This window comes from Pseudomonas sp. GV105, from assembly GCF_003058185.1.
GTDB classification, from domain to species: Bacteria; Pseudomonadota; Gammaproteobacteria; order Pseudomonadales; family Pseudomonadaceae; genus Aquipseudomonas; species Aquipseudomonas veronii.
In genome coordinates this window covers 396577-451846 of record NZ_QBUF01000003.1, presented here as the reverse complement: position 1 = coordinate 451846, position 55270 = coordinate 396577, and the positions used below count along the sequence as shown (strand labels likewise).

Genomic DNA, 55270 nt, shown 5'->3' with positions numbered 1-55270 from the left:
GATCGCCGTGCCGGTCGAGACCTGCCGCACCTCGCTCACCGTGCCGCGCACCTGCACCGGCCCCGGCGCGTTGCACAGGCTGGAATCGAAGTCGAAGTAGAACGTCGCATCCGACTTCACCCGGGTCTGGCAACTGAGCATCTTGCGCTGTTGCAGGTCGCGGCTGGAGAGGGCGTCCTCGTCCACATAGTCCTGGCTGTATTCGCCGCTCTCGCAGCGGCCCTGGCAGGTGCCGCACACGCCTTCGCGGCAATCCAGCGGAATCTTGATGCCATTGCGCAGGGCCGCATCCAGCAGGATTTCATGCGCGCCCACCGGGAAAAACAGCGTCTTGCCGTCGGCAAAACTGAAGGCCACTTTGTGATTCATCCCCAGTACTCCGTGGGTTCATGTGTGAACCCTTGTAGGAGCGAGCTTGCTCGCGAAAAACTCAAGGACGCCGCGTGCATTCAGGATGCCCGCGTCATCGTTGACGTCCTTCGCGAGCAAGCTCGCTCCTACAAGGGGGCGTTCTCCAGCGTTACAGGTGATAGAAATCCAGCACCGAGTTGATGGTGTCGTTGAGCAACAACGCGTGCTTGCGGGTGATCAGCCAGCTGTCGCCATGGGGCTTGAGGCGATAGGTCGCGTGGCCGTAGAACTGCTCCGACGTGGCCAGGCGATAGAACAGCGTGTGCCAGTTCAAGCGCACCTCCAGCGTGCCGTCCGCCTGCTCGGCGATACGCACGTTGTGGATCAGGTGCAAGGTGCGCGGCATCGGCGTGGCCGACGCCGCCTTGCCGGTGCGCAGGCGGAACACGCGGTCTTCCAGGCCCGAGCGGTTGGCGTAATAGATCAGCGACATTTCGCGCTTGGGGTCGCAGGTGTAGACGTGTTCGGAGTCCCATTGCGGCAGGTGGAATTCGCTCTGCGGGTCGAACAACTGCACGTAGGCGTCCCAGTCCTGGGCGTCGCACAGCTCGGATTTGCGATAGAAAAATTGCTCGATCCGGTACTGCAATGGCGCATTCATCATTCCACCTCCCGCAGCTTCAGCGCGCGTTGGTCGAGGCCGTTGAGCAGGAACTGCTGCCAGTTGCGGTGCTGGTTGACGTACAAGCCTTCGTGGGTAAATTCGGTGCCGGTCATGGCGGGCTGGATGCCGAGGGCTTCGCTGTTCGGCGTTGGCCCGGTGGCCCAGCGGTGGCTGCCGCGTGAGATATCGCTCCAGCGCTCCAGGCGGCCCTGGAAACCGCGCTGGGCCTCGCGAAACTCCACCAGATCGTCCGGCGTGCCCATGCCCGAGACGTTGAAGAAGTCCTCGAACTGGCGGATGCGGTTTTCCCGGTCGGCGTCGGACTCGTGCTTCACCCCCAGGCACTGGCTGATGATCTCGGTCTTGTTCCACGCCAACGGGCGGATGATGCGCAACTGCGAGCTGATCTGGTCGAGGAAGAACAGGCTCGGATAGATGTTCAGGTTGCGCAGGCGATGCATCATCCACTCGGCTTTTGGCTGGCCGTGTTCTGCCACCAGGCGCGGCATGATGGTGGCGTAGCCGGAGCGTACCGTGGGGTTGGGCATGTCGCTGAACAACAGGCTGTGGCCATTGTTGAAGGCGAACCAGCCGTCGTCGGTATTCGCGTCGCCGGCGCCGAGTTTGCTGTAGTCCAGCGTCGTGCCGGCCGCGGTGCCGTTCGCGGTATTGACCTGCTGGCGGTGCTGCACCGTGGCCACGTAGTTGTAGTGGACGGTGCTGACGTGATAACCGTCCAGGCCGTTTTCGTTCTGCAGCTTCCAGTTGCCGTCGTAGGTGTAGGCGGACTTGCCCGGCAGCACCTCCAGCTCACCGGTGGCGGACTGGGCGACCATCATGTCGAAAAACACTTTGGCGTCGCCGAGGAAGTCTTCCAGGCTGTCGGTGCCGTTCACGTCCAGGCTGATGAACACAAAGCCTTTGTAGCTGTCGATGCGCGCCTTTTTCAGGCCGCGCGTGGCCTTGTCGAAACCTTCCGGGTATTCCCCCGGCGCCTTGACCTTCACCAGCCGGCCGTCGCTCTTGTAGCACCAGGCGTGGAACGGGCAGGTGAAGGTCGACTGGTTGCCCTTACCGACGCGGGTGAGGGTGGTGCCGCGATGTTGGCAGGCGTTGACCAGCGCGTTGAGCTGGCCGTCGCCGTCGCGGGTGATGATCATCGGCTGGCGCCCGGCGCGCATCGTCACGAAATCGTGGTTATTCGCCAGTTCGCTTTCGTGGCAGGCGTAGATCCAGTTCTTCTCGAAGATCAGTTCCATCTCCAGGTCGAACAATTGCGGCTCGGTGAACATGTCGCGGGCGATGCGGAACACTTCATCGGCGGGGCGGAAATCCAGGCAGCTGTCGATGAAGCTTTTCCATTGCTCGACGCTTCTTGCACCACTCATGGGACGCACCTTTTGATAATGGCTGAACGGGTCAGCCATTAAGCGACTGCGCCGAGGCGGCGGGCTATCCGCTTAATGGGCGAAGGCGGGCCGGATAGTTGGGCATGAAATACCCACGCCGGTGCAGGGCGGTGACGCGATGCGCTACTGTCATGCAGGGCGGTGCGCGCAGAAGTCGGTGGTTTATCCACATAGTCGAGCGTTGTTATCCACCCAGCAGTGAGACTGCCGCCGTGGCGCAGAACTTGCTGTCGATCTGTCACGACGCGCCGCCAGAGCGCGCAACCGCCTAACCGCCGTGGGTGCAGCCTGATGAGTAGCCATACACGCGATATCCGTATCGAACGCTTCGACTTGGAGGGCGCCCGCAGCTGGATGTCCGGCATCTGCGGGCCGCACCGCCTGGCGACGGCCACGCCCGAGCGCCTGCGTTTCCATCACAGCGCCAACGTGTTCAAGTCCCGCGCCACCACCTTGGGCGTGATCGAATACGGCACCGACGTGACCATCGACATCGAGGACGCCGAACACTTCAGCAGCTACAGCCTGAGCCTGCCTCTGGTAGGCGAGCAGGAGTTGAGCAAGAACGGCGAGCGCTTGAGTTCCAACCGCGATCAAGGCGTGATCATCTCGCCCAACGAGCACCAGGTGCTGGCGATTTCCGGCGATTGCCGCAAGTTGCAGGTGGTGATTACGCGGGCGGCGATGAGCGAGTCGCTGGAAGGGTTGCTGCAACGGCCGATCGAGGCGCCGCTGCGTTTCGAGCCGGTGATGGATGCGGTGGACGGCGCCCCGGCCTCGTGGTGGCGCATGGCGCGTTATTTCATCGCAGAGCTTGCGCGCAGCAGCGAGTTGTACGAGCAGGCGGCGTTTACCCGCGACCTGGAAAGCTCGTTGATCAAGGGCCTGATCCTCGCCCAGCCGAATAATTATTCAGAGGAATTGCGCGACGTGCTTGGCGTGAAGCTGCCGCACTACTTGATCCGCGCCCGCCAGCACATTCACGACAACGCCCGCGAAGCGGTGCATCTGGAAGACCTGGAAGCCGCCGCCGGGGTCTCGCGGTTCAAGCTGTTCGATGCGTTTCGCAAATACTTCGCGCTGTCGCCGATGGCTTACCTGAAAAAGTATCGGCTGGGGGCGGTGCGCCAGGAGATCCTCGAACACGGCTCCACCCGCACCATCTCCGAGATTGCCCTGGGCTGGGGCTTCACCCACCTGGGGCGGTTCTCGGCGGAGTATCGCAAGCTGTTCGATGAGTCGCCGAGCCAAACTTTGCAGCGCAAGCGCCTGCGCACTGTCTAAAAAACACCGCAGATCAAATGTAGGAGGGGGCTTGCCCCCGATGGCGGTGTGTCAGTCAGTAGATGTGTGGGCTGTCACACCGCTATCGGGGGCAAGCCCCCTCCCACATTAGATTTGCAGTGCCTGGGAGATTTCAGATCAGTTCTTCAACCAACTGCAAACAATGATTCAGCCCCGGCGACTGATCATTCACCCGCCGGCTGAGAATAATCGGCGAGGTCGCGGTGGCTTCCACCACCGGCGTGTAGCCGATGTCCGCGCGATGCAGCACCTGCACCGACGCCGGCACCAGCGTCACGCCCATGCCCGCGCCGACCAGGCCGATGGCGGTCTGCAACTCGTTGGTCCACTGCGCCACCTTGAGGCTCAAACCATGGGCGTCGAACAGCGCGATCACATGGTCGGCATAACTGGGCCGCGGGTTGCCGGGGTACAGCACAAACGGCTCGGCGGCCAATTGGGCGAGGGTGGCGGGCGCGCCCAGCAAGGCGTGGCCGGCGGGCAACACCGCAACCAGGCGGTCCTCGACCAGCACCCGCTGGACGATGGCCGGGTCATCGATGCGAATCCGCCCGAAGCCCACGTCGATCCGCCCGGCCTTGAGCGCTTCAACCTGCTGCAGGGTAGTCATTTCCGACAGCCCCAGTTCCAGTTCCAGCGCGTCGTGGTTGCGCAGCCGCCGAATCAACTCGGGCAGCACGCCATACAAGGTCGACGGCGCAAAGCCGATGCCCAGCCAGGTCTTCTCGCCCTGGCCGATACGCCGGGTGGTGTCGCAGACCTTGCCCAACTGCTCCAGCAGCACAGTGGCGTGTTCATAGAAAAACCGCCCGGCCTCGGTCAGCCGCAGCGGTCGGCCGCGCTCGAGCAGTATCACGCCCAATTCATCCTCCAATTGCTGGATCTGTCGGCTCAACGGCGGCTGGGCGATGTGCAGGCGTTCGGCGGCGCGGGTGAAGTTGAGGGTTTCGCCCAGCACCTGGAAATAGCGCAGATGTCGCAGTTCCATGACAGCTCCTTTGATACCTTGAAGGTATTGTGCGAGACCAATTCTATATTGGAAGCCAAGAAAAATGCGGCACAGAATCGGCTCAAATCTATAAAGAACCCAACGGGTATAGCCATGCCGATTTGTGCCATCGAGTCGATCGAAACCATCATCGTCGACCTCCCCACTATCCGCCCGCACAAGCTGGCGATGCACACGATGCAGAACCAGACCCTGGTGATCGTCCGCCTGCGTTGCGCCGACGGCATCGAAGGCCTCGGCGAAGCCACCACCATCGGCGGCCTGAGCTACGGCAACGAAAGCCCCGACAGCATCAAGATCAACATCGACCGCCACTTCGCCCCGCTGCTGATCGGCCAGGACGCGAACAACATCAATGCCGCCATGTTGCGCCTGGCGCGCAGCATTCGCGGCAACACCTTCGCCAAGTCCGCCATCGAAAGCGCCTTGCTCGATGCGCTGGGCAAACGCCTGCACCTGCCGCTCAGCGAACTGCTCGGCGGCCGCGTGCGCGATGCGTTGCCGGTGGCCTGGACCCTGGCCAGCGGCAACACCGAGCAGGACATTGCCGAAGCCGAGAAGATGCTCGACCTGCGCCGTCACCGTGTCTTCAAATTGAAGATCGGCGCCGGTGAGGTCAGTGCCGACCTGGCCCATGTGATCGCGATCAAAAAAGCCCTGGGCGAGCGCGCCAGCGTGCGCGTCGATGTCAACCAGGCCTGGGATGAAGCCGTTGCCCTGCGCGCCTGCAAGGTGCTCGGCGACAACGCTATCGACCTGATCGAACAGCCGATCTCGCGCAACAACCGCGCTGGCATGGCCCGGCTTCAGCTGTCGAGCCCGGTGCCGATCATGGCCGACGAATCCATCGAATGTGTCGAGGACGCTTTCAACCTGGCCCGCGAAGGCGCGGCTTCGGTGTTCGCCCTCAAGATCGCCAAGAACGGTGGCCCGCGCGCGGTGTTGCGCACGGCCGCGATTGCCGAAGCGGCCGGGATCGGCCTATACGGCGGCACCATGCTCGAAGGCGGCCTCGGCACCCTGGCCTCGGCCCATGCGTTTCTCACCCTGGACACACTGGCGTGGGGCACCGAGCTGTTCGGCCCGCTGCTGCTCACCGAAGACATCCTCACCGAGCCGCTGGTGTACCGCGATTTCCAGCTGCATGTCAGCACCGCACCGGGCCTGGGCCTGGCCATCGATGAAGAGCGCCTGGCGTTCTTCCGTCGTGACAACCACTAAGAGGCGCCTGCCATGTTGTTCCACGTAAAAATGAGCGTACACCTGCCCGTCGACATGAACCCCGAACGTGCCGCCAGCCTCAAGGCCGACGAAAAAGCCCTGGCGCAGCGCCTGCAGCAAGAGGGCAAATGGCGCCATCTGTGGCGCATCGCCGGGCTCTACGCCAACTACAGCGTGTTCGATGTCGACAGCGTGCAGGAACTGCACGACCTGCTGATGCAACTGCCGCTTTATCCCTACATGGCCATCGAAGTGAATGCGCTGTGCCGGCACCCGTCGTCGATCCACGCGGACGACCGCTGAGCCTGTTTTATCCCCAATAATTACAAGATGAGGATTGCACCATGTCCATCCGACTGTCCCAGACTGCCCATGCCCAACAGTTTCTCGAAGAAGCCAGCGGCCACCGCAGCGAAAGCGGTAACCCGCGCACCAAGACGCTGATCTACCGGATCCTGCGGGACACGGTGAACATCATCGAAGACCTGGAAGTCACCCCCGAAGAGTTCTGGGCGGCGGTCAACTACCTCAACGAATTGGGTCAACACCAGGAAGCCGGTTTGCTCGCCGCCGGGCTTGGCCTGGAGCATTACCTGGACCTGTTGATGGACGCCGCTGACGAAGAAACCGGCAAAACCGGCGGCACCCCGCGCACCATCGAAGGCCCGCTGTATGTGGCGGGGGCGCCGCTGTCGAAATACGAAGCGCGCCTGGACGACGGCCAGGACCCGGGCGTGCCGCTGTTCATGCGCGGCCAGGTACGGGACACGCAGGGCAAACCGTTGGCCGGGGCGATTGTCGATGTGTGGCAGGCCAATACCGGCGGCACTTACTCCTGGTTCGACACCGCGCAGTCGGAATTCAACCTGCGCCGCCGCGTCGAGACCGACGCCCAGGGCAACTTCCGTTTTCGCAGCATCGTGCCATCAGGTTATGGCTGCCCGCCGACCGGGCCGACCCAGCAGTTGCTCGATCAACTGGGACGCCACGGGCAGCGGCCGGCGCATATTCACTTCTTCATCTCGGCGCCGGGGCATCGGCACCTGACCACGCAGATCAACCTGTCGGACGACCCGTACCTGCACGATGATTTTGCCTACGCGACACGGGATGAATTGATTGCCGAAATTCGCTTCAGCGACGATCAGCACCTGGCGCGGGAACTGGGTGTGGAAGGGCGCTTTGCGCAGATCGATTTTGACTTTGAGGTGCAGCTTGCCGATGCGCCGCTGGAGCAAAAGCGCATGCAGCGGGTTCGTGCATTGGAAGATTGATCAGCACGGTCAAAAAATGTGGGAGGGAGCTTGCTCCCGATAGCGGCGGATCAGTAAACATTTAAGTGACTGACACACGGCTATCGGGGGCAAGCCACCCTCCCACGTTGTTTTGCGGTGTGGCTGACTATTTGCGCAACACCAGATCCAACACTTCATCGCGATCCTTGATCTTCTGCAACACGATCTCCGAGCGGATATCCATCACCCCCGCCGTGCGGTTCAGGTGGTTCACGATAAAGTCCGAAAAGTGCTTGAGGTTGCGCGCCTGCACCCGCAGCACGTAGTTGCTGGCGCCGGTGATCACGTAGGCGCTGGCCACTTCCGGCCAGCCTTGCACCTTCTGGATAAACGTCTCGTGCCAGTCCTCCACGTCCTGGCGCACCGACAGGTGGACGATGGCCTCGAGTTCGATCCCCAACCGCTCGGCATTCAACACCGCCCGATAGCCGCTGATGATGCCTTCGCTTTCCAGCAGGCGCAGACGGCGCAGGCAGGCGGAGGGCGACAGTGCGACTTTTTCTGCGAGTTCCTGGTTGCTGATACGGCCGTCCTGTTGCAGGAAATGCAGGAGGCGCAGGTCGGTGGCGTCGAGAATCATGCTTAGAATAAATCCGCGTGTTTTCGGTTGAACTTCGAATTTCCTACAGCTTAATTAGCCTGTTGCCCACAACTTTGCACGAAAATTCTCTAAAACTTCGCTCATTATTTACGGCATCTTCACTTATAAAAACCAGGACAGCCCATGATCACTCGAAGCCATTGCCAAGCCCTTGACGACCAGGACCGGTTGGCGCCGCTGCGTCACCAGTTCGCCTTGCCGCAGGGGGTGATCTACCTCGACGGCAACTCCCTCGGCGCACGTCCGGTGGCCGCGCTTGCGCGGGCGCAGCAGGTGATCGCCGAGGAGTGGGGCAATGGCTTGATTCGCAGCTGGAACAGCGCGGGTTGGGCGGACTTGTCCCAGCGCCTGGGCAATCGCCTGGCGCCGTTGATCGGCGCGGGGGAGGGCGAAGTGGTGATCACCGATACCACTTCCATCAACCTGTTCAAGGTGCTCAGCGCCGCCTTGAGCGTGCAGCGCCAACGCGCGCCGCAGCGCAAGGTGATCGTCAGCGAAGCGAGCAACTTCCCCACCGACCTGTACATCGCCGAAGGCCTCGCCGAACTGCTGCAACAGGGCTATTCGCTGCGCCTGGTCAACAGCCCGGACGAACTGCCCCAGGCCATCGACCCGGACGTGGCGGTGGTGATGCTCACCCACGTCAACTACAAGACCGGCTACATGTACGACATGCACGCGCTCACCACGTTGAGCCACGAGTGCGGCGCGCTGAGCCTCTGGGACCTGGCGCATTCGGCAGGTGCGGTGCCCATCGACCTGCACCAGGCCGGCGCCGATTATGCGATCGGTTGCACCTACAAATACCTCAATGGCGGCCCTGGTTCCCAGGCGTTCGTGTGGGTCAACCCGGCGCTGGTGGACGTGGTGCGCCAGCCGTTGTCGGGCTGGTTCGGGCATACCCGGCAGTTCGCCATGGAGACGCGTTATGCACCGAGTGCCGGCATCGCCCGTTACCTGTGCGGCACCCAGTCGATCACCTCGCTGGCCATGGTGGAGTGCGGCCTGGAGATTTTCGAACAGACCGACATGGCCAGCCTGCGCGGTAAATCCCTGGCCTTGACCGACCTGTTTATCGCATTGGTCGAAGCCCGCTGCGCCGCCCATGGCCTGGTGTTGATCACCCCGCGCGAGCACGCCAGACGCGGCAGCCATGTGAGTTTCGAACACCCTGAAGGTTATGCGGTGATCCAGGCACTGATTGCCCGTGGAGTGATTGGCGACTACCGCGAGCCGCGCATCATGCGTTTTGGTTTTACGCCGCTGTACACCTGCTTTACCGAAGTGTGGGACGCCGTGGAAATCCTCGGTGAGATCCTCGACAACCGCACCTGGGACCAGGCGCAATTCAAAGTCCGTAACAGCGTCACTTGAATAAACACAGACAACAATGGGGGGAGGGAGCTTGCTCCCGATAGCGCTGTATCAGCGTGTGAATCCGGCGACCGACACACCGCCATCGGGGGCAAGCCCCCTCCCACATGGGGGCTGCGGTGTTCATCCATTGAGTGCCTGACGCAGGCTCAATGTGGGAGGGGGCTTGCCCCCGATGGCGGCGGATCGGTCACCTAGGTATCAACTGAAAGACTGCTATATGGGGCTGCGGTGTTCATCCATTGAGTGCCTGACGCAGGCTCAATGTGGGAGGGGGCTTGCCCCCGATGGCGGCGGATCAGTCACCTAGGTATCAACTGAAAGACTGCTATATGGGGTCTGCGGTGTTCATCCACTGAGTGCCTGACGCAGGCTCAATGTGGGAGGGGGCTCGCCCCCGATGGCGGCGGGTCAGTCACCGAGGTATCGACTGAAAGACTGCTATATGGGGTCTGCGGTGTTCATCCATTGAGTGCCTGACGCAGGCTCAATGTGGGAGGGGGCTTGCCCCCGATGGCGGCGGGTCAGTCACCTAAGGTATCGACTGAAAGACTGCTATCACCAGCAAGCCACCTCCCACAGAGGATCTGTGGCAACAGACAAATCGTGCAATCACAACAATAAGGGGCACACCACGTGACCACGCCAAACGACGGCTTTGCAGAAATCACCCACCGCGAACTGGGCCTGAGGCGCCAGCTCTCTTCCGGCCAGATGAGCATGATCGCCATCGGTGGCGCCATCGGCACCGGGCTGTTCATGGGCAGCGCCTATGCCATCGGTTATGCCGGGCCCAGCGTGCTGCTGAGTTACGCTATCGGAGCGTTGATCACCTTGCTGCTGATGGGCTGCCTGGCGGAGATGACGGTGGCCCATTCCACCTCCGGCTCCTTCGGGGCCTACGCCGAGTTCTACATCAGCCCGCTGGCCGGGTTCCTGGTGCGCTACGCCTATTGGGCGGCGATTGTGCTGGCGGTGGGCGCCGAGGTCACGGCGGTGGCGATGTACATGAAGTACTGGTTCGCCAACGTGCCGGAGTGGGTGTGGATCGTGTCGTTCTCCAGCGTGCTGATCCTGCTCAATGCCATCAGCGTGAAAACCTTCGGCAACTTCGAATACTGGTTTTCGACGATCAAGATCAGCGCCATCGTCGGTTTCATCCTCCTCGCGGTGTACGTGGTGTTCGGCTCCGGCAACCCGCAGTACGGGGTGCAGAACTACACGGCCCACGACGGCTTTTTCCCGCATGGCTTGAGCGGTATGTGGATCGCAGTGATCGTCTCGATCTTCAGCTACTTGAGCGTAGAGATGATCGCCGTCGCCGCCGGTGAAGCGGCCGACCCGGAGCAGGCGGTGAAGAAAGCCTTTCGCGCGACCATCGTGCGCCTGGTGGTGTTTTACCTGCTGACCCTGGCGCTGATGCTGGCCATCGTGCCGTGGAACCAGGCCGGGCAGACGCAGAGCCCGTTCGTCACAGTGATGCAGACCCTCGGCATTCCCGGCGCCACCGGGGTGATGAATTTCGTGATCCTGATCGCGGCGCTGTCAGCGATGAACAGCCAGCTCTACATCACCACGCGCATGATGTTCAGCCTGTCCCGCGCCGGCTTTGCGCCCACGTCCATGGGCGCGTTGAGCAAGAGCGGCATCCCGCTGAACGCCTTGTTGCTGTCCAGCTCGGGCATCGGCCTAGCGACCTTGCTTAACGTGGTCTACCCGGAAAGCTCGTTCACGCTGATGATGGCGATCTCGATGTTCGGCGCGATCTTCACCTGGTTCATGATCTTCCTGACGCACCTGTTCTTCCGCCGTTATCGCAAGCGTCATGGCGGGGCGAAGTTGTCGTTCCAACTGCGCCTGTTTCCTTACAGCACGCTGCTGGGCCTGGTGCTGATGGGCGCGGTGATGATCACCACGTATTTCACCGACGCGTTCAAGATGACCTTGGTGTTCGGCGTGCCGTTCCTGCTGATTCTGTCGGCGGTGTATTACGGATTTTTCCGCAAGGGCAGGGCCAAGGCGTCGAGCAAGGCCCTGGCATAACCCGGCAGGTGTTCGAACGAGCGCGCGCATAACAGCAGCGTTCGACAGGCCCAAGCTTCTCGCAACGGCTGGGCCTTGACGCGCTGCGCCCACGGCCAGCGCGCCAGCGCCGCCTGGGGCACGATCCCCAGGCCCGCACCGCGTGCGACCATGCGCAGCACGCCGTCAAAACCCTCGGCGCGGATCCGCGTTTGCAAGCGAAACCCCGCGTGCAACGCCTGTTCCTCCAGGTACACCGCCAGCGCGCTGTGGGCGGCCAGGCCCACATAGTCGTAATGCAGGCTGTCGATAAAACTCACCGTACTTGCCGCCAACGGATGCTCCAGCGGCATGACCAGCACCAGCGGATCGTCGCGAAACGCCAGGGTCTGCAAGCCGTGGGTGTCCACCGCGTCGGAGATGATCCCGAGGTCTGCGGTGCCCTGGCGCAAGGCCTGGGTGATGCGCAGGCTGGGCAGTTCCTGCAGGTCGATGTCCAGGTTGGGGTGGTCGCGCAGGAAATCCGCGAGCAGTTCCGGCAGGTATTCGCTGAGGGCGGTGGTGTTGCACAGCAGGCGCACCTGGCCTTTGACGCCGTTGGCGTATTCCGCCAGGTCCTGTTGCAGGTGCTCGGCCTGTTGCAGCAACAGCCGGGCATGACGCGCCAAGGCCTGGCCCGCGGCCGTCGGCGTGACGCCACGGCGGCCGCGTTCAAGGCATTCAACCCCGAGCGCAGCTTCCATCGCGCGGATGCGCGCGCTGGCGGCGGCCAGGGACAAGTGGCTGCGGCTGGCGCCGGCGGTGATGTTGCCGGCATCGAGGACGTGCAGGTAGAGGCGCAGGTCGATCAGGTCAAAGTGCATGGCTGGAAGATTTCCTTTCGCTGGACTGGCGCTATCGCGAGCAAGCCCGCTCCCACACTTGGAATGCATTTCAACAGTGGGAGGGGGCTTGCCCGCGATGGCGGCATCAGCCTCATGCAAAACAAGAGGCTGCCTCAGTATATGGTGAATTTTCGCGCCCAGCGAAAAGCCCCACACTCGGCCGATGACAACCTTCCTCGCGTTCTACCAAAACCTCGGCCCCGCCCTGACCCTGCTGGTGATCGGCACCTTCCTGCTGGCCGGCACCGTCAAAGGTGTGATCGGCCTGGGCCTGCCCACCGTCGCCATGGGCTTGCTCGGCCTGGCTATGTTGCCGGCGCAGGCTGCGGCGTTGCTGATCATCCCTTCGACGGTGACCAACCTTTGGCAACTGGCCTTCGGCGGCCACTTGAGCGTGTTGCTCAAGCGCTTGTGGCCGCTGTTGCTGTTGATTGTCCTCGGCACCGGGTTGGGCACGCTGTGGCTGGGAATGGGCAGTGGCGCCGGGGTGGTGCGCGCATTGGGCGCGGCCTTGCTGGTGTATGCGTTGAGTGGGCTGTTCCTGCCCGCATTCAAGGTGACGCCCGCGACCGAGCGTTGGTTGGCGCCGGTGTGTGGGCTGGTCACCGGCCTGATCACCGCGGCCACCGGCGTCTTCGTGATTCCGGCGGTGCCGTATCTGCAAGCGCTGGGGTTGAATCGCGATCAGTTGGTGCAGGCGTTGGGGCTGTCGTTCAGCGTGTCGACACTGGCGCTGGCGGCCGGGTTGGCCTGGCGCGGCAGCCTCGGCGGCGGCGAGATCAATGCCTCGTTGTTGGCGCTGGCGCCGGCCTTGTTGGGCATGTGGCTGGGGCAGGCGTTGCGCCAACGGATCAGTGCCGTGTTGTTCAAGCGGGTGTTTTTTATCGGCATGGCGCTGTTGGGCGCGCATCTGTTGATCAGTGGATAAAGGCAACAATAGAGTTAGATTCGTGACTTTTAGTCAAATGTATTTTGCCGCGCCAAGGCTTATTCCGCGCAAGGCACATCGATACCCTGCCTTCAGACATTTTTAATCTCAAGGCGCTCCCCCATGAAAAAAGTCCTGCTGCTCAACGGCGGTAAAAAATTCGCCCACTCCGACGGTCGCTACAACAGCACCCTGCATGACGCCGCCGTGGCTGTGCTCGACCGTGGCGGTATAGACGTCAAGGTCACGCATATCGATGAAGGCTACGACGTCGCCGAAGAAGTCGCCAAATTCCTCTGGGCCGACGTGATCATCTACCAGATGCCCGGCTGGTGGATGGGCGCGCCATGGATCGTGAAGAAGTACATCGACGAAGTCTTCACCGAAGGCCACGGCAGCCTCTACGCCAGCGATGGCCGTACCCGTTCCGACGCCTCGCAGAAATACGGCAGCGGCGGCCTGATCCACGGCAAGCAATACATGTTGTCGCTGACCTGGAACGCCCCGCAGCAAGCCTTCGACGACCCGAGCGATTTCTTTGAAGGCAAAGGCGTGGACGCGGTGTACTTCGCGTTTCACAAGGCCAATGAGTTCCTCGGCATGACGGCCTTGCCGACGTTCCTCTGCGTGGACGTCATGAAGCGCCCGGCCATCGACGCCGATGTGGCGCGCTACGAGCAGCATCTGGCGCAGGTGTTCGACCTCTCGGTGTAAGCTGCGCTGAACCGAGAAAGAGGACAGCCTGTGAAAGCCCGATCCGATGAGCTACAGATCTTCGTCAACGTGATTGAGTGCGGCTCGATTTCGGCGGCGGCGGAGCAGGTCGGGCAGACGCCGTCGGCGGTCAGCCGCACCTTGTCGCGCCTGGAAGCCAAGCTCGATACCACGCTGATCAACCGCACCACGCGGCGCATGGACCTGACCGAGGAGGGCAAGTACTTCTTCGAACAGGCCAAGGTGATCCTGGCGCAGATGGATGATCTGGAGGAGCGCTTGTCGTCGCGTCAGAAAAAACCGGCGGGGCGCTTGCGCATCAACGCCGCCGTGCCGTTCATGCTGCATGGGATCGTGCCGTACATCGCCGAGTTTCGCGGGCTGTACCCAGAGATCCAGCTGGAGTTGAACAGCGATGACTTGATCATCGACCTGTTGGAGCAGAGTACCGACATTGCGATTCGCATCGGCGCGCTGGCCGATTCCACCCTGCATGCGCGATCCCTGGGCTGCACCCCGCTGCATATCCTCGCCAGCCCCGCTTACCTCAAGCAGTACGGCACGCCGACCACGGTCGCCGAGTTGGCCGAGCACACCTTGCTCGGCTTCACCCAGACCGAGACGCTCAACCACTGGCCGTTGCGCCACGTGGCGGGTGACCGCTGGCTGATCGAGCCCGGCATTGCCGCGTCCAGCGGTGAAACCGTGCGCCAGCTGGCGCTCGAAGGGCAGGGCATTGGCTGCCTGTCGAACTTCATGACCAGCGACGACATCGACGCCGGGCGCCTGGTGCCGCTGCTGGAAGCCTTCAACAGCGGTTATCGCCAGCCGATCCACGCGGTGTTTTACCGCAACTCGCAACTGGCCTTGCGCATCCAATGCTTCCTGGACTTCATCCAGGCCAAGCTGGCGCGGTACGCCTGCTGATTCGTGACCTGCACGCAAGATTGAATTGGGCAACACGGTCTTATTCGCCAGGGATGGGGGCTTGATACTGGGCCCATCACTTACTCAGTCAGGAGAGACCTCCATGAACGTATTCGTTACCGGCGCCGCCGGATTTATCGGCGGCTCCATCGCCACCGGCCTGGTCAAGGCCGGCCACCATGTGACGGGCCTGGTGCGCAGCGCCGAGCAAGCCGCCGAGATGACGGCCCTGGGCATCACCCCGGTCATCGGCACCCTGGATGACCGTGCGGTGTTGACCGAACAGGCCCGGCAGGCCGACGCGGTGATCAACGCCGCCAGCAGCGACCATCGCGCGGCGGTGGAAACGCTGTTGGCCGCCTTGAAAGGTTCGAACAAACCGTTCCTGCACACCAGCGGTTCGAGCATCGTCGGCGATGCATCGGGCGGCAAGGCCAGCGATGTCATCTACTTCGAAGACCACCTGCCGGAACCGACCGTCGACAAGGCCGCACGTGTCGCCATCGACAACCTGATCCTGGCGGCCGCCCAAGACGGGGTGAACTCGGCGGTGATCTGCAACACCCTGATCTACGGCCACAGCCTGGGCGTGAAGCGCGACAGCGTGCAACTGCCGCGCTTGCTCAAGCAGGCGCGCAAGAGCGGAGTGGTGCGCCATGTCGGCACGGGGCAGAACATCTGGTCCAATGTGCATGTCGAGGACGTGGTCGCGCTCTATCTGCTGGCGCTGGAGAAGAATGTGCCGGGCACGTTCTACTTCGTGGAAAGCGGTGAAGCGGCGTTCATCGACATGACCACCGCCATCGCCGAAGCCCTGAACCTGGGCAAGCCGCAGGACTGGCCGTTGGCCGACGCAGAAGCCGAATGGGGCTATGAAATGGCCAACTACGGCCTGGGCTCCAACAGCCGGGTGCGCGGCAAGCATGCCCGTGAATTGTTGGGGTGGGCGCCCAAGCGCACATCGGTGGTGGAGTGGATTCGCCGCGAAATGGTCTGATGTCGGCGTGAGACCGTGGTGCACCCTTCGCGGGCAAGCCCACTCCCACATTTGACGGTGTTCACACCTCGATAACGGGTGCACCGATCAAACCATGGGAGTGGGCTTGCCCGCGAACGGGGTATCCCGGTCAATCTGCCCTGACGCTTCACTGGCCCCACCGCCCGCATTTCCGTACCATTCCCCGCCTTATTCCCCGCAATGCCCGGTACCTCATGAACCTCACCCGTCTTCGCGCCGACGCCCTGGCCGGCCTCACCACGTCTTTTGCCTTGCTGCCCGAGTGCATCGCCTTTGCCCTGGTGGCGCATCTCAACCCGCTGATGGGGCTCTACGGCGCGTTCATCATCTGCACCCTCACGGCATTGTTCGGCGGGCGGCCGGGGATGGTCTCTGGCGCCGCAGGGTCGATGGCGGTGGTGATCGTCGCGCTGGTGGTGCAACACGGCGTGGAGTATTTGCTCGCGACGGTGCTGCTGGGCGGGCTGATCATGCTGGTCTTCGGCCTGCTGCGCCTGGGCAAGCTGGTGCGGATGGTGCCGCACCCGGTGATGCTGGGGTTCGTCAACGGCCTGGCGATCATCATTGCCTTGGCGCAGTTGGAGCATTTCAAGAGCGGTGATACCTGGCTCAGCGGCACGCCGCTGTATGTGATGAGCGGCCTGGTGCTGGTGACCATGGCCATTGTCTACCTGTTGCCGCGCCTGACCCGTGCCGTGCCGCCCGCCCTGGTGGCGATCCTCGGCGTGGGCCTGGCGGTGTACCTGCTGGGCTTGCCGACGCGCACGCTGGGCGACATGGCCCACATCGCCGGTGGCCTGCCGAGCTTCGCACTGCCGCAGATCCCCTGGAGCCTGGATACCCTCGGCATCATCGCGCCCTACGCGTTCCTGATGGCAATGGTCGGCCTGCTGGAAACCCTGTTGACCCTCAACCTCACCGACGAAATCACCGAGAGCCGCGGCTACCCCGACCGCGAAAGCATGGCCCTGGGCGCGGCGAATATGGTCTCGGGCCTGTTCGGCGGCATGGGCGGTTGCGCGATGATCGGGCAAACCGTGATCAACCTCAGCTCCGGCGGGCGCGGGCGTTTGTCCGGGGTCTTGGCTGGGGTGATGATCCTGTTGTTCATTCTGTTTCTGTCACCGCTGATCGAGCGCATTCCGCTGGCGGCGCTGGTCGGGGTGATGTTCGTGGTGTCGCAGCAGACCTTCGCCTGGGCGTCGCTGCGGGTGATCAACAAGGTGCCGCTCAATGACGTGCTGGTGATCATCGCGGTGACCGTGATCACCGTGTTCACCGACCTGGCCACGGCGGTGCTCTGCGGGATCGTGATCGCGGCGCTGAACTTCGCCTGGCAACAGGCGCGTGAACTGTACGCCGATGAATATCTGGAAGCGGACGGCAGCAAACTCTACCGCGTGCATGGCACGTTGTTCTTTGCCTCGACCACGCCGTTTTTGAATCAATTCGACCCGGCCAACGACCCGGCCGCGGTGACGCTGGATTGCCGCCACCTGAGCGTTGTCGACTACTCCGCGATTGCCGCGCTGATGACCTTGCGCGAGCGTTACAGCAAGGCCGGCAAGCATCTGCGCGTGCTGCATTTGTCCGAGCGCTGCAAGAAGCTGCTCAAGCGCGCCAAGGTCCATCACGACTGACCGCAACCTCTGTAGGAGCGAGCTTGCTCGCGAAAAAACCGAGAGCGCCACGTCTATCCAGGCAACACGCGTCATCGTTGACGATTTTCGCGAGCAAGTTCGCTCCTACGGGAGGGCGAGGGTTTTCATTCATTACGGCCCGACCAGGTCTTCCAGTTCCTGGGCGCGGGTCTGGGTCATGTCCAGCACACAGGCGGAGCCGTTGACCTGATCGATGCTGCCGCCGGTGGCACTGCCGGCAAAGGCGCAATTGGCGTCGCGGTATTTGATCCACAGGCGCTGCACGTCCTGCAATTGCTGCTTGCGCGCGCCTTCCTGGGCGGCGAGGGCGGTCTGGTAGGCAGTGTTCAGGCGTTTGTCCTGCACCTTGGCCTGCTGGGTGTTGCACTTGACCATGTCGACGGTCGTGTTGGCGCTGTCCATGCATTTCTTCAGTGCGGCGTTGTCGGCGGCCGACGCGCTGCCGCACAGGGCGAGCAGCAGGGCGCAGGCGGTGAGAGAGGTGCGGGTCATGATCGAGTGTCCTGGATGTTCGTGGAGGCGCATTTTAAGACTCAAGCGTGCGCGTTGAGTTTCCGGTCTTTTCTGAATTTGATGTAAGAACACCCCCCGAATTTTCATGCGCGGCCGTTGGGCATGTCCCAACGCGACAGCGCTTATCTGTGGGCGAAAATTACTTTCATAAAAATTGAAAATGCTCCTCGGTAATGATTTATGAGTTTCACAACCAATTCGACGTGACCCTTTCCGAGGAGTACCGCATGGCCGCATCACCGGGCTTCGGGCTATTGGCATACGCCGCCATCGCCATCATTGCTTTGATCGTGCTGATTGCACGTTACCGACTCAACCCGTTTATCGTCATCACCCTGGTGTCCATCGGCCTGGCGCTGATGGCCGGGATGCCGGCGGACACCATCATGGGCTCCTACGAAGCGGGCGTCGGCAAAACCCTGGGGCATATCGCTCTGGTGGTCGCGCTGGGCACCATGCTCGGCAAGATGATGGCTGAATCCGGCGGCGCCGAGCAGGTGGCGCGCACGCTGATCAACCGGTTCGGCGAGCGCAATGCCCATTGGGCGATGGTGTGCATTGCCTTTCTGGTGGGGCTGCCGCTGTTTTTCGAGGTCGGTTTTGTGTTGCTGGTGCCGATCGCCTTTACCGTGGCGCGGCGTGTGGGGGTGTCGATCCTGATGGTCGGCTTGCCGATGGTTGCCGGCCTGTCGGTGGTGCATGCGCTGGTGCCGCCGCACCCGGCGGCGATGATGGCGGTGCTGGCGTATAACGCCTCGGTCGGGCAGACCGTGCTCTATGCGATTTTGATCGGCATTCCCACGGCGATCATCGCCGGCCCGCTGTACGCCAAGTTCATCGTGCCGCGCATTCACCTGCCGGCGGAAAACCCGCTGGAGCGCCAGTTCATCGAGCGCGAGCCACGCAGCCGTTTGCCGAGTTTCGCCCTGACCATGGGCACCATTCTGTTGCCGGTGGTGCTGATGATGATCGGCGGCTGGGCCAATCTGATTTCCACGCCCGGCAGCGGTTTCAACCAGTTCCTGTTGTTTATCGGCAACTCGGTGATCGCGCTGCTGGTGGCGACCCTGGTGAGTTTCTGGACCCTCGGCCTGGCGCAGGGTTTCAACCGCGAGTCGATCCTCAAGTTCACCAACGAATGCCTGGCGCCGACCGCGAGTATCACCTTGCTGGTGGGCGCGGGCGGCGGGTTGAACCGGATTCTGGTGGACGCCGGCGTGACCAACGAAATCCTCGGCCTGGCCCACGCGTTCAACCTGTCGCCGCTGGTGATGGGCTGGTTGTTCGCCGCGTTGATGCGTATCGCCACCGGCTCGGCCACCGTGGCCATGACCACCGCTTCCGGGGTGGTTGCGCCGGTTGCGCTGGGCCTGGGTTATCCACACCCTGAATTGCTGGTGCTGGCGACCGGGGCGGGTTCGGTGATCTTTTCCCACGTCAACGACGGCGGCTTCTGGCTGATCAAGGAATACTTCAATATGACTGTGATCCAGACCTTCAAGACCTGGACCGTGTTGGAGACCCTGATTTCGCTGGTCGCCTTCGGTCTGACGTATGGTCTGTCCTGCGTCCTGTAACCCGGAGCCTCCATGGACATCCTCTACCAGATCCGCGCCCGCCAGGCGTCTTTCAGTGCCGGCGAAGGGCGTATCGCCAAGCTGATGCTCGATGACGTGGGCTTTGCCGCGTCGGCCAGCCTGGAGGCGTTATCCCAACGCGCCGAGGTCAGCACTGCCACGTTGTCGCGGTTTGCGCGCAGCGTCGGGTGCCGGGATTTGCGCGACTTGCGCCTGCAACTGGCCCAGGCCAGTGGCGTGGGCAGCCGCTTCCTCGACCCGGCGGGCAAGCCTGAGCAGTCGGGGTTTCATCGGCAGATTCTCGGCGATATCGAAGCGACGTTGCGCCAGCACTTGTCGGGGTTCGATCAGGCCGGCTTCGTCGATGCGGTCAGCCTGCTGGGCAAGGCGCGGATGATCCACGCGTTCGGCATGGGCGGCCCGTCGAGCCTGTGCAGCGAGGAGTTGCAAGTGCGTCTGGTGCGCCTGGGCTATCCGATTGCCGCCTGCCATGACCCGGTGATGATGCGCGTCACGGCGGCGACGCTGGGCCCCGAGCAGGCGCTGATCGTCTGTTCGCTCAGCGGCCTCACCCCGGAGTTGCTGGACGTGGTGGCCCTGGCGCGCAACTACGACACGCCCATCGTCGCCATCACCCTGGCCGCTTCACCCCTGGCCGGGCTGGCGGATGTGGTGCTGGCGCTGCAACCGGCCGAAACCAGCTTCATCTACAAACCCACGGCGGCGCGCTACGGCATGCTGCTGGCCATCGACCTGCTCGCCACCGAGCTGGCGCTGGCCATGCCGGACGACAACCAGGAACGCCTGCGCCGCATCAAGCTGGCCCTCGACGACTATCGCGGCGGGCCCGACAGCCTGCCGCTGGGAGACTGATATGCAGTACGACACGCTGATCCGCCAGGCGCTGGTCATGGATGGCCGCAACACGCCTGGGTATGTCGCCGATGTGGGGCTGCGCGACGGGCGTATCGAGGCGATCGGCGACTTGTCGGCCGCGCTGGCCACGCACGTGATCGACGCCCGCGGCCGGGTGTTGGCGCCGGGGTTTATCGATGTACACACCCACGATGACACGGTGGTGATCCGTCAGCCGCAGATGCTGCCCAAGCTCAGCCAGGGGGTGACCACGGTGATTGTCGGCAACTGCGGCATCAGCGCCTCGCCGGTGAGTTTGCGCGGTGAGCCGCCGGACCCGATGAACCTGCTGGGCCCGCGTGAAGCGTTCACCTATCCGCGTTTTGCCGATTACCGCGCCGCCGTGGAACGCGCCCAGCCGGCGGTCAACGTCGCGGCGCTGATCGGCCACACGGCGCTGCGCAGCAACCATATGGACGACCTGCATCGCAGCGCCACTTTCGATGAAATCGCCGCGATGCGCGCGCAGTTGCGCGAAAGCCTGGAGGATGGCGCCCTTGGCTTATCCACCGGCCTGGCCTACGCCAGCGCGTTCAATGCCGAGACCGATGAAGTGCTGCAACTGAGCGAAGAACTGACGGCGTTCGGCGCGGTGTACACCACCCATCTGCGCAGTGAGTTCGAGCCGGTGCTGGCGGCCATGGACGAGGCGTTTCTGATCGGTCGGCATGCTCAGGTGCCGGTGATCATTTCCCACCTCAAATGTGCCGGCGCGGGTAACTGGGGGCGTAGTCCGCAGCTGTTGGCGGCGCTGGAGCAGGCGGCGAAAACCCATCCGGTGGGGTGTGATTGTTATCCCTATGCGGCGAGTTCTTCGACCCTGGATCTCAAGCAAGTCACCGATGCATTTCGCATCACCATCACCTGGTCGACAGCGCACCCGGAAATGGGCGGGCGCGACTTGCAGGCGATCGCCGCCGAGTGGGATGTTTCGCTGATGGACGCGGCCCGTCGCCTGCAACCGGCGGGGGCGGTGTATTACGGCATGGACGAAGCGGATGTGCGCCGTATCCTCGCGCATCCGCTGTCGATGGTCGGGTCGGATGGGTTGCCCGAAGATCCGTTCCCGCATCCGCGCTTGTGGGGCGCGTTTCCACGGGTGTTGGGCCACTTCAGTCGGGACGTCGGGCTGTTCCCGCTGCACACGGCGGTGCATAAGATGACCGGCTTGTCGGCGGCGCGGTTCGGCTTGTCGGAGCGGGGCGAAATCCGTGTAGGGCACTGGGCCGACTTGGTGCTGTTCGATCCGCTGCGCGTGCGCGATGTGGCGGATTTCAAGGCGCCGCAGCAGGCGGCAGAAGGGATTGATGGCGTGTGGGTCAACGGCGTGTTGAGCTACAGCGACGGGCAGCCGAATGGTCAGCGGCCGGGGCGGTTCCTGGCGCGCAGTGGGGATTTGCGGGCTGGGTTTTCGACTCTATAGTGGGTGCTCTTACACACGGAGCGGTTGCCATGCACTTAGGAAAAGTCACCCCCATCCTGCGGATTTTCGACGAGGCCAAGGCGTTGGAGTTTTATGTCGACTTCCTTGGGTTCAAGGTCGATTGGCAGCATCGCTTCGAGGCGAATTTTCCGTTGTACCTGCAGGTGTCGTTGGGTGAGTGCGTGCTGCATTTGTCCGAGCACCATGGCGATGCATCGCCGGGTGCGGCGGTGCGGATTCAGGCGCAGGGTGTAGACGCCTATCAGCAGCAATTGCAGGGCAAGGACTATCGTTTTGCCAAGCCAGGCGTTGAAGAAATGCCCTGGGGTTCGCGGGAGATGAGCATCCACGATCCGTTTGGCAATCGGCTGGTGTTTGTCGAGGAAGGCGAGGGCTGAGGGGTAAATCGCAGGCAATAAAAAACCGCCTTAGTAGGGCGGTTTTTTTGTGCAAACCCGGTTTGCGGCTGGGGTTGCGATCTCACAGGAAGCACTGACGTGTTGGCGATACTACTGCCGCTTCGGGGCTTTATGCAAGGCCTGACGATAGGTGGTCTTTCACTTGAGCCCCGCAAAAAACAGCAACAACTTTTAAGGGGAATTGGCCGTTGCTTGTCACACCTTGGCGTAGGGGACTGAGCTAGTATCGCCCTCGTTCTGCGTTCATCGTGAGGTAGGTTGGCTGGGTTCGCGCGCAAATTTTGGACCGACTGCCACGGGCTAGTAATCCGTGCCGGATTCATGCAAGAGAACCATAAACCCAGCCGCCTCACAGGAGCACTGACGTGCGTCCAAAGGCTCACATGTTCCGGTAAGTGCGCTGGAGGTAAGGCCCAACTCATGGAGGGCCGAGTATGTCTAAGTTTGCACGACGTGCGTGGAACCTCGTCATGAATGCCTTGCGTGTTTATCACGTATGGACATTCCTGCGAGACAGCTTCGATGACCGCTAAGGTCTGAGAAGTGGAGCCGCCCCGGTGCAGACCGAGGCGGCTTTTTGGTTTTTACACCCGGAAGTGGCTGACCATCTGCTGCAACTGGCTGCCCAAGCGCGCCAGTTCCACACTCGACTTGGCCGTCTCGTCACTCGCGGTGGCGGTCTGTTCCGACACGTCACGCACGTTGATGATGCTGCGGCTGATTTCTTCGGCCACGGCGCTTTGCTCTTCGGCTGCCGCTGCGATCTGCTGGTTCATCGACTGGATGTTCGACACCGTGCGGGTGATGTTTTCCAGGGATACGCCGGCCTTGCGCGTCAGTTCGACGCTGCTGTCGGTGAGGCTGCGGCTGTTGTTCATCACCGCGGCCACCTGCTGGGTGCCGTTCTGCAAGCCGGCCACCAGGCCTTCGATTTCTTCGGTGGATTTCTGCGTGCGCTGGGCCAGGCCACGCACTTCGTCGGCGACGACGGCAAAGCCGCGACCGGCTTCACCGGCACGCGCTGCTTCAATCGCGGCGTTGAGCGCGAGCAGGTTGGTCTGCTCGGCCACGGCCTTGATCACGTCCATCACGCTGCCGATTTTGTTGCTCTCTTGTTGCAGATGGCTCATGGCGTCGGTGGAACGCGCCACTTCGGCGGCCAGGCGTTCGATCTGGGCGATGGCTTCGGCCACCACCTTGTCGCCTGCGCGGGCTTGGCCATCGGCATCGGCAGCGGCCCGGGAGGCTTGCTCGGCGTTGCGTGCGACTTCCTGCACGGTGGCGGTCATTTCGTGCATGGCGGTGGCGACTTGATCGGTCTCGATCTTCTGGCTGTTCACCCCGGCACTGGTCTGTTCGGTCACGGCCGACAACTCTTCGGCGGCGCTGGCGATCTGGGTTACGCCGTCGCGAATACCGCTGATCAACTCGCGCAGGGTCGTGCCCATGCGCTGGATGCCTTGTTGCAGTACGCCCAGTTCATCGCGGCGGGTGACCTGGATATTGTGGCTCAGGTCGCCGGAGGCAATGCGCTCGACCACGGCCAGGGTTTCCTGGATCGGGCGTGTGATCTGGCGGGTGATCACCAGTGCCGCGACGATGCCGACCAGTAACGCGAGCAGCGTGCTGATCAATTGCAGGCTGCGGGCTTGGGCGCTTTCGGCGTCGCGGCGGGCGAGCTGGATGTCGTAGAGCTTATCGCTGATGGTGACGATATCCGCCCCTTGGGTGGTCATTTCGGCGCGCGCGGCGACGATATTGGCGTTAGCCGCCTTGTAGTTCTGCACCGCACTGCGATAGGCGCCGAGCGCGCTTTCCAGGGCGCTGAGCGCGACCTGTTGGCTGCCGCCGAACGCCGCGCCGAGGCCTTTCAAGCCGTTGATGGCTTTTTCGATCTGGGCGGCGGCGCGGGCTTCGGTGTCGGCGTTGACGTTGCCGGTGTAGCCGCGCACTTCGTAGCGGGCCAACTGGAACTCTTGTTTGGCATGAGTCACGGCCTGGTACTGGGTGAAGCGCTCGGGGTTGTCGGGCGTCTGCTGCACACTGCTGTCCAGTGCGTCGATCTGGGCGTTGGCGATGTCGGCCTTATCGCCCATGACCTGGCGCGCAGCATTGCCGGTACGGTAGGCCTCACGCATTTTGTTCAGCGATTGCTGATACGCCGTGATGACGGCTTTCTGCTCGTTGAGCAGTTTGACGTTGTCCGGGCTCTTGAAGCTGTCCAGGAGTGTTTGCTGCTGGGCGGCGAAGGCATCCAGGCTGGTTTGTACGTTCTGCGCCACGCTTTCATCGCCGTTGGCCAGCATGTATTGCAGGCGCACGATGCGCAGCTTGGTCAGGGAGGCGTTGAGCTGGGTGATGTCGCTCATCCAGTTGCTACGGTCGATCAGGCCGCCGAGGCTGGTCCAGCCGGTCAGCGCCAGGATCGAGGTGAGGACAAGCACCAGGCCGAAGCCCAGGCCCAGTTTGAGGTTGACGCTGATGTTACCGAACCAGCTGTTCATCGAGTGCTCCGCAAAAATGATGTTTGTCTGCTGGACGGTGTTGTTGTTTGAGCCAGCCAAGGTGTTTAGGCCATATCGGCGGGCGCAGGGGAAACTGAAACGATTAATTAGTCCGCGCGATGTACGGGACCCTGCATCACCGAGCATCGGCGCCAGGCAGGCATGACGTGGGCGGGGCTCATTCCGCACGCGCATTCTGTGCTAGTCTGCTGGCCCTTTTAGTTCTGGGCGGTGCGGGAAAACCGTGTTTTCAGCGCTGCCCTACAGCGGAGCCTCTTCATGTCCGAAGTTAATCTGTCCACCGACGAAACCCGCGTCAGCTACGGTATCGGCCGTCAGTTGGGCGACCAACTGCGCGACAACCCGCCACCGGGCGTGAGCCTGGACGCAATCCTGGCCGGCCTGACCGACGCGTTCGCCGGCAAGCCAAGCCGTGTTGATCAAGAGCAAATGGCCGCGAGCTTCAAGGTCATCCGCGAAATCATGCAAGCCGAAGCGGCTGCCAAGGCGGAAGCGGCTGCAGGCGAGGGCCTGGCGTTCCTGGCGGAAAACGCCAAGCGTGACGGCATCACCACTCTGGCTTCCGGCCTGCAATTCGAAGTGCTGACTGCCGGTGAAGGCGCCAAGCCGACCCGTGAAGACCAAGTGCGTACTCACTACCACGGCACCCTGATCGACGGCACGGTGTTCGACAGCTCCTACGAGCGCGGCCAGCCTGCAGAATTCCCGGTTGGCGGCGTGATCGCCGGCTGGACCGAAGCCCTGCAACTGATGAATGCCGGCAGCAAATGGCGCCTGTTCGTGCCGAGCGAACTGGCTTACGGCGCTCAAGGCGTTGGCAGCATTCCGCCGCACAGCGTTCTGGTATTCGACGTCGAGTTGCTCGACGTTCTGTAAGACCTGCTTTTGATTACCTGTAGGAACGAGCTTGCTTGCGACAAACGTCAACGATGACGCGAGCATCCTGGATGAACGCGTTGCTTGTGCGTTCTTCGCGAGCAAGCTCGCTCCTACAGGGTTTTGCGCGGTCGCTCATGGGTGAAACTTGCCATTGAGTTCCGTCGCCGGGCGCAATGCTCGGGCATAGCAGAACAGAAACAGGTTGCGCACCACTTCCTTCAGTACACCGGGTTCACTGGAACTCAGGCCATTCACGTCCAGGTCGCCCTGGTCCTGCAGTTCGTTCAGCGCTTCTTCCTCCAGCACCGCACAGACTTCCCCGGTTTCCCGATGGAGGATGCGCAGGTAAGGGTGTGGGCGGTCCAGCCAGGCATCTATCAAATAAGTCATGTCGTTCTCCTTGATGGGTTTCAATGAGAATAATTCTTATTCGTAGAATAGCAAGTGCCTATTGGCGGTTTGCGGATTTTTCTGCGTGGGTCGTGCGAGGGATCAACAGCCAGGGCGAAACGCCATCCCGCGGCGGGCGCGGGATGGAAGCAGCAGGATCAGACCTTGCGGACGAACTCGGACTTGAGTTTCATCGGGCCGATACCGTCGATCTTGCAGTCGATATCGTGGTCGCCGTCGCACAGGCGGATGTTCTTGACCTTGGTGCCGACCTTGACCACCAGGGAGGTGCCCTTGACCTTGAGGTCTTTGATCACGGTGATGGTGTCGCCGTCCTGCAGGACGTTGCCTACAGAGTCTTTCTTCACGGTTTCATCGCCGGCCACTTCGGCCTCGCCAGTGGCGGACCACTCATGGGCGCATTCCGGGCAGATCAGTTGGGCGCCGTCTTCGTAGGTGAATTCGGAATTGCATTTCGGGCAGGGTGGCAACGTGCTCACTAAAGCTCCTTAAAGGTCAGGATGGCTAAAGTCGCACATTATATAGGGAATTGTAGGAAGACAGGGCGCGGTCTTGGATTGGTAATACAAACTAAATGTGGGAGGGGGCTTGCCCCCGATGGCGGTATTTCAGTCTAAGCATAAGTTGACTGATCCACCGCTATCGGGGGCAAGCCCCCTCCCACATTTGGTATTTCTAGTGCGTGCGCGCGACCGCGAACTCGCTCAGCTCGACCAGGGCGTCCCGGTATTCGCTGGCGGGGAGGGCGTCCAGGCACTTGATCGCACGGGCCACGTAGTCACGCGCCAGGTGGGCGGTGTAGTCCAGGGCGCCGGAGGCTTCCACGGCGGCGCGGATGCTTTCCAGGTCTTCGATCCCGCCTTTCTGGATCGCCTTGCGTACCAGGGCCGCCTGTTCCGGCGTGCCTTCGCGCATGGTGTAGATCAGCGGCAAGGTCGGCTTGCCCTCGGCCAGGTCGTCGCCGACGTTCTTGCCCAGGGTCTCGGCGTCGCCACGGTAGTCGAGCAGGTCGTCCACCAGTTGGAACGCCACGCCCAGGTGGTCGCCGAAGGTGCGCAGGGCTTCGGCCTGCTCGGCCGTGGCTTGGCACAGGGCGGCGGCGCTGTGGGTCGAGGCTTCGAAGAGCATCGCGGTTTTGCCGCGAATCACTTCCATGTAGGTTTCTTCGGTGGTGCTGGCGTCACGCACCTTCGACAACTGCAACACTTCGCCTTCGGCGATGATGCGCGTGGCCTGTGAAAGAATCTTCATCACTGGCATCGAGCCCAGTTCGACCATCATTTCGAACGAGCGTGAGTACAGGAAGTCGCCGACCAGCACGCTCGGGGCGTTGCCCCACATCGCGTTGGCGGTCTCGCGACCACGGCGCATGCCGGACATGTCGACCACGTCGTCGTGCAGCAGGGTCGCGGTGTGCAGGAACTCGATGGTGGCGGCCAGCAGGCGCAGGTCATCGCCTTCGCGGCCCAGGGCCTTGCCGCACAGCAACACTAATAAAGGACGCAGGCGTTTACCGCCCGCCGACGTAATGTAGTCGCCAATTTTGGAGACCAGCGGCACTTTAGACGTCAGCTGCTGCTTGATGATGCCGTCGACGGCGCTAAAATCGTCCGCGACCGCGCGGTAGAAAGCTTGGGGTTGCATCAGCGACAGTCGCTCCAGAAGGGTTGCGCGGCATGCTAGGACCCTGACCCCGCAGTGTCAAGGCGCGATAGACGGCCTCTTGCAACGTATCCACGCCTTGCGTACAATCGCGCACCCTGAACTTCCTGGGCAGCACCTGCCTTACGCAATTGCATTCGGGACGTCCATCCCATGCAGCCATGCCAGCCAATACCTCTTCTTATAAAGCGCTGGGTGAGCAGGATTATCGGAGAAATACCATGTCGTACGCAGTAATTGTTACTGGTGGCAAGCAATACAAGGTCGCCCCAGGTGAATACCTGAAGATCGAAAAACTGGAACTCGCTACCGGCGACTCCGTGACTTTTGATCGCGTTCTGTTGGTCGCCAATGGCGATGACGTGAACATTGGCGCTCCAGTTGTTGCTGGCGCTACCGTTGTGGCTGAAGTGATCTCCCAAGGTCGTCACGATAAAGTCCGCATCATCAAGTTCCGTCGTCGTAAGCACCACATGAAGCGTATGGGCCACCGCCAGTGGTACACCGAGATCAAAATCACCGGTATTCAGGCTTAATTTCAGCCTAATTCCTCACTAGGAGAATTGACTCATGGCACACAAAAAAGCTGGTGGTAGTACCCGTAACGGTCGCGACTCAGAAGCCAAACGCCTTGGCGTGAAGATGTATGGCGGCCAGGTTATCATTCCGGGCAACATCATCGTGCGTCAGCGCGGCACCCAATTCCACGCCGGTTACGGTGTTGGCATGGGTAAAGATCACACTCTGTTCGCTAAAATCGACGGCGTGATCAAGTTCGAAGTAAAAGGCGCCTTCGGTCGCCGTTACGTGAGCATCGTCCCGAAGACTGACGTCGTCGCGGCATAATTACGTAGTTGCTGGAAAAGCCCTGTCTCGCGACGGGGCTTTTTCGTTTGTGGAGTGAGTCTCTTGCAAAGCTGTTTGTAATGAGCTCAAGCGCTGGATTCGCGGTCGTTGATTGAGGTCGCTGCGCTCATTTTTGCAAGAGTCTTATGTCTTGGTTTCTTAAGCTCGTCCGTGCGGCGAGAGGCGTTTTGTTATGAAGTTCGTTGATGAAGTTTCCATCCGAGTAAAAGCAGGCGACGGCGGTAACGGTTGCATGAGTTTCCGTCGCGAAAAATTCATCGAAAACGGTGGCCCCAACGGCGGTGACGGCGGTGACGGCGGTTCCATCTACATGATGGCCGACGAAAACCTCAACACCCTGGTGGACTACCGTTACACCCGGCACTTCGATGCCGAGCGTGGTTCCAACGGCGGCAGCACCGATTGCACCGGTAAAAAAGGTGAAGACATGGTGCTGCGCGTACCGGTCGGCACCACGATCATCGACTCCGCGACCCAGGAAGTGATCGGCGACCTGACCAAGGCCGGCCAGAAGCTGATGGTTGTGCAGGGCGGCTGGCACGGTCTGGGTAACACCCGTTTCAAGTCCAGTACCAATCGTGCGCCACGCCAGACCACGCCAGGCAAGCCGGGCGAGCAGCGTGACCTCAAGCTGGAAATGAAAGTACTGGCCGACGTGGGCCTGTTGGGCCTGCCGAACGCCGGCAAAAGTACCTTCATCCGCTCGGTCTCGGCCGCCAAGCCGAAAGTCGCCGACTACCCGTTCACCACCCTGGTGCCAAACCTGGGCGTGGTCAGCGTCGACCGTTGGAAAAGCTTCGTGATCGCCGACATTCCCGGCCTGATCGAAGGGGCTTCCGAAGGTGCGGGCCTGGGTATCCGTTTCCTCAAGCACTTGTCGCGTACCCGTTTGCTGCTGCACCTCGTCGACATGGCGCCGCTGGATGACACCAGCGCACCGGACGCCGCCGAAGTGATCGTCAACGAACTGACCAAGTTCAGCCCGTCCCTGGCAGAGCGTGATCGCTGGCTGGTGCTGAACAAGTGCGACCAGATCCTCGAGGAAGAGCACGAGGAGCGCGTCAAGGAAATCGTCGATCGCCTGGAGTGGACCGGTCCGGTCTACGTGATCTCGGCCATCGCCAAAGAAGGCACCGAACGCCTGACCCGCGACATCATGCGTTATCTGGAAGACCGCGCCGACCGCCTGGCGGCCGACCCGGTGTTCAAGGCCGAACTCGCCGAGCTCGACCAGCGCATCGAAGACGAAGCCCGCGCCCAGCTGCAAGCCCTGGACGACCAGCGTGCCTTGCGCCGCAGCGGCGTGAAGTCGGTCCATGACATCGGCGACGATGATTGGGACGAAGAAGACGTGGATGATGAAGACGGTCCGGAAATCATTTACGTGCGCGACTGATTCGTTGCAGTAAACTTAAGCGCCGCTCACTCGAGCGGCGTTTTGGTATCTGGGGATACCTGCAGTCACGAATGTAGTCACGAATAACGTTATGGGCGGCGCTGGGTCGCGTCCCGCCCTCTAACTAAGGTTGAAGATGATGCGGAGCAAAGTGACAGGTGCGCAGCGCTGGGTCGTAAAGATCGGAAGTGCGTTGCTGACGGCGGATGGCAAAGGGCTGGATCGCGCAGCCATGAGTGTGTGGGTCGAGCAGATGGTGGCCTTGCATGAGGCCGGCGTCGAGTTGGTGCTGGTCTCGTCCGGAGCGGTTGCCGCCGGGATGAGCCGCCTCGGCTGGACCGCGCGACCCAGCGCGATGCACGAACTGCAAGCCGCTGCCGCCATTGGTCAGATGGGCCTGGTGCAAGCCTGGGAATCCAGCTTCGCCGAGCACGGCCTTCACACCGCGCAGATCCTGCTGACCCACGACGACCTGTCCGACCGCAAGCGCTACCTCAACGCCCGCAGTACGTTGCGCGCGCTGGTGGAGCTCAAGGCGATCCCGGTGATCAACGAAAACGACACGGTGGTCACCGACGAAATCCGTTTCGGCGACAACGACACCCTGGCCGCTCTGGTGGCCAACCTGGTGGAAGCCGACCTGTTGGTGATCCTCACCGACCGTGACGGTATGTTCGACGCCGACCCGCGCACCAACCCCGACGCCAAATTGATCTACGAAGCCCGCGCCGATGACCCGGCGCTGGACGCCGTGGCCGGCAGCGTCGGCGGCGCGCTGGGCCGTGGCGGCATGCAGACCAAACTGCGTGCGGCGCGCCTGGCGGCGCGTTCGGGTGCCCACACGATCATCGTCGGCGGGCGCCTGGAGCGCGTGCTCGACCGCCTCAAGGCCGGTGAGCGCATCGGTACGCTGCTGTCGCCGGAACGCGGCATGCTGGCCGCGCGCAAGCAGTGGCTGGCCGGGCATTTGCAGACCCGCGGCACCCTGGTACTCGACGATGGTGCCGTGGCGGCGTTGTCCCTGGGTCACAAGAGCCTGCTGCCGGTGGGCGTCAAGTTGGTGCAGGGCAGCTTCCGCCGTGGCGAGATGGTGGTGTGCGTGGCGCCGGACGGTCGTGAGATCGCCCGCGGCCTGGCCAACTACAGCGCGCTGGAAGCGCAGAAAATCATCGGGCAGTCGTCTGAGGCGATTGTCGGTCTGTTGGGTTACATGGCGGAACCGGAACTGGTCCACCGCGACAACCTGATTCTGGTTTAAACGAAAGGAATACACGATGCGTGTGATGAAGGGATTGCTCGGCCTGCTGTTGGCCATGCCGTTGCTGGCGTCGGCCGAAGAGATCGGCCAGGTGTCGACGGTGTTCAAGTTTGTCGGCCCCAACGACCGGATCGTGGTCGAAGCCTTCGATGACCCCAAGGTCGATGGCGTGACCTGCTACCTGTCCCGCGCCAAGACCGGCGGCGTCAAAGGCGGCCTGGGCCTGGCCGAAGACCGCTCCGAGGCGTCGATTGCCTGCCGCCAGGTCGGGCCGATCCGCTTCAAGGGAGAACTCAAGGATGGCGACGAAGTGTTCAAGGAACGCACGTCGCTGGTGTTCAAGACCATGCAGGTGGTGCGCTTCCTCGACAAGAAGCGCAATACCCTGGTGTACCTGGTCTACAGCGACCGCCTGATCGAAGGCAGCCCGCAGAACGCCGTTACCGCGATTCCGATTTTGCCGTGGCCGACCGCGCAGTGATCCGCAGGCGAGTTTTGTAATCGGCGTCTATGATTGCAGGCTTGCGGGTTGTAATCTCGAAGAGCCGCAATGCAAAGAACATGGGATATCTGGAGTTCGTCATGAGTGCTTTCCACGACCTGAAACTCAAAGCGTTGGACGGACAAGAGCTGCCACTGGCGCCCTTCAAGGGCAAAGTTGTGCTGGTGGTCAACGTGGCCTCCAAATGTGGCTTGACCCCGCAATACGCGGCGTTGGAAAACCTCTATCAGCAGTACAAGGACCAGGGGTTTACCGTACTCGGCCTGCCCTGCAACCAGTTTGCGGGCCAGGAACCGGGGACCGAGAAAGACATCCAGGAATTCTGCAGCCTCAATTACGGGGTGAGCTTTCCGCTGGGCAGCAAACTCGATGTGAACGGCCCTGAGCGTCACCAGTTGTACCGCTTGTTGGCGGGCGAGGGCGCCGAGTTTCCTGGGGACATCACCTGGAACTTCGAGAAATTCCTGCTGGGCAAAGACGGGCGGGTGCTTGCGCGTTTCTCGCCGCGAACGGCACCGGATGATCCGGCCGTCGTCCAGGCCATCGAAAAAGCCCTGAGCTGATCCCCTGACCTGTAGGCGTGAGCGTGCTCGCGAAAAATCCAGGCGCACCGCGTTGATCCAGTATGAACGCGTTATCGTTGACGATTTTCGCGAGCCAGCTCGCTCCTACAGGTGTCCGGCATTTCTAAGCCTTAATCACCCTGATCAATAGTGCTACTCAGCACGCTGCACGCGCCATATTATAGGCATCATAAAAACCGTCTTTCGTGGAGTGTTGCCATGCCTGTCCAAGCCTTGTTCAAACCGTTCCACCTCGGAACGCTGCAACTGTCGAGTCGTGTGGTAATGGCGCCGATGACCCGTTCGTTTTCCCCGGGCGGTGTCCCCAATTCCAAAGTCATCGAGTACTACCGCCGCCGCGCCGCGGCGGGTGTGGGCCTGATCATCACCGAAGGCACCGTGGTCGATCACCCGGCGTCCAACGGCTATCCCAATGTCCCGCACTTCTATGGTGAAGCGGCGCTGGCGGGCTGGAAGAAAGTGGTCGATGCCGTGCATGCCGAAGGCGGCAAGATCGTCCCGCAGTTGTGGCATGTGGGCAGCGTGCGCCGCATCGGTACCGAGCCGGATGCCAGCGTACCGGCCTACGGACCGATGGAAAAACTCAAGGATGGCAACGTGGTTGTCCACGGCATGACCCATCAGGACATCAAGGACGTGATTGCCGCCTTCGCCCAGGCGGCCAGGGACGCCCAGCGCATCGGCATGGACGGCGTGGAGATCCACGGCGCCCATGGTTACCTGGTGGACCAGTTCTTCTGGGAAGGCAGCAACCAGCGCAGCGACGAATACGGCGGCAGCCTGGCCAACCGTTCGCGCTTTGCCATCGAACTGATCCAGGCCATTCGTGCCGCCGTCGGCTCGGATTTTCCGATCATCCTGCGTTTTTCCCAGTGGAAGCAGCAGGACTACACCGCGCGCCTGGTGCAAACCCCCGAGGCTTTGGGCGAGTTTCTCAAGCCGCTGTCCGACGCCGGCGTGGATATTTTCCACTGCTCTACCCGGCGCTTCTGGGAGCCGGAGTTCGAAGGTTCCAACCTCAACCTGGCCGGCTGGACCCGCCAGCTCACCGGCAAGCCGACCATCACTGTCGGCAGCGTCGGCCTGGATGGCGAGTTCCTGCAGTTTATGGTCAACACTGACAAGGTTGCGCAACCGGCCAGCCTGGAGAAGCTGCTGGAGCGTTTGAACAACGATGAGTTTGACCTGGTCGCCGTCGGCCGTGCCCTGCTGGTGGACCCGGATTGGGCGGTGAAGGTCCGCGAACACCGCGAGGGCGACATCTTGCCGTTCAGTCGTGAGGCGTTGACGACCCTGGTGTAACGGGCCGGGCTCCCGGTGGTTGCCACCGGGAGCTGTTCAGTTGGAGCGGTCAATACTCTACTGACTTGCGCAGCTCCTGGCGGTGATCGGTCTTGTGCCCGTCTTGGCGCGCAGCCTGGTCATAAGTGGGCGGTGCTGCTCGAGACTGATCCAGCCATTGTTGCTGACGCGTCCACTCTGCGGTTGGCATGTTGATGCCATTGCGCACTCCCATTCCGTAAATTGCCATATCTCAGGGTCTCCATTGATCTAAGGGACCTGCGTTAGCAGCAGGTATCTATGATTGGTCATCCACCGTTCGCCGTTCCAGGGGGAAATATCGAGTAAATCTTGCGCAACCTATGGCAATCGGTGTGCAACACGGTCCGCTAGCTCGGGCGGGAGGCCGGGTAGACAGCGCCCGGCCTCCCGCCGGTTTTCAGCGCGTTGGGTTTTTCAAGGCCTATTGTCTTGTTGTTGGCCTATCCGGATTAACCGTAGTAGGCATCTTCCGCCCGTTCGGAATGGACCGCTGCATATTGCGTGGTGGCGTAGGATGCTTGACCGTCATGCGTTGACGGGCGGTCAGTGAACTGTGGGCGATAGCCGCTGCCGTTGTGCGGACGTTCCCATTGATTCTGCGGCGGCTGCCAGTTGTTTTCCGGGCGTGTGGGTTGCGGGCGATAGCCGTCGTTGTGCGGCGGACGCTGCCAGTCATTCTGCGGCGGCTGCCAGTTGTTTCCAGGGTGTGTGGGTTGCGGGCGATAGCCGCCGTTCTGTGGCGGGCGCTGCCAGTCGTTCTGCGGCGGCTGCCAATCGTTTCCAGGGCGCGACGGTTGCGGGCGTTGCCACTGGTTGCCCGGACGTGCCGGCTGCGGGCGGTTCCAGCCGTGGTTCGCGTTATAGGGCTGTGGGTGTGACGGTCGTCCGTGATCGTACTGGGCGCTGTTGGATGGGCAGGTGTCTGTCGGCCCTTGAGTGGGCGTGTTGAACGGTTGGAATCGCAGCGCCATTGATCCATTTATCAGTGTCGACATAGTGCTCTCTAATTAATGTTTCATCATGAATGACCTGCCTTTTTTGAGTGCGTCCAGAGACAGACACCTCTTCCTTGGCAGGTGTCATGTAGGTGGCGATAAATCGCGCGACGTTCCGGAAATATCCTGTTGTGGCGTGCCGACTCCGATGGCTTCAGGTAAAAAATCCTAATGATGAAGCCGTTATTCAGGGGGAAGGCTGGAGGGAAGGCGAACTAACTGACGTTATTCGCAGATCGTTCAACGAACATAAGGCTGCGTTGGAGCGGCCAACGGTTCTGCGCACACATCGCGTAACTGGTTCTCGAACTGCTCGATGATCGCCGGCCAGCCCTGGTGACTGGCATGATGGCGCGCATTGAGGCGGGCCCTGCGCAAATGCTCGCGATCTTCCAGCAGCCAATTGGCCGCGTCGCAGAACGCTTCCTCATCGCCGGGCATCGCCAGCACGCCGTTGTAACCGTGGCGGATATGCTGGGTCGCGGCCGCCTGGTCATATGCCACCACCGCGAGTCCGGAGGCCATGGCTTCCAACACCACGTTGCCGAAGGTTTCGGTCAGGCTGGGAAACAGGAACAGGTCTCCCGAGGCGTAGTGTCGCGCCAGTTCTTCGCCGCGCTGGGTGCCGCAGAATATGGCGTGCGGCAGGTCGTGCTCGAGCAGCGCGCGTTGCGGTCCGTCGCCGACCACGATCAGTTGCAGGCGACGCTGTGGATAAGTACTGCGCAAGGCATCGAAGCAGCGCTTGAGCATGCCCAGGTTCTTTTCCTGCGCCAGGCGCCCGACGTGCAGCACTGCAATATCGTCATTGCCCAGGCCCCAGCTTTCGCGCAAGGCGTTATCGCGCTTGGCCGGGTGGAACAACTGGCTGTCGACCCCGCGCGACAACATCCCCAGGCGTTCGAAGTGGCGGCGCTCCAGCTCCAGGCGTTGGCTGGCGCTGGGTACCAGGGTCAAGGTCGAGCGGTTATGAAACCAGCGCAGGTAGTGCGTGACCACGCGGCTCAACATGCTCAGGCCGTACTGGTTCGAGTACTGCTGGAAATTGGTGTGAAAACCGCTGACCACGCTGATCCCCAAGCGACGCGCTGCACGTAGTGCCGACAACCCGAGCGGTCCTTCTGTGGCGATATACAGCACGTCCGGGCGTTGGCGTGTCCAGCGGCGCAGCAGCTTGTGCATCGACGACTGGCCCCATTGCAGGCCTGGATAGCCGGGCAGCGGCCAACCGCGGCACAGCAGCAATTCGTTGTCGCTGGGGCGGCTTTGGTCAATGCCTTGGCGCGGGCGCACCAGTTCGACCTGATGGCCGCGCGCGCGCAAACCCTCGCACAGGCGACCCAATGTATTGGCCACCCCGTTGATCTCTGGCGGGAAGGTTTCGGTAATCAGAGTGATGTGAAGCGAAGCTGTCGTCATGACCCACAGTGTCGCTGTGGGCTGTGTCGCCGATGTGTCATACAGATGATGGATTTATGACGGGCATTGGCGGCAGGCGGCAATGCGCCAATCCTTTAAGCACAGAGCCCTTCGGCTCTGTGCAGATCGCTGGCCTGGGGGGCTCAGAAGGTGATTTTAGACGGCGTGACATAGCTCGTATCTTGCACACCGAGCACTTTATTTTGCGGGCCGAATTCACGGTCGCCAGGGTTCAGAGTCCCGTTCGCGTTTGGGGGCACGCTGATCGAGCTACTGTCTGTTGGTTTTGTATTCTGGTCCCTGGATTGAAAGTCGGGAAGCGGGCCGGGCAGGCCTGGTGGTTTTGTATTCTGGTCCCTGAATGGAAAGTCGGGAAGCGGGCCGGGCCTGCCTGGTGGTTTTGTATTCTGGTCCCTGGATGGATAGTCGGGAAGCGGGCCGGGCAGGCCTGGTGGTTTTGTATTCTGGTCCCTGGATTGAAAGTCGGGACGCGGGCCGGGCAGGCCTGGTGGTTTTGTATTCTGGTCCCTGGATGGAAAGTCGGGAAGCGGGCCGGGCCTGCCTGGTGGTTTTGGATTCTGGTCCCTGGATGGAACGTCGGGAAGCGGGCCGGGCCTGCCTGGTGGTTTTGGATTCTGGTCCCTGGATGGAAAGTCGGGAAGCGGGCCGGGCAGGCCTGGTGGTTTTGTATTCTGGTCCCTGAATGGAAAGTCGGGAAGCATTGGCCCGAACCTGGGTCCTGGTTTTGATGGCGGGACGCTGGGTGGGGTGCGGGGTGGCCCGCTGGGAGGCGGGTCGATCCTGAGTCCTGTGTTTGTTGGCAGGTTGGGAAGCGTGCTGATCATTGTGAGGCTCCTGTTGTCACGGGTTTGGTTGCCGACCTCGGTTGCCCCAAGGTCGGCTCAGGTTGTGTGGCCTCAAAAAACAATCAGTTCCGGCAACGGTCGACCGGCCAGCGTACCGTTATCGCGGTGTGTTCAACGCCGTCTCGGCACCTTGCTCGCGCACCCAGAACAACGTCGCCCCGGCCACCGCCGCCGGCATCATCAGCAGGTTGACCACCGGCACCAGCAGCACCAGGTAGACGCTGCCGCCGAAGCTCATGCTCTGCCAGCGTTTCTGGCGCAGCCAGGCGAGCATTTCGTTCCAGCCCAGCTTGTGGTTGTCGGCCGGGTAGTCGATGTATTGAATCGCCATCATCCACACGCCGAACAGCAGCCACAACGGCGCGGCGATCAGGTTGACCACCGGAATGAACGACAGGATAAACAGGCCGATGGCCCGCGGCAGGAAGTAGCCCAGCTTGCGCATCTCCCGCGCCAGGGTGCGCGGGACCATCGCCACCAGCTCGGCCCAACTGAACGGCGGGAAATCGTCGGTGCCACGCACCACCACTTCAACTTTCTCCGCGAGAAAACCGTTGAACGGCGCAGCGATGACATTGGCGAGCATGGTGAAGGTGAAAAACACCATCAACACCACCAGCACCACGAACAGCGGCCACAGGATATAGCTGAGGAAACTCAGCCAGCCGGGCAGCGTCGGCATCAACGCGTCGACCCACAGGCTGAACTGATGGCCGGCGAAATAGATCAGGCCGACGAACAGCACCAGGTTGATCGCCAGCGGCAGCAGCACAAACAGGCGCAGGCCGGGGCTCAACACCAGTTTGAGGCCTTCACGCAGGTATTGCGGACCGGAAAGAACAGGGGCGGGCATGGAGAACTCCGAGCAGAATGACGAACGCGCCGACCTTACCGGCTTTGCCTTCAGGACGAAAGCACGCGCAATGCCAGGACATCAGCAGAAACAAACGCGTCGATCAGTTGGGCCTGCTGCATAGATACTGCCTATGAGCTGGATTGTTATTCCGTATTTCCTTAATCTTGCCCCCCTCTATACGCTGCACCCATTATTTTCAGGATCTGCGAGTTCAAGCCTTCCCCAAGTGCTTCGCGGTCCTTTTTTATTCCAGCCGCCTTGTTGTCCGGGCGGTCGACAGGAGCGAGTCATGTCTGATACCCGTCATTCGCGAGTGATTATTCTCGGTTCCGGCCCTGCCGGTTACAGCGCTGCCGTCTACGCTGCCCGAGCCAACCTCAAGCCACTGCTGATCACCGGCATGCAAGCGGGCGGTCAGTTGACCACCACCACTGAAGTCGACAACTGGCCGGGCGACGTCCACGGTCTGACCGGCCCGGTGCTGATGGAGCGTATGAAAGAGCACGCCGAGCGCTTCGAAACCGAGATCGTGTTTGACCACATCAACCAGGTCGACTTCTCGAAAAAGCCTTACAGCCTGACCGGCGACAGCGGCGTCTACACCTGTGACGCGCTGATCATCGCGACCGGCGCCAGCGCCCGTTACCTGGGCCTGCCGTCGGAAGAAGCGTTCATGGGCAAGGGCGTGTCCGCCTGCGCGACGTGCGACGGTTTCTTCTACCGCAACAAGCCGGTCGCTGTGGTCGGCGGTGGCAACACGGCCGTGGAAGAGGCGCTGTACCTGGCCAACATCGCCAGCACCGTGACCCTGATTCACCGTCGCGAAACCTTCCGCGCCGAGAAGATCCTGATCGACAAGCTGCACGCGCGTGTGGCTGAAGGCAAGATCATCCTCAAGCTCAACGCCACCCTGGATGAAGTCCTCGGCGACAACATGGGCGTGACCGGTGCGCGCCTGAAAAACAACGACGGCAGCTTCGACGAGCTGACAGTCGACGGCGTGTTCATCGCCATCGGCCACACGCCGAACACTTCGTTGTTCGAAGGCGTGCTGGACGCCAAAGACGGTTACCTGGTGGTGCAGGGCGGTCGCGAAGGCAATGCCACGGCGACCAACATCGAAGGCATCTTCGCCGCCGGTGACGTGGCTGACCACGTGTACCGCCAGGCCATCACCTCGGCCGGCGCCGGTTGCATGGCGGCCCTGGATGCCGAGCGGTACCTCGACGGTTTGCAGAACGCTTAGGTCTGAACCCGCTGAAATGAAAAAACCGGCGAAAGCCGGTTTTTTATGCGCGGGATTTGATGATCCATCGCTATCTCAATTTGGTAATCCAATCACTGTGGGAGCTGGCTTGCCTGCGATAGCGGTGTGTCAGCCAACGTCTATGCAGGATTTACCGCCGCCATCGCAGGTAAGCCAGTTCCCACATTAAATCGGGTTTGCACGTTGGATCAGCGGCGAGTCAGAGGTTGCTGGTCAAACTTCACACCCGCCAACCCGTGCGCGATCAACGCCCGAATATTGCCATGGTCACTGCCCTCAGGCGTGGCGACCACCGAACGGTAATGCTCGCCAAACGCCAACAAGGCGTGCTGGTCGCTCAACCCTTCCAGCAAGGCCAGGCCCAGGGTCTTGCACGAACCTTCGTTCTGCCCGGCGGCGTTTTCCACGGTGCCGTTGGTGAAGGCTTGCGGCTGGTAGTCGTAACCGGCGGCAACGAAGGCCAAGGTGTCGGCGAAGAGATGTTCGCCGCTGTCGAGGCTGGCGCGCAGGGTGTTCAGGTCAGTCATGGGGTTTTCCTTTGGCGAACGCCGCCTGTTGTTCGGCGCTGGCTTCTTGCTGGTATTGGGCTTTCCACTCGGCATACGGCATGCCGTACACCACTTCACGCGCGTCATCGAGGCTCAGCGCGATCTGGCGCTCGTCGGCCTCGGCCTTGTACCACTTGGACAGGCAGTTGCGGCAGAAGCCGGCGAGGTTCATCAGGTCGATATTCTGCACATCCTTGCGGCTGTCCAGGTGTGCGACCAGCCGCCGAAAGGCGGCGGCTTCGAGTTCGAGGCGTTGTTGATCGGTCATAGGGCTCACGTAAATCCAGGGGTTAGCGGCTGGCCGCCAGGGTAATCGAAACCGATTCGGCAAAGCGCAGCGCGTGGGGCTTGTCCACTTCGACTTCGGCATACAGCACCGACTCGTTGCTCATCACCAGGTCCAGCAGTTCCTGGGTCAGGCGCTCCAGCAGGGCGAAGCGGTTGCCTTCGACGTGGGCAATGATTGCCTTGGTGATGGTGCGGTAGTTCAACGCGTGGTCGATATCGTTGTCGCGCACGGCGTCCTGGGCGGCATACAGGATGGTCAGGTTGATCAGCACATCCTGCTTGTTGAGGATTTCATCCTCGTTGATGCCGATATAGGTGCGCAGGCACAGGTCCTTGACCCGGATGCGCGCCATGCCTGGTTGAAGTTGTGGCATTGCTACTTGCTCCGTCCAATCAGTTGCAGGAACTCCATGCGCGTGGTGTTCGACTCGCGGAACGCGCCGAGCATCACCGAGGTGTTCATGGTTGAATTCTGTTTTTCCACGCCGCGCATCATCATGCACATGTGCTTGGCTTCGATCACCACCGCCACGCCGGAGGCCTGGGTCACGTCCTGGATGGCGTCGGCGATTTGCCGCGTGAGGTTTTCCTGGATCTGCAGGCGCCGCGCGAACATGTCGACGATGCGCGCCAGCTTCGACAGGCCCAGCACCCTGCCGGTCGGAATATAGGCCACATGAGCCTTGCCGATAAAGGGCAGCAGGTGGTGCTCGCACAGCGAGTACAGTTCGATGTCCTTGAGGATCACCATCTCGTCATTGTCGGAGGCGAACAGCGCACCGTTGACGATCTCTTCGAGGTTTTGCTCGTAGCCATGACACAGGTATTGCATGGCTTTGGCGGCACGCTTGGGGGTGTCGAGCAGGCCTTCGCGTTCCGGGTCTTCACCCAGGCCTTTAAGGATCTCGCGATAGTGGTGGGGCAGGGATAAGGTCATACAACATCCTCACAAACGGCTTACTTGATATGCCGCCCACCGTTGACGGTCAGGGTGGTACCGGTGACGTAGGGGTTGTCCAGCAGGTAACGCACGCTCTGGTAAATCACCTCGGGCCCGGGCTCGATGCCCAGTGCCGACTTGGCCAGTACTTGGGTACGGTAGGCCGCGTCGTCGCCTTCGTTGAACATCACCATCGCCGGGGCGATGCCGTTGACTTTGATCAGCGGCGCAAACTGCGCGGCAAACGACAGCGTGAGGCTGTCGAGCCCGGCCTTGGTGGCGCAGTAGGCGATGTGCTGGCGGCTGCCCTTGCGCACCACATCATCGCTGATATGCACGATGTCGGCGGGTGAAGAGCGATGCAGCAAGGGTGAACAATGCAGGTTGATCAGGTACGGCGCAAGCATGTGTACGCTGAACATGTCGGTAAAGGCACGGCTTTCGTCGCCTGGGGTTTCCGCGATCCAGGCCGAAGCGTTGTGGATGATCGCGCGCAGGCTTTGGGTATGACGCTTCAACTCGGCGATAAACGCAAGAATCCCGGCTTCGCTGGAGAAGTCGGCAAACACGCCGATCGCACCACGCTCGCGTAGCGCCTGCACGCCGGGGCGTTCGCTGCGGTAGCTGAAAAGCACCGAGTGGCCCTCGTCGAGCAGGCGTTCGGCACAATGCAGGCCGACGCGCTGGCCGGCGCCGGTGATCAGGATCGGGGCGTTCGTTGCAGTCATGGGAGGCTCAAGTCGCTGGCAGGGTCAAATCATACCAGTGACGAGCCCCCCTGTACTCACGCCGCGGCTTCGCTGGCCTTGGCGCGTGGCGGCGAAGGGTGCAACCAGTTGGCCAGCAGGTGGGTCGAGAGTGGAATGAACAAGTAGACCATCAGCGGAGTGAGCGCCAAGGTGCTGACCAGCACGCGGCTGAACAGGTCCAGCCCGCCGAGCAATGGCCCCAGGCCGAAGTTGAACAGCAACGACACCGGGAAAAACGCCAGCCAGATCGCCACCGCCTGTTTCCAGCGCGGCGGCCGTGTACCCGCAGCCCCGAACCAGCCATCGATGCCACGCACGCGATGCTCGGACGGGTCGGCAAACAGCTCGCTGCCCCGGCTCAGCCACGCGCTGCGTGAGGCGGAAAATTCCCAGGCATGCAGGGTTTTTTCGTCGGCGAAGCGGAAAATAATCTGAAATTCATCATCAAGGGGCGGTGGTGCGAGGACGCCGGAGCCCAGGTAGCCGGGGAAGTCAGTGGCCAGTCGCTCGCCTTCGCGCAGCCAGGCCATCAACTCTTCGTAGCGGCCCTTGGCCACGCGGCGCGCAACCATCAGGGTGACGGGTGAGGTAGACATTGTGTATCTCCAAATAGAACGGGTGCGCTGAACCGGGTAGGTGGCACACAGACGACGCTGCGGGGGTGTTGCAGCGACGCTTTATCGGTAAGCAAGGATTATTCCTGTTTTGCAGAAATACACCAGCAGCATTGGTCCATTAGGTACACACCTTGATATACATCGCGGTAAAGGCGTTAAATGGGACTCACTTTCAAACGGACGTTCATGACCTCTGATGCCCGAAATCATTGCTCCTATTCGCGAATCCATCGCCCCCAGCCCTGCCGATTCCGATGAGTTGTTTCCGATTCGTGACGTGTCGAGATTGACGGGCATCAACCCGGTCACCCTGCGTGCCTGGGAGCGGCGTTACGGCCTGATTCAACCCACGCGCACCGAAAGCGGGCATCGTCTGTACTCCAGGGCCGATATTCAAACGGTTCATCGCATTGTCGATTGGATCGAGCGTGGCGTGGCCGTGAGCAAAGTGGGCAAGATCCTTGCGCGTGACGATCAGCAGGCCGCCGCCGTGCGTGTCGAGCACGACACGGTCGAGCTAGGCGAATGGCCGCAATGGCAGGCGCGCCTGGTGCTGGCCGTGGGCGCGTTCGATGATCGTCAACTGGAGCAACTGTACAACCAGGTGATCGCCACCTACCCGCTCAACGTCGCGTTCCAGGACATCCTGATGCCTCTTTGGAACGACCTGTTGCGTCATCAGGGGCGCTTCGGCCAAGCCAGTGAATGGCTGTTCTTCGACAACTTCCTGCGGGTGCGGGTGTTGCAGCGTTTGCAACTGGCGTGTGCGTCAGCGGCGCCACGGGTGTTGCTCGCGGCCATTCCCGGCGAGTGCCGTAAATTGGAATTGCTGGTGGCGGGGCTGTTGATCGGTCGAGACGATCTGGCCGTGAAGGTGCTGGGGATGGGTCAGCCTTTCGATGAATTGACGCTGGTGTGTGAAAAGACGCAACCCGAGGCGCTGGTCCTCTTCTCCAATTACTCACACACCCAAGCGTTGGCCGGGCGTTTGAACCGCCTGGCGTTGACCCTCGATTGCCCGCTGTTTCTTGCCGGTGCCGCGTCAGACCTGGCCCAGGCCGATCTGACGGGCTCCGCCGTTGGCTGCCTGGGCAATGAAGGACGCTTGATGCAACGGCGCTTGCAGCAATTTCTCAGCGGTAACCTGGATACCTGAAGATCAGGCGTGCATCTGCGGATGTACCAGGCGGTGCTGGTGCAGGATGAATTGGCGCAGGCGCTCGGTCTCATCCGGGTTGTTCTGGCCCAGGCGATAGGCAAACAGTCCCCGTGCGGTTTCCCGCTCCAGCGTGCCGCGCAGTGCAATGCGTTCATAGCCGGAAGGGCTGAACCACAGGGCAAAGGTCTTCGGCGTCTTGATCCGGCCGCGGATCTCCACCAGCACGCCCTTGAACGAAACCTCATGCACCCACAGCGCACTCGGGTTGCCCCTGACATTTTCCAGCGCCACTGGCGTTTCAAGAGCCAGGCGCCACGGACGAATCATCGGCCCGTCTTCAAAAATGCTCGGTACGCCCAGGCGTAAATGCACAGCATGAAACTCGTCTTCCACCAACTGCAGCGGGAAGGTGAGTTGCTGGTTGTCGAATTGCGCCTGGAGGGTGACGTGATCGTGGGCGGCCAGCCGAGTGAGCAAATCGCGAAGCTGCGCAGCGCCGTTGACGGTCAGGCTCGACGATGCATCCCGCAGGTTGAGTTGGGGGTTGTGCTGCATGTCCTGAATGAAATCCAACTCGTCCTGAGTCAGAAGCGCGTCGCGTTGCATTGATCTTGCTCAAGGGAGAGTGTTAAAACGCCATTATCCGCTCTAAAGACATCATTTTCTAAGTTTTGTTAGATCCGCTCGTCGCCTTGATCGCTGCCAGCTCGGCCTTGACCTGCGCCAACTCCGCCTCCAATTGCGCGACGCGCTGCTGGGCCTTGACCTGCAAGGTCACGTCCTTTTGCACGCCGACGAAATAGGTCTGCTTGTCGGCATGGTTGTACACCGTTGAAAGCGACAGCTCGTTCCAGAAGTGGCTGCCGTCCTTGCGATAGTTGCGCAGGATTTCCCGGCAGGCGCCGCCGCTGTCCAGTGCTTCGCGAATGGCCATCAGCGCCGGTTGGTCACGGTCGCCAGACTGCAGGAAGCGGCAGTCCTGATACAGGACGTCGTCCAGGGTGTAACCGGTCAGGCGCTCGAATGCCGGGTTGACGTAGATCAGCGGTTTGTCCCGGCCTTCCCGCTCGGCCACGACAATCCCGTCGTTGGAAGCGTTGACGACCATTTGCAGCAGCTTGGCGTTAATCATTGCGCGGTCCCTGGCGTGTGCTTGAACTGCCAGTTTATGGCAAGTCTTGAATGTTGCACGGCACGCGCCGAAATATTTGCCCCAGCTGGTAATATCCCAGGCTTTCGCTCAATGACAGGATCAGTATTGATGAGAGTCGCCATTCTTTCCGGCTCGGTGTACGGCACGGCTGAAGAAGTCGCCCGCCACGCTGCCGGCATCCTTACATCGGCCGGCTTCGAGGCCTGGCACAACCCGCGCGCGACCCTGGCGGACGTGTTGGCCTTCGTCCCGCAGGCGTTGCTGGCGGTGACGTCCACCACCGGCATGGGCGAACTGCCGGACAACCTGCAACCGCTGTATTCGAGCATTCGCGACCAGTTGCCCGCAGCCTGGCGCGGTTTGCCGGGCGCGGTCATCGGCCTGGGCGACGCCAGCTATGGCGATACCTTCTGCGCCGGCGGCGAGCATATGCGTGAGCTGTTCAGTGAGTTGGGCGTGCGCGAAGTGCAGCCGATGCTGCGCCTGGACGCCAGCGAAAGCGTCACCCCGGAAACCGACGCCGAGCCCTGGCTGGCCGAGTTGATCACTGCCCTGCGCGGCTGACCGGAAACTCCCGCAACAACGCCAGCCAGGCCTGGGCGGCTTTCGACAGATAGGCGCCCTCACGCCAGACAAACGCGATGTCCCAGCGCAGGAAGTCGGGCGCCTTCAGCGTGAGGCGCACCACCCCGGGCCGCACCAGCCCGCGAGCGACCACGCTGGGCAACAGCACCACGCCTTGACCGGCCGCGACCAGGGCGGCGAGAAAATCCGCCTGGCCGCTGCGGCCTCCTTCCTTCGGCGTAAAGCCCACTCGCTGACACGCCTGCGTCAAGCGGTCGTTCAAGACAAAGCTGCGCTGATACATCAGGAACGGTGTGTCTGCCAATTCTTCCAGGCGCACCTGGGCGTTCTGTGCCAAGGGGTGGTTCATCGGCAGCAAGGCATCCAGCGGTTCATCGCAGAAGTCTTGCCAGGCGAATGCCGGGTCGCTGGGTTTCAAGCTGCCGCCCACTTCCAGCTCGCCGCTCAAAATCGCCTGCTCGATACTGCGGCTGCCGCCCTCCAGCAACTGGATGGTGACGTTCGGATAGCGCCGGCGGTACTCGGCGAACAAGTCGGCAAACAGCGTATCGCCGCCCAACTGCGGCAAGCCCAGGCGCAACTCGCCACGGGTCAGGTGCTGCATGTCGTCCAGCTCGCTGAGCAACTCATTCTGCAGGCGCAGCATGGCTTCGGCGCGTTGCAGCACAACCTGGCCGGCGGCAGTCAGGCGGATCTGCGAGCCGATGCGGTCGAGCAACGGCGTGCCCAGGCTGTGTTCCAGCTGTGCGACCTGTTTGCTCACGGCGGACTGGCTGATGTGCAGGGTTTTCCCGGCCTGGGTAAAACCGCCGCGGTGGATGACTTCGACAAAACTGCGCAGCTGTTTGAATTCCATCGGTGCGATTCCAGTTTGGAATAGTTGGCAGTCTAACAATTCGCTGTGGGGATGGAAGCGGTCTCTCTAAAATGGAGGCCTACGAGGACCCAAAGCCCATGAAACGTTTAAGCTTCAAACACGTCGGCCGTCTGCTGACTGAATTGGTCGTGCTGCTGGCCATCTACCTGCTCGGTACGCAACTGGTGGCCTGGTTGGCGTGGCCCATCCCCGGTGGGGTGATGGGCCTGGGCCTGTTGCTGGCGGCTTTCGCCACCGGTCTGGTCAAGCCGGCGGCCCTGCAACTGGGGGCGGGCGTGTTGATGGCGGAAATGTTGTTGTTCTTTATTCCGGCCTTGATGAGCCTGCTGGACTACGGCGGCCTGGTGCGCAATGACGGTTGGCGGATTCTGCTGGTGATCGGCTTCAGCACCCTGGCGGTCATGCTGGTGACGGCCTTCACCGTGGAACTGGTGTGTCGCTGGAAGCTGCGCCATGAAGCTTGAACTGATGCCAGTGTTCTGGCTTGCCCTGACCCTGGGCGCGTATTTCTTCAGTCGCTGGATCTACCGTCGGACCGGGCGCTACCTGTTGTCGCCGCTGATCCTGGTGCCCGCGCTGCTGCTCGCGGTGGCCGTGCCGATGCACACCGCCTATGCCGAATACGCCAGCGACACCCATTGGCTGATGCTGGTGCTGGGCCCAGTGACGGTGGCGTTCGCGGTGCCGATCTGGCAGCAGCGACGTTTGCTGGCGCGGTATTGGTCGGCCTTGCTGCTGGGGATGCTGGCCGGCAGCGCGGCGTCCATCGGCACCTCGTTCGGCCTGGCCAAGGCGCTGGCGCTGGACAGTGCGGTGACGATGTCGCTGGTGCCGCGTTCGATCACCACACCGTTTGCCATGCCGATGTCTTCTGACCTCGGCGGCGTGCCGGAACTGACGGCGGTGTTCGTGATGTTCACCGGCGTGTTCGGCGCCATGCTCGGGGGTGTGCTGCTCAAGTGGCTGCCGCTGCGCACGCCTTTGGCACGCGGGGCATTGTTTGGGGTGGGCGCGCACGGCGCGGGCGTGAGCCGGGCCCATGAAGTGGGGGGCGAAGAGGGCTCTGTCGCAGGCCTGATGATGGTGTTGACGGGGCTGCTCAACCTGTTTGCCGCGCCTTTGTTGGCGGCACTTCTCTGACGCGACTTGGACAGATTTAAACTATTCTCATGGCTGACTCGTGCGGCCATCAAGCTGGCTGCGAAGGCAACTACCTGCGCCACGACGTCTGACTACACTGACCCTTCACTTAAAAAATAATAAGAAAGTGCGTCAAGGAGGTCGTTGCCGTGAGCCTAGCCCCCGTTGTATCGCCACAGAGTGTCAAAGATCAGGTCAGCGCCGCCGAATGGCAGACGCGCGTCGATCTGGCTGCGTGCTATCGCCTGGTCGCCCTGCACGACTGGGATGATCTGATTTTCACGCATATCTCGGCCAAGGTGCCGGGCACCGATGATTTCCTGATCAACCCCTATGGGATGATGTTTCACGAGATCACGGCGTCGAGCCTGATCAAGGTCGACCAGGCCGGCAACAAACGGATGGACAGCCCCTACGACATCAACCCGGCCGGCTACACCATCCACAGCGCGATCCACGAAGTGCGCCACGACGTGGAGTGCGTGCTGCATACCCATACGGCGGCGGGGGTTGCGGTGTCTGCGCAGAAGCAGGGCATACTGCCGATCAGCCAGCAGTCCTTGTTCGTGTTGTCCAGCCTGGCCTATCACGCATACGAAGGCGTGGCGCTGAACCACGAGGAAAAAGCCCGTTTGCAGGCCGACCTCGGCGACAACAATTTCCTGATGCTGCACAACCATGGCCTGCTGACCTGCGGCGCGACCATCGCCGACACTTTCTTGATGATGTTCACCTTTCAGCGCGCCTGTGATATCCAAGTGCTTGCGCGCAACGGCGGGGCTGAATTGATCGCCATCGACCCGCAGATTCTCGCTGGGGCCAGGGCGATGGTGGCGGCTGTCACAAAGAGCGCCCAAGGTATGGGGGGCGCGCTGGCCTGGCCGGCGCTGCTGCGTAAATTGGACCTGCAAGATCCAGGGTATAAAAGTTGATGCCTCTCGCCGAAATTCCGCTCAGAGCCTGGCGCAAGTGCGGCCAGAGTTTTGTTTTTCGTGGCCACACCATTCGCTATTGGGTGGCCGGGCAGGGTGAGCCGCTGCTGCTGATCCATGGCTTCCCGACCGCCAGTTGGGACTGGCATTACCTGTGGCAGCCCCTGGCCCAGCGCAACCTGGTGATCGCCTGCGACATGCTCGGGTTTGGCGATTCGGCCAAGCCGCTGGATCACGACTATTGCCTGTTGGAACAGGCGGATCTGCAACAGGCGCTGCTCGACCACCTGCATGTGCGACAACCGGTGCATGTGCTGGCCCATGATTACGGGGACAGCGTCGCCCAGGAGTTATTGGCGCGGCATCACGAAGGCCGCTTCCAGATGGCCAGTTGCGTGTTCCTCAATGGCGGGTTGTTCCCCGAAACCCATCGCCTGGCCCTGGTGCAGAAACTGCTGCTCAGCCCCTTGGGCTGGATGATCGGTCGCACGTTTGGGCGCAATGCCTTGTCCGACAGCTTCAGCCAGATCTTCGGCGCGCAGACCCGCCCCAGTGAGAGCGCCCTCGATGATTTCTGGAGCTTGATCGACTGCAATGACGGGCCGCGCATCCTGCATAAACTGATCAACTACATTCCCCAGCGCCGTCGCCTGCGTGAGCGTTGGGTGGGCGCCCTGCAACGTGGCGACGTGCCGCTGCGGGTGATCGACGGCGAGTTCGACCCGATTTCCGGCGCGCACATGGTCGAGCGTTACCGCCAGTTGGTGCCCCACGCCGACACGGTATTGCTGGCCAATATCGGCCACTACCCGCAGATCGAAGCGCCGGTGCAGGTGCTCAAGCATTACCTGGAGTTTCGACAGCAGATCGCGCACGCGCCGCCGCGCATGGCCTATTCCTGAAACAGGCGATCATCCTGCTGCCTTATCGCGCACCATTCAGCCGTGGCCGTATTTATTGTGACCGCAGGCGCCGTGCCTGACACTCGAGCCATTCCCATCGTCGCCATTGGAGTTCGGTATGAGTGAGTCAGTGCAGTTCCAGGATAAGGTCGTGATCGTCACCGGTGCCGGCGGCGGGTTGGGCCGGGCCCATGCGCTGCTGTTCGCCAGGCACGGGGCCAAAGTGCTGGTCAACGATCTCGGCGGTTCCACCCAGGGCGAGGGCGCCAATGCGTCGGCGGCCGACCGTGTGGTCGCACAAATCCGCGAAGCCGGCGGTATCGCCGAAGCCAACCATGATTCCGTCACCGACGGCGAGAAAATCGTACAGAACGCCCTGGATGCGTTCGGCCGTATCGACGTGGTGGTGAACAACGCCGGTATCCTGCGCGACAAGACCTTCCACAAAATGGACGACAGCGACTGGGACTTGGTTTACCGGGTGCATGTCGAAGGTGCCTACAAAGTCACCCGCGCCGCCTGGCCTCATCTGCGTGAACAAAGCTATGGGCGGGTGATTTTTACTGCGTCCACGTCGGGCATCTACGGCAATTTCGGGCAGTCCAACTACGGCATGGCCAAGCTCGGCCTGTATGGCTTGACCCGCACCCTGGCGCTGGAAGGGCGCAAGAACAACATCCTGGTCAACGCCATCGCCCCCACCGGCGGCACGCGCATGACCGAAGGCCTGATCCCGCCGCAGGTGTTCGAGCGCCTCAAGCCGGAACTGGTCAGCCCGCTGGTGGTGTACCTGGGTAGCGAGGCGTGCCAGGAAACCTCAGGCTTGTTCGAAGTGGGCGGCGGCTGGATCGGCAAGACCCGCTGGGAACGCAGCCTGGGTGTGGGCTTCGACCCGGAAGCCGGGTTCTCGCCGGACGACGTGGCCGCGCACTGGCAACAGATCTGTGACTTCGAAGGCGCGGTGCATCCCAAGGACACTATCGAGGCTTTGAAGGAGATGATGGTCAATTTGCAGAAGTTCAGCCTCTGATCATTGCCGGATACACCTTCAATACTGCGGGGCGCTGACGGCGCCCCGCTTTTTTTCAGGCATAAAAAAGGCCGCTGCAAAGCAGCGGCCGAAGTAAGACGTTGGATCAAGGAGCGACAGACTCAACGTCAGTGAACACCGGTAACAGATTGAATACAGTAGCCAATCCGTCGAATTTCAGCTGTTCTCCCGAAGGTGGGAGCGGGCCGTTTGCCCTGAAAGCCAGGCAAGAATAGAGGGTTGTAACAAAATGAGTAATAGCGCTTCAGGACAAGGACTGTTACGGATATGACAACAGTCACCCCCTGGCGCCATCCACCGGCCTGATAACCCGCCATCCATGGGGCGCATGCCCCCGCGCAGAGCCGCGCCAGAGCGGCGTTAATCCTTTCGGGCGACAACACGAATACCTCCTTGGTGCGCTTATCGCTCCCGAAGGGCGGCAGTAGGGTGGGGCCTTCTGTCACTCACCGGGGAAGACGCATGACAAAAACAACAATGCGCGCCATCTTCACGCCGCAGGCGCTGGCCGCCGCGGTTGCGTTGGGATGCTGTGCCCAGGCACAGGCTGTTTCGTTCAACATCGGCGAGATCGAAGGGCAATTCGATTCCTCGCTGTCGGTCGGCGCCAGCTGGGGCATGCGCGATGCCGACAAGAAACTGGTGGGCGTGTCCAATGGCGGCACGGGGCAGGCTTCCACCGGGGATGACGGGCGACTGAACTTCAAGAAGGGTGAGACCTTCTCCAAGATCTTCAAAGGCATCCACGACCTGGAACTCAAGTACGGCGACAGCGGCGTGTTCGTGCGCGGCAAGTACTGGTACGACTTCGAACTGCAGGACGAAGACCGCGAGTTCAAGCAGATCAGCAATCACCATCGCGACGAAGGTGCGCGCTCCTCCGGTTACGAGCTGCTGGATGCGTTCGTCTATCACAACTATTCCATCGCCGACCTGCCGGGCAACGTGCGCGTCGGCAAGCAGGTGGTGAGTTGGGGCGAGAGTACGTTTATCGGTAACTCCATCAACAGCATCAACCCCATCGACGTATCGGCCTTCCGCCGCCCCGGCGCCGAGATCAAGGAAGGGCTGATACCGGTCAATATGCTGTTCGCCTCCCAAAGCCTGACCAACCAACTGACGGTAGAAGGCTTCTACCAGTTGAACTGGGAAAACACCGTGCTGGATAACTGCGGCACGTTCTTTGGTGGCGACGTGGCGGCCCACGGTTGCAACGGTAACTACACGGTCGGCAGCCCGGCGATTGCGCCGTTGCAACCGGTGGCCGCAGCGTTCGGCCAGGGCTTTGAGGTCACGCGTGAAGGCGTCGTGGTGCAGCGCGCCAAGGACCGTGATGCCCGCGATGGCGGCCAATTCGGTGCGGCCTTGCGCTGGCTGGGCGACGACACCGAGTACGGCCTGTACTTCATGAACTACCACAGCCGCACGCCGACCGTCGGCACCCTCACCGCCAACACCAACCTGGCCACCATCGGGCGCATCGTCAACACCGCCAACGCCATTGCGCCAGGCACCGGCTCGGCCCTGGCCCAGAGCACCATGCTCGGCCGTGGCCAGTACTATCTCGATTACCCGGAAGACATTCGCCTGTACGGCGCCAGCTTCTCCACCACCCTGCCCACCGGCACGGCCTGGACCGGGGAAATCAGCTACCGCCCGAATGCGCCGGTGCAACTCAACACCACCGACCTGACCCTGGCCCTGATCAACCCGATTGCCGGCAACACCGCCTCGCCGATCCACAGCTCGTTCGGCGCCGACAATGCCGGTTACCGGCGCAAGGAAATCACCCAGATCCAGAGCACCATGACTCAGTTCTTCGACCAAGTACTGGGGGCCGAACGCCTGACCCTGGTGGGAGAGGCCGCCTTCGTCCACGTCGGCGGGCTGGAAGCGAAAAGCAAACTGCGCTACGGCCGCGACTCGGTATACGGCGCCTATGGTTACGGTGGCGACACCGACGGTTTCGTCACGGCCAATTCCTGGGGTTATCGTGCCCGCGCCATCCTCGACTACAACAACGTGTTTGCCGGGGTGAACCTCAAGCCCAACCTGTCCTGGTCCCACGACGTCAACGGCTACGGCCCCAACGGCCTGTTCAACCAGGGCGCCAAGGCGATCAGCGTCGGCGTCGATGCGGACTACCGCAACACCTACACCGCCAGCCTGAGTTACACCGACTTTTTTGGTGGCGACTACAACACCCTGACCGACCGCGACTTCCTCGCCCTCAGCTTCGGCGTGAACTTCTGATTTGGCTTAAAGAAGGACAAGACTCTATGCGTAAGTTAATTGCTGTGATGGCCCTGAGTGTGTTGGCCGCCAACGTCATGGCGGCCGTGTCGCCCGAAGAAGCCGCCAAACTCGGCACCAGCCTGACTCCCGTCGGCGCCGAAAAGGCCGGCAACGCCGATGGCTCGATCCCGGCCTGGACCGGCGGCATTCCAAAAAATGCCGGTGCGGTGGACAGCAAGGGCTTCCTCGCCGACCCGTTCGCCAATGAAAAACCGCTGTTCGTGATCACCGCCGCGACCGTCGACAAATACAAGGACAAACTCTCCGACGGCCAGGTGGCGATGTTCAAGCGTTACCCCGAGACCTACAAGATCCCGGTGTACCCGAGCCACCGCACGGTCAACCTGCCGCCGGATATCTACGAGTCGATCAAGCGCAGCGCGCTGAACGTGCATGCGATCAACGACGGCAACGGCCTGGAGAACTTCACCGGCAACCGCTACTACGCGTTCCCGATCCCCAAGAATGGCGTGGAGGTGCTGTGGAACCACATCACCCGTTACCACGGCGGCAACCTGCGGCGCATCATCACCCAGGCCACCCCGCAGACGAACGGCAGCTACACGCCGATCCGCTTTGAAGAAGAAGTCGCGGTGCCGCAGGCGATCCCGGATATCGACGCCGCCAAGGCCGCCAACGTGCTGAGTTTCTTCAAGCAATCGGTAACGGCCCCGGCGCGGCTGGCGGGCAACGTGCTGCTGGTCCACGAGACCCTCGACCAGGTCAAGGAACCGCGCCTGGCCTGGATCTACAACGCTGGCCAGCGCCGTGTGCGCCGGGCGCCGCAAGTGTCCTACGACGGCCCGGGCACCGCGTCCGACGGCCTGCGCACCACGGATAACTTCGACATGTTCTCCGGCGCCCCCGATCGTTATGACTGGAAGCTGGTGGGCAAGAAAGAGATGTACATCCCCTACAACAGCTACAAGCTCGATTCGCCGAACCTCAAGTACGACGACATCATCAAGGCCGGGCATATCAACCAGGACCTGACCCGCTATGAGCTGCACCGCGTGTGGGAAGTGGTCGGCACCGTCAAGCCGAGCGAACGGCACATCTATGCCAAGCGCCACATGTACATCGACGAAGACAGCTGGCAGGTCGCGTTGGTGGATCACTATGACGGCCGCGGCCAACTGTGGCGTGTCGCCGAAGGTCATGCACAGTTCTACTACGACCATCAGGTGCCGGCCTACACCGTGGAAACCCTGTACGACCTCATCGCCGGACGCTACATCGCCCTGGGCATGAAGAATGAGGAGAAGAGCAGTTTTGTGTTCGGGTTTGCGGCCAAGGCGGCGGACTACACGCCGGCGGCGTTGAGGGCTTCGGGCGTGCGTTGATGCCTGTTTGAAATGCAATCTTAATGTGGGAGGGGGCTTGCCCCCGATAGCGGTGGATCAGCTACAGAGAGCTGACTGATCCACCGCCATCGGGGGCAAGCCCCCTCCCACATTGGGTTTTGTGCATGGCTATTAATCACTGCGTTGAATACTTCTTCAATATTCGCCGAGCACGGGGCTAGGGTAGGTGTCAGGTTGCATAACAATAAAAACGCAGGATGCAGCAATGACCGCCATGACACGCTGCCTGGACCGTCCTGGATTCATGCCACGGCTGTCCGCCCATCATCTGTTGCGCCCGCGCCTGGCCGAGCCGTTGTTGGCGGCGCAGGCGCGGGTCAAGTTGCTCTGTGCCCCGGGCGGCAGTGGCAAGAGCGCGTTGCTCGCCGAGTGCGCCTTGCAGGCGCCGGCGGGTTGTCAGGTGTACTGGCTACCGCTCAATGGCGTGCCGCTAAGCCCGCTGGATTTGTGCCGGCGCCTGGCGCACAACCTGGGCCTGGCGTTTACCGATGAAGCCACGCTGTTGCAGGATCTCAGCCGCTGGCAGACGTCGGCGTGGCTGTTTCTCGATGATTTCAGCCGGCTGCCCGCGCCCGAGCTGGATGCCTTGCTCGACCGCCTGCTCAGCGCCAGCCACCCGGCGCTGACCTGGTGGCTGGGTGCGCGGCGGCGCCCTGGGTGCAACTGGCCGCGGCTGCTGCTCGACGATGAGCTGCTGGAATGCAGTGCGGCCGAGTTGATCTTCAGCGCCGAGGAAGTCCAGGCCCTGCTCGGCGAGGCGCCGGGTCACAGCGTCGAGCGCGTGATGCGGTTCAGCGCCGGTTGGTGCGCCGGGGTTCGCATCGCCTTGCTCGGCGACGGCCATCCCGACAAGACCTTGCTCGACTACCTGCAACACGAGCTGTTCAGCACCTTGCCGGCGGAACTGGAGGAAGCCTGGCGGGTGCTGGCGCATTTGCCGCGTTTCAATGCGGGCTTGTGCGAGCACCTGTTCGGCTTTGGCGATGGCGCTCAGTACCTGCGGGACTTGCAGGCGCTCGGCGCATTTATCCAGCCCTGGGACGATGCCGCCGACTGGCTGCAAGTCTTCGCGCCGCTTGCGCAGTTGATACGGGATGAACCCTGGCCGGCCAAACGCTCCTGGCACCGACGGGCCTGCCAATGGTTCAGTGCCGAGGGCGACTGGCAAGCCGCGTTCGAGCAGGCGCTGCTGGCCGAAGAATACGAAGTGGCCGTCAGCCTGTTGCAGCACTTCAGCTTCGAAGACCTGTTCCGCCAGCAGAATGCCGTGCTGTTGTTGCGCCTGCATGAACAACACGGTGACGAACTGATGCTGTGTTCCGCGCAGTTGGTGGGGCTGGTCACGGCCGCGTTGCTGTTCGCCGGGCGCTTCGAGCAGGCCGCGTTGTGCATCGGCCAACTGGCGCGTTTCGCCCCGCAACCGTCGGCGCCGCAGCAACGCCTGTTGTTGGCGCGCTGGCAGGCGCAGTGGGGGTGGTTGCTGCATCTGGCGGGTGATGCGCAACGTTCTCGCGAGCATTTCCTCGAGGCCTTGCAGGCGTTGCCCGACAGTGCGTGGACATCACGTCTGATGTGCTTGTCGGGGCTGACCCAGCAAGCCTTGCTGCGCGGTGAGCTGGAGGCGGCCCAG

At 61.9% G+C, this 55270-nt stretch carries 57 protein-coding genes and 2 pseudogenes (2 of these 59 running past the window's edge); 34 read left to right on the top strand and 25 right to left on the bottom strand.

Annotated features, from left to right (window positions below; genetic code table 11):
- The 3 genes from antC to antA form a co-directional block, all read right to left on the bottom strand.
- On the bottom strand, positions 1 to 369 hold the beginning of the coding sequence (gene antC / locus C8K66_RS08415; protein ID WP_108524610.1) for an anthranilate 1,2-dioxygenase electron transfer component AntC. The gene continues 639 nt to the left of window position 1, outside the view; the window shows 369 of its 1008 coding nt (coding positions 1-369); the start codon lies at positions 367 to 369; its stop codon lies off the left edge, out of view.
- A 151-nt stretch (positions 370 to 520) separates the two neighbouring features.
- A complete protein-coding gene (antB, locus tag C8K66_RS08410; protein WP_108524608.1) occupies positions 521 to 1012 on the bottom strand; it encodes an anthranilate 1,2-dioxygenase small subunit in 492 nt (163 codons plus the stop codon).
- The gene (gene antA / locus C8K66_RS08405; protein ID WP_046382073.1) at positions 1012 to 2403 is read right to left on the bottom strand and encodes an anthranilate 1,2-dioxygenase large subunit; all 1392 of its coding nucleotides are present in this window, start codon (positions 2401 to 2403) and stop codon (positions 1012 to 1014) included. The genes antB and antA overlap by 1 nt, the downstream gene beginning before the upstream one ends.
- A gap of 312 nt (positions 2404 to 2715) precedes the next feature.
- On the opposite strand from antA, the gene C8K66_RS08400 reads away from it, so the two are divergent.
- Entirely contained in the window at positions 2716 to 3708 is a 993-nt protein-coding gene (locus tag C8K66_RS08400) for a helix-turn-helix domain-containing protein (protein WP_046382074.1), read from the top strand.
- A gap of 133 nt (positions 3709 to 3841) precedes the next feature.
- Here C8K66_RS08400 and C8K66_RS08395 read toward each other — a convergent pair whose 3' ends face one another.
- Positions 3842 to 4717, bottom strand: a complete 876-nt coding sequence (locus C8K66_RS08395) for a LysR family transcriptional regulator (protein ID WP_017849470.1) — start codon at positions 4715 to 4717, stop codon at positions 3842 to 3844.
- A 114-nt stretch (positions 4718 to 4831) separates the two neighbouring features.
- On the opposite strand from C8K66_RS08395, the gene C8K66_RS08390 reads away from it, so the two are divergent.
- The 3 genes from C8K66_RS08390 to catA are packed head-to-tail and all read left to right on the top strand — an operon-like array spanning position 4832 to position 7233.
- Complete coding sequence (locus tag C8K66_RS08390; RefSeq protein ID WP_108524606.1) at positions 4832 to 5959, top strand: muconate cycloisomerase family protein; 1128 nt, start codon at positions 4832 to 4834, stop codon at positions 5957 to 5959.
- Positions 5960 to 5971: 12 nt separating this feature from the next.
- Complete coding sequence (catC, locus tag C8K66_RS08385; protein WP_017849468.1) at positions 5972 to 6262, top strand: muconolactone Delta-isomerase; 291 nt, start codon at positions 5972 to 5974, stop codon at positions 6260 to 6262.
- 41 nt (positions 6263 to 6303) lie between these two features.
- Positions 6304 to 7233: a catechol 1,2-dioxygenase gene (gene catA, locus C8K66_RS08380; protein ID WP_108524604.1), complete on the top strand. Its 930-nt coding sequence runs from the start codon at positions 6304 to 6306 to the stop codon at positions 7231 to 7233.
- 127 nt (positions 7234 to 7360) lie between these two features.
- Here the strand turns inward: catA and C8K66_RS08375 are convergent, their stop codons facing one another.
- Positions 7361 to 7834 carry an Lrp/AsnC family transcriptional regulator gene (locus C8K66_RS08375; RefSeq protein ID WP_017849466.1) on the bottom strand — a complete coding sequence of 158 codons (474 nt, stop codon included), beginning with the start codon at positions 7832 to 7834 and terminating at the stop codon, positions 7361 to 7363.
- A 144-nt stretch (positions 7835 to 7978) separates the two neighbouring features.
- Between C8K66_RS08375 and kynU the strand changes: the two genes are divergently transcribed.
- Both kynU and C8K66_RS08365 read left to right on the top strand, forming a co-directional pair.
- Positions 7979 to 9229 (top strand): kynureninase, encoded by a 1251-nt coding sequence (gene kynU, locus C8K66_RS08370; RefSeq protein WP_108524602.1) that lies wholly within the window; start codon positions 7979 to 7981, stop codon positions 9227 to 9229.
- A gap of 636 nt (positions 9230 to 9865) precedes the next feature.
- Positions 9866 to 11272: an amino acid permease gene (locus C8K66_RS08365; protein WP_046382079.1), complete on the top strand. Its 1407-nt coding sequence runs from the start codon at positions 9866 to 9868 to the stop codon at positions 11270 to 11272.
- On the opposite strand, the gene C8K66_RS08360 is transcribed toward C8K66_RS08365, so the two are convergent.
- Entirely contained in the window at positions 11218 to 12114 is an 897-nt protein-coding gene (locus tag C8K66_RS08360) for a LysR substrate-binding domain-containing protein (protein ID WP_108524600.1), read from the bottom strand. The genes C8K66_RS08365 and C8K66_RS08360 overlap by 55 nt on opposite strands.
- Before the next feature lie 184 nt (positions 12115 to 12298).
- On the opposite strand from C8K66_RS08360, the gene C8K66_RS08355 reads away from it, so the two are divergent.
- From C8K66_RS08355 to C8K66_RS08335, 5 genes are all read left to right on the top strand, one after another.
- Positions 12299 to 13063, top strand: a complete 765-nt coding sequence (locus C8K66_RS08355; RefSeq protein ID WP_108524598.1) for a sulfite exporter TauE/SafE family protein — start codon at positions 12299 to 12301, stop codon at positions 13061 to 13063.
- Positions 13064 to 13186: 123 nt separating this feature from the next.
- Positions 13187 to 13777: an NAD(P)H-dependent oxidoreductase gene (locus C8K66_RS08350; RefSeq protein ID WP_046382082.1), complete on the top strand. Its 591-nt coding sequence runs from the start codon at positions 13187 to 13189 to the stop codon at positions 13775 to 13777.
- A gap of 30 nt (positions 13778 to 13807) precedes the next feature.
- Positions 13808 to 14704, top strand: coding sequence for a LysR family transcriptional regulator (locus C8K66_RS08345; RefSeq protein WP_017847736.1), 897 nt, complete (start codon positions 13808 to 13810; stop codon positions 14702 to 14704).
- Between the two features lie 103 nt (positions 14705 to 14807).
- Positions 14808 to 15701 carry an NAD-dependent epimerase/dehydratase family protein gene (locus tag C8K66_RS08340; protein WP_108524596.1) on the top strand — a complete coding sequence of 298 codons (894 nt, stop codon included), beginning with the start codon at positions 14808 to 14810 and terminating at the stop codon, positions 15699 to 15701.
- Positions 15702 to 15916: 215 nt separating this feature from the next.
- Positions 15917 to 17362, top strand: coding sequence for a SulP family inorganic anion transporter (locus C8K66_RS08335; protein ID WP_046382084.1), 1446 nt, complete (start codon positions 15917 to 15919; stop codon positions 17360 to 17362).
- 132 nt (positions 17363 to 17494) lie between these two features.
- On the opposite strand, the gene C8K66_RS08330 is transcribed toward C8K66_RS08335, so the two are convergent.
- Entirely contained in the window at positions 17495 to 17875 is a 381-nt protein-coding gene (locus C8K66_RS08330) for a lysozyme inhibitor LprI family protein (protein WP_017847739.1), read from the bottom strand.
- Positions 17876 to 18123: 248 nt separating this feature from the next.
- On the opposite strand from C8K66_RS08330, the gene C8K66_RS08325 reads away from it, so the two are divergent.
- From C8K66_RS08325 to C8K66_RS08310, 4 genes are read left to right on the top strand one after another with little or no spacing between them, the layout of a single operon-like run.
- On the top strand, positions 18124 to 19473 hold the full coding sequence (locus C8K66_RS08325; protein ID WP_198718519.1) for a gluconate:H+ symporter: 1350 nt from the start codon (positions 18124 to 18126) through the stop codon (positions 19471 to 19473).
- 12 nt (positions 19474 to 19485) lie between these two features.
- Positions 19486 to 20346 carry a MurR/RpiR family transcriptional regulator gene (locus C8K66_RS08320; protein WP_046488199.1) on the top strand — a complete coding sequence of 287 codons (861 nt, stop codon included), beginning with the start codon at positions 19486 to 19488 and terminating at the stop codon, positions 20344 to 20346.
- Between the two features lies 1 nt (position 20347).
- Complete coding sequence (locus C8K66_RS08315; protein ID WP_046382087.1) at positions 20348 to 21811, top strand: amidohydrolase family protein; 1464 nt, start codon at positions 20348 to 20350, stop codon at positions 21809 to 21811.
- Positions 21812 to 21840: 29 nt separating this feature from the next.
- A complete protein-coding gene (locus C8K66_RS08310; protein WP_017847743.1) occupies positions 21841 to 22209 on the top strand; it encodes a glyoxalase superfamily protein in 369 nt (122 codons plus the stop codon).
- A 605-nt stretch (positions 22210 to 22814) separates the two neighbouring features.
- Here the strand turns inward: C8K66_RS08310 and C8K66_RS31600 are convergent.
- Both C8K66_RS31600 and C8K66_RS31595 read right to left on the bottom strand, forming a co-directional pair.
- A pseudogene (locus C8K66_RS31600) lies at positions 22815 to 23411 on the bottom strand (methyl-accepting chemotaxis protein); the annotation flags it as partial.
- Positions 23412 to 23669: 258 nt separating this feature from the next.
- Positions 23670 to 24734, bottom strand: a pseudogene (locus C8K66_RS31595) (methyl-accepting chemotaxis protein); the annotation flags it as partial.
- A 279-nt stretch (positions 24735 to 25013) separates the two neighbouring features.
- Here C8K66_RS31595 and C8K66_RS08300 point away from each other — a divergent pair.
- Positions 25014 to 25631, top strand: coding sequence for an FKBP-type peptidyl-prolyl cis-trans isomerase (locus C8K66_RS08300; RefSeq protein ID WP_017847745.1), 618 nt, complete (start codon positions 25014 to 25016; stop codon positions 25629 to 25631).
- A gap of 135 nt (positions 25632 to 25766) precedes the next feature.
- On the opposite strand, the gene C8K66_RS08295 is transcribed toward C8K66_RS08300, so the two are convergent.
- The 3 genes from C8K66_RS08295 to C8K66_RS08285 all read right to left on the bottom strand — a co-directional run bounded on the left by C8K66_RS08295 (position 25767) and on the right by C8K66_RS08285 (position 27689).
- Entirely contained in the window at positions 25767 to 26024 is a 258-nt protein-coding gene (locus C8K66_RS08295) for a hypothetical protein (RefSeq protein ID WP_003194088.1), read from the bottom strand.
- A 158-nt stretch (positions 26025 to 26182) separates the two neighbouring features.
- Complete coding sequence (locus C8K66_RS08290) at positions 26183 to 26524, bottom strand: zinc ribbon domain-containing protein YjdM (RefSeq protein WP_046382089.1); 342 nt, start codon at positions 26522 to 26524, stop codon at positions 26183 to 26185.
- Positions 26525 to 26720: 196 nt separating this feature from the next.
- Complete coding sequence (locus C8K66_RS08285; protein WP_017847747.1) at positions 26721 to 27689, bottom strand: polyprenyl synthetase family protein; 969 nt, start codon at positions 27687 to 27689, stop codon at positions 26721 to 26723.
- Between the two features lie 239 nt (positions 27690 to 27928).
- Here C8K66_RS08285 and rplU point away from each other — a divergent pair, with 239 nt between their 5' ends.
- The 7 genes from rplU to C8K66_RS08250 all read left to right on the top strand — a co-directional run bounded on the left by rplU (position 27929) and on the right by C8K66_RS08250 (position 33616).
- The gene (gene rplU, locus C8K66_RS08280; protein ID WP_017847748.1) at positions 27929 to 28243 is read left to right on the top strand and encodes a 50S ribosomal protein L21; all 315 of its coding nucleotides are present in this window, start codon (positions 27929 to 27931) and stop codon (positions 28241 to 28243) included.
- A 34-nt stretch (positions 28244 to 28277) separates the two neighbouring features.
- Positions 28278 to 28553: a 50S ribosomal protein L27 gene (gene rpmA, locus C8K66_RS08275; protein WP_007901871.1), complete on the top strand. Its 276-nt coding sequence runs from the start codon at positions 28278 to 28280 to the stop codon at positions 28551 to 28553.
- A 193-nt stretch (positions 28554 to 28746) separates the two neighbouring features.
- Complete coding sequence (cgtA, locus tag C8K66_RS08270) at positions 28747 to 29970, top strand: Obg family GTPase CgtA (RefSeq protein WP_017847749.1); 1224 nt, start codon at positions 28747 to 28749, stop codon at positions 29968 to 29970.
- Positions 29971 to 30109: 139 nt separating this feature from the next.
- Positions 30110 to 31228, top strand: coding sequence for a glutamate 5-kinase (gene proB / locus C8K66_RS08265; protein WP_057005288.1), 1119 nt, complete (start codon positions 30110 to 30112; stop codon positions 31226 to 31228).
- Positions 31229 to 31244: 16 nt separating this feature from the next.
- Entirely contained in the window at positions 31245 to 31709 is a 465-nt protein-coding gene (locus C8K66_RS08260) for a CreA family protein (protein ID WP_017847751.1), read from the top strand.
- A gap of 101 nt (positions 31710 to 31810) precedes the next feature.
- Entirely contained in the window at positions 31811 to 32293 is a 483-nt protein-coding gene (locus tag C8K66_RS08255; RefSeq protein ID WP_017847752.1) for a glutathione peroxidase, read from the top strand.
- Positions 32294 to 32512: 219 nt separating this feature from the next.
- Positions 32513 to 33616: an NADH:flavin oxidoreductase gene (locus C8K66_RS08250; protein WP_057005287.1), complete on the top strand. Its 1104-nt coding sequence runs from the start codon at positions 32513 to 32515 to the stop codon at positions 33614 to 33616.
- 49 nt (positions 33617 to 33665) lie between these two features.
- On the opposite strand, the gene C8K66_RS08245 is transcribed toward C8K66_RS08250, so the two are convergent.
- The 4 genes from C8K66_RS08245 to cysZ form a co-directional block, all read right to left on the bottom strand.
- Complete coding sequence (locus tag C8K66_RS08245) at positions 33666 to 33845, bottom strand: hypothetical protein (RefSeq protein ID WP_032804636.1); 180 nt, start codon at positions 33843 to 33845, stop codon at positions 33666 to 33668.
- Between the two features lie 241 nt (positions 33846 to 34086).
- Complete coding sequence (locus C8K66_RS08240) at positions 34087 to 34608, bottom strand: hypothetical protein (RefSeq protein WP_108524594.1); 522 nt, start codon at positions 34606 to 34608, stop codon at positions 34087 to 34089.
- Positions 34609 to 34872: 264 nt separating this feature from the next.
- A complete protein-coding gene (locus C8K66_RS08235; RefSeq protein WP_017847755.1) occupies positions 34873 to 36051 on the bottom strand; it encodes a glycosyltransferase family 1 protein in 1179 nt (392 codons plus the stop codon).
- Positions 36052 to 37014: 963 nt separating this feature from the next.
- On the bottom strand, positions 37015 to 37770 hold the full coding sequence (cysZ, locus tag C8K66_RS08225) for a sulfate transporter CysZ (RefSeq protein ID WP_017847757.1): 756 nt from the start codon (positions 37768 to 37770) through the stop codon (positions 37015 to 37017).
- Positions 37771 to 38062: 292 nt separating this feature from the next.
- Between cysZ and trxB the strand changes: the two genes are divergently transcribed.
- Complete coding sequence (trxB, locus tag C8K66_RS08220; RefSeq protein ID WP_017847758.1) at positions 38063 to 39019, top strand: thioredoxin-disulfide reductase; 957 nt, start codon at positions 38063 to 38065, stop codon at positions 39017 to 39019.
- Between the two features lie 209 nt (positions 39020 to 39228).
- On the opposite strand, the gene C8K66_RS08215 is transcribed toward trxB, so the two are convergent.
- From C8K66_RS08215 to C8K66_RS08190, 6 genes are read right to left on the bottom strand one after another with little or no spacing between them, the layout of a single operon-like run.
- Entirely contained in the window at positions 39229 to 39567 is a 339-nt protein-coding gene (locus C8K66_RS08215) for a HopJ type III effector protein (RefSeq protein ID WP_017847759.1), read from the bottom strand.
- A complete protein-coding gene (locus C8K66_RS08210; RefSeq protein ID WP_017847760.1) occupies positions 39560 to 39856 on the bottom strand; it encodes a DUF1244 domain-containing protein in 297 nt (98 codons plus the stop codon). Before C8K66_RS08210 ends, C8K66_RS08215 begins: the two co-directional genes overlap by 8 nt.
- A gap of 22 nt (positions 39857 to 39878) precedes the next feature.
- Positions 39879 to 40250 carry a dihydroneopterin triphosphate 2'-epimerase gene (gene folX / locus C8K66_RS08205; protein WP_026140129.1) on the bottom strand — a complete coding sequence of 124 codons (372 nt, stop codon included), beginning with the start codon at positions 40248 to 40250 and terminating at the stop codon, positions 39879 to 39881.
- A 2-nt stretch (positions 40251 to 40252) separates the two neighbouring features.
- Positions 40253 to 40813 (bottom strand): GTP cyclohydrolase I FolE, encoded by a 561-nt coding sequence (gene folE, locus C8K66_RS08200; protein WP_017847762.1) that lies wholly within the window; start codon positions 40811 to 40813, stop codon positions 40253 to 40255.
- A 20-nt stretch (positions 40814 to 40833) separates the two neighbouring features.
- Positions 40834 to 41544, bottom strand: a complete 711-nt coding sequence (folM, locus tag C8K66_RS08195; protein ID WP_046382094.1) for a dihydromonapterin reductase — start codon at positions 41542 to 41544, stop codon at positions 40834 to 40836.
- Positions 41545 to 41600: 56 nt separating this feature from the next.
- Positions 41601 to 42161: an antibiotic biosynthesis monooxygenase gene (locus tag C8K66_RS08190; protein ID WP_046382095.1), complete on the bottom strand. Its 561-nt coding sequence runs from the start codon at positions 42159 to 42161 to the stop codon at positions 41601 to 41603.
- 217 nt (positions 42162 to 42378) lie between these two features.
- Here C8K66_RS08190 and C8K66_RS08185 point away from each other — a divergent pair, with 217 nt between their 5' ends.
- Positions 42379 to 43338: a MerR family transcriptional regulator gene (locus tag C8K66_RS08185; protein ID WP_108524590.1), complete on the top strand. Its 960-nt coding sequence runs from the start codon at positions 42379 to 42381 to the stop codon at positions 43336 to 43338.
- A gap of 3 nt (positions 43339 to 43341) precedes the next feature.
- On the opposite strand, the gene C8K66_RS08180 is transcribed toward C8K66_RS08185, so the two are convergent.
- Positions 43342 to 43947 carry a hypothetical protein gene (locus C8K66_RS08180; RefSeq protein WP_017847766.1) on the bottom strand — a complete coding sequence of 202 codons (606 nt, stop codon included), beginning with the start codon at positions 43945 to 43947 and terminating at the stop codon, positions 43342 to 43344.
- Positions 43948 to 44005: 58 nt separating this feature from the next.
- A complete protein-coding gene (locus C8K66_RS08175; RefSeq protein WP_017847767.1) occupies positions 44006 to 44473 on the bottom strand; it encodes a PAS domain S-box protein in 468 nt (155 codons plus the stop codon).
- A gap of 129 nt (positions 44474 to 44602) precedes the next feature.
- Between C8K66_RS08175 and C8K66_RS08170 the strand changes: the two genes are divergently transcribed.
- Positions 44603 to 45058, top strand: coding sequence for a flavodoxin (locus C8K66_RS08170; RefSeq protein WP_108524588.1), 456 nt, complete (start codon positions 44603 to 44605; stop codon positions 45056 to 45058).
- On the opposite strand, the gene C8K66_RS08165 is transcribed toward C8K66_RS08170, so the two are convergent.
- Complete coding sequence (locus tag C8K66_RS08165) at positions 45039 to 45935, bottom strand: LysR family transcriptional regulator (protein WP_046382098.1); 897 nt, start codon at positions 45933 to 45935, stop codon at positions 45039 to 45041. The two genes, C8K66_RS08170 and C8K66_RS08165, sit on opposite strands and share 20 nt — an antisense overlap.
- Positions 45936 to 46033: 98 nt before the next feature.
- On the opposite strand from C8K66_RS08165, the gene C8K66_RS08160 reads away from it, so the two are divergent.
- The 8 genes from C8K66_RS08160 to C8K66_RS08125 all read left to right on the top strand — a co-directional run.
- Entirely contained in the window at positions 46034 to 46420 is a 387-nt protein-coding gene (locus C8K66_RS08160; RefSeq protein WP_046488242.1) for a CidA/LrgA family protein, read from the top strand.
- Positions 46410 to 47096, top strand: a complete 687-nt coding sequence (locus C8K66_RS08155; RefSeq protein WP_017847771.1) for an LrgB family protein — start codon at positions 46410 to 46412, stop codon at positions 47094 to 47096. Before C8K66_RS08160 ends, C8K66_RS08155 begins: the two co-directional genes overlap by 11 nt.
- Positions 47097 to 47245: 149 nt before the next feature.
- Entirely contained in the window at positions 47246 to 48028 is a 783-nt protein-coding gene (locus tag C8K66_RS08150; RefSeq protein ID WP_108524586.1) for a class II aldolase/adducin family protein, read from the top strand.
- On the top strand, positions 48028 to 48930 hold the full coding sequence (locus C8K66_RS08145; RefSeq protein WP_057005282.1) for an alpha/beta fold hydrolase: 903 nt from the start codon (positions 48028 to 48030) through the stop codon (positions 48928 to 48930). Before C8K66_RS08150 ends, C8K66_RS08145 begins: the two co-directional genes overlap by 1 nt.
- A gap of 118 nt (positions 48931 to 49048) precedes the next feature.
- Complete coding sequence (locus C8K66_RS08140; RefSeq protein WP_108524584.1) at positions 49049 to 49960, top strand: SDR family oxidoreductase; 912 nt, start codon at positions 49049 to 49051, stop codon at positions 49958 to 49960.
- A gap of 483 nt (positions 49961 to 50443) precedes the next feature.
- Positions 50444 to 52234 carry a DUF1302 domain-containing protein gene (locus tag C8K66_RS08135; RefSeq protein WP_046382100.1) on the top strand — a complete coding sequence of 597 codons (1791 nt, stop codon included), beginning with the start codon at positions 50444 to 50446 and terminating at the stop codon, positions 52232 to 52234.
- A gap of 26 nt (positions 52235 to 52260) precedes the next feature.
- Positions 52261 to 53619 carry a DUF1329 domain-containing protein gene (locus C8K66_RS08130; RefSeq protein WP_046382101.1) on the top strand — a complete coding sequence of 453 codons (1359 nt, stop codon included), beginning with the start codon at positions 52261 to 52263 and terminating at the stop codon, positions 53617 to 53619.
- 226 nt (positions 53620 to 53845) lie between these two features.
- Positions 53846 to 55270, top strand: partial view of a LuxR C-terminal-related transcriptional regulator gene (locus C8K66_RS08125; protein ID WP_108524582.1) — the 5' portion only. The gene runs 1083 nt beyond the window's last position; only the first 1425 of its 2508 coding nucleotides appear in the window; its start codon is at positions 53846 to 53848; the stop codon falls past the right edge of the window.

Coding starts and splice junctions, on each gene's coding strand:
- C8K66_RS08375 (WP_017849466.1), bottom strand. CDS start 7,834: ATGATTCTCGACGCCACCGACCTGCGCCTCCTGCATTTCCTGCAACAG.
- C8K66_RS08145 (WP_057005282.1), top strand. CDS start 48,028: ATGCCTCTCGCCGAAATTCCGCTCAGAGCCTGGCGCAAGTGCGGCCAG.
- folE (WP_017847762.1), bottom strand. CDS start 40,813: ATGACCTTATCCCTGCCCCACCACTATCGCGAGATCCTTAAAGGCCTG.
- C8K66_RS08400 (WP_046382074.1), top strand. CDS start 2,716: ATGAGTAGCCATACACGCGATATCCGTATCGAACGCTTCGACTTGGAG.
- C8K66_RS08255 (WP_017847752.1), top strand. CDS start 31,811: ATGAGTGCTTTCCACGACCTGAAACTCAAAGCGTTGGACGGACAAGAG.
- kynU (WP_108524602.1), top strand. CDS start 7,979: ATGATCACTCGAAGCCATTGCCAAGCCCTTGACGACCAGGACCGGTTG.
- catA (WP_108524604.1), top strand. CDS start 6,304: ATGTCCATCCGACTGTCCCAGACTGCCCATGCCCAACAGTTTCTCGAA.
- C8K66_RS08325 (WP_198718519.1), top strand. CDS start 18,124: ATGGCCGCATCACCGGGCTTCGGGCTATTGGCATACGCCGCCATCGCC.
- C8K66_RS08285 (WP_017847747.1), bottom strand. CDS start 27,689: ATGCAACCCCAAGCTTTCTACCGCGCGGTCGCGGACGATTTTAGCGCC.
- C8K66_RS08330 (WP_017847739.1), bottom strand. CDS start 17,875: ATGACCCGCACCTCTCTCACCGCCTGCGCCCTGCTGCTCGCCCTGTGC.
- folX (WP_026140129.1), bottom strand. CDS start 40,250: ATGCCACAACTTCAACCAGGCATGGCGCGCATCCGGGTCAAGGACCTG.
- C8K66_RS08260 (WP_017847751.1), top strand. CDS start 31,245: ATGCGTGTGATGAAGGGATTGCTCGGCCTGCTGTTGGCCATGCCGTTG.
- C8K66_RS08190 (WP_046382095.1), bottom strand. CDS start 42,161: ATGTCTACCTCACCCGTCACCCTGATGGTTGCGCGCCGCGTGGCCAAG.
- C8K66_RS08155 (WP_017847771.1), top strand. CDS start 46,410: ATGAAGCTTGAACTGATGCCAGTGTTCTGGCTTGCCCTGACCCTGGGC.
- C8K66_RS08245 (WP_032804636.1), bottom strand. CDS start 33,845: ATGGCAATTTACGGAATGGGAGTGCGCAATGGCATCAACATGCCAACC.
- C8K66_RS08340 (WP_108524596.1), top strand. CDS start 14,808: ATGAACGTATTCGTTACCGGCGCCGCCGGATTTATCGGCGGCTCCATC.
- C8K66_RS08135 (WP_046382100.1), top strand. CDS start 50,444: ATGACAAAAACAACAATGCGCGCCATCTTCACGCCGCAGGCGCTGGCC.
- catC (WP_017849468.1), top strand. CDS start 5,972: ATGTTGTTCCACGTAAAAATGAGCGTACACCTGCCCGTCGACATGAAC.
- C8K66_RS08395 (WP_017849470.1), bottom strand. CDS start 4,717: ATGGAACTGCGACATCTGCGCTATTTCCAGGTGCTGGGCGAAACCCTC.
- C8K66_RS08180 (WP_017847766.1), bottom strand. CDS start 43,947: ATGCAACGCGACGCGCTTCTGACTCAGGACGAGTTGGATTTCATTCAG.
- C8K66_RS08235 (WP_017847755.1), bottom strand. CDS start 36,051: ATGACGACAGCTTCGCTTCACATCACTCTGATTACCGAAACCTTCCCG.
- C8K66_RS08310 (WP_017847743.1), top strand. CDS start 21,841: ATGCACTTAGGAAAAGTCACCCCCATCCTGCGGATTTTCGACGAGGCC.
- C8K66_RS08355 (WP_108524598.1), top strand. CDS start 12,299: ATGACAACCTTCCTCGCGTTCTACCAAAACCTCGGCCCCGCCCTGACC.
- C8K66_RS08130 (WP_046382101.1), top strand. CDS start 52,261: ATGCGTAAGTTAATTGCTGTGATGGCCCTGAGTGTGTTGGCCGCCAAC.
- C8K66_RS08140 (WP_108524584.1), top strand. CDS start 49,049: ATGAGTGAGTCAGTGCAGTTCCAGGATAAGGTCGTGATCGTCACCGGT.
- C8K66_RS08175 (WP_017847767.1), bottom strand. CDS start 44,473: ATGATTAACGCCAAGCTGCTGCAAATGGTCGTCAACGCTTCCAACGAC.
- folM (WP_046382094.1), bottom strand. CDS start 41,544: ATGACTGCAACGAACGCCCCGATCCTGATCACCGGCGCCGGCCAGCGC.
- rpmA (WP_007901871.1), top strand. CDS start 28,278: ATGGCACACAAAAAAGCTGGTGGTAGTACCCGTAACGGTCGCGACTCA.
- C8K66_RS08295 (WP_003194088.1), bottom strand. CDS start 26,024: ATGACTTATTTGATAGATGCCTGGCTGGACCGCCCACACCCTTACCTG.
- C8K66_RS08350 (WP_046382082.1), top strand. CDS start 13,187: ATGAAAAAAGTCCTGCTGCTCAACGGCGGTAAAAAATTCGCCCACTCC.
- C8K66_RS08165 (WP_046382098.1), bottom strand. CDS start 45,935: ATGGAATTCAAACAGCTGCGCAGTTTTGTCGAAGTCATCCACCGCGGC.
- cysZ (WP_017847757.1), bottom strand. CDS start 37,770: ATGCCCGCCCCTGTTCTTTCCGGTCCGCAATACCTGCGTGAAGGCCTC.
- proB (WP_057005288.1), top strand. CDS start 30,110: ATGCGGAGCAAAGTGACAGGTGCGCAGCGCTGGGTCGTAAAGATCGGA.
- C8K66_RS08315 (WP_046382087.1), top strand. CDS start 20,348: ATGCAGTACGACACGCTGATCCGCCAGGCGCTGGTCATGGATGGCCGC.
- C8K66_RS08170 (WP_108524588.1), top strand. CDS start 44,603: ATGAGAGTCGCCATTCTTTCCGGCTCGGTGTACGGCACGGCTGAAGAA.
- C8K66_RS08390 (WP_108524606.1), top strand. CDS start 4,832: ATGCCGATTTGTGCCATCGAGTCGATCGAAACCATCATCGTCGACCTC.
- C8K66_RS08335 (WP_046382084.1), top strand. CDS start 15,917: ATGAACCTCACCCGTCTTCGCGCCGACGCCCTGGCCGGCCTCACCACG.
- C8K66_RS08360 (WP_108524600.1), bottom strand. CDS start 12,114: ATGCACTTTGACCTGATCGACCTGCGCCTCTACCTGCACGTCCTCGAT.
- rplU (WP_017847748.1), top strand. CDS start 27,929: ATGTCGTACGCAGTAATTGTTACTGGTGGCAAGCAATACAAGGTCGCC.
- C8K66_RS08185 (WP_108524590.1), top strand. CDS start 42,379: ATGCCCGAAATCATTGCTCCTATTCGCGAATCCATCGCCCCCAGCCCT.
- C8K66_RS08300 (WP_017847745.1), top strand. CDS start 25,014: ATGTCCGAAGTTAATCTGTCCACCGACGAAACCCGCGTCAGCTACGGT.
- C8K66_RS08250 (WP_057005287.1), top strand. CDS start 32,513: ATGCCTGTCCAAGCCTTGTTCAAACCGTTCCACCTCGGAACGCTGCAA.
- cgtA (WP_017847749.1), top strand. CDS start 28,747: ATGAAGTTCGTTGATGAAGTTTCCATCCGAGTAAAAGCAGGCGACGGC.
- C8K66_RS08215 (WP_017847759.1), bottom strand. CDS start 39,567: ATGACTGACCTGAACACCCTGCGCGCCAGCCTCGACAGCGGCGAACAT.
- C8K66_RS08240 (WP_108524594.1), bottom strand. CDS start 34,608: ATGGCGCTGCGATTCCAACCGTTCAACACGCCCACTCAAGGGCCGACA.
- trxB (WP_017847758.1), top strand. CDS start 38,063: ATGTCTGATACCCGTCATTCGCGAGTGATTATTCTCGGTTCCGGCCCT.
- antA (WP_046382073.1), bottom strand. CDS start 2,403: ATGAGTGGTGCAAGAAGCGTCGAGCAATGGAAAAGCTTCATCGACAGC.
- C8K66_RS08320 (WP_046488199.1), top strand. CDS start 19,486: ATGGACATCCTCTACCAGATCCGCGCCCGCCAGGCGTCTTTCAGTGCC.
- C8K66_RS08160 (WP_046488242.1), top strand. CDS start 46,034: ATGAAACGTTTAAGCTTCAAACACGTCGGCCGTCTGCTGACTGAATTG.
- antB (WP_108524608.1), bottom strand. CDS start 1,012: ATGAATGCGCCATTGCAGTACCGGATCGAGCAATTTTTCTATCGCAAA.
- C8K66_RS08210 (WP_017847760.1), bottom strand. CDS start 39,856: ATGACCGATCAACAACGCCTCGAACTCGAAGCCGCCGCCTTTCGGCGG.